The sequence below is a fragment of the Micromonospora avicenniae genome, from assembly GCF_900156065.1.
GTDB classification, from domain to species: Bacteria; Actinomycetota; Actinomycetes; order Mycobacteriales; family Micromonosporaceae; genus Micromonospora; species Micromonospora avicenniae.
The window spans coordinates 171,578-216,430 of the sequence record NZ_FTNF01000013.1; the positions used below are offsets into that span (position 1 = coordinate 171,578).

General features: G+C 70.7%; 31 protein-coding genes, 2 tRNA genes and 1 pseudogene (1 of these 34 running past the window's edge). 12 read left to right on the forward strand and 22 right to left on the reverse strand.

Annotated elements, in window-relative coordinates; all coding sequences use genetic code 11:
- From BXA10_RS20515 to BXA10_RS20545, 7 genes are all read right to left on the reverse strand, one after another.
- Positions 1-74, reverse strand: partial view of a hypothetical protein gene (locus tag BXA10_RS20515; protein WP_076472174.1) — the 5' portion only. 589 nt of this gene lie to the left of the window's left edge; the window shows 74 of its 663 coding nt (coding positions 1-74); its start codon is at positions 72-74; its stop codon lies off the left edge, out of view.
- A 104-nt stretch (positions 75-178) separates the two neighbouring features.
- The gene (locus BXA10_RS20520) at positions 179-1,288 is read right to left on the reverse strand and encodes a hypothetical protein (RefSeq protein ID WP_076472177.1); all 1,110 of its coding nucleotides are present in this window, start codon (positions 1,286-1,288) and stop codon (positions 179-181) included.
- Positions 1,285-12,837 carry a WXG100-like domain-containing protein gene (locus BXA10_RS20525; RefSeq protein WP_076472180.1) on the reverse strand — a complete coding sequence of 3,851 codons (11,553 nt, stop codon included), beginning with the start codon at positions 12,835-12,837 and terminating at the stop codon, positions 1,285-1,287. The genes BXA10_RS20520 and BXA10_RS20525 overlap by 4 nt, the downstream gene beginning before the upstream one ends.
- Positions 12,838-12,882: 45 nt before the next feature.
- Positions 12,883-13,257, reverse strand: a complete 375-nt coding sequence (locus BXA10_RS20530; protein WP_076472183.1) for a hypothetical protein — start codon at positions 13,255-13,257, stop codon at positions 12,883-12,885.
- Positions 13,250-13,651 carry a YbaB/EbfC family nucleoid-associated protein gene (locus BXA10_RS20535; protein WP_076472186.1) on the reverse strand — a complete coding sequence of 134 codons (402 nt, stop codon included), beginning with the start codon at positions 13,649-13,651 and terminating at the stop codon, positions 13,250-13,252. The genes BXA10_RS20530 and BXA10_RS20535 overlap by 8 nt, the downstream gene beginning before the upstream one ends.
- Positions 13,652-13,784: 133 nt before the next feature.
- A complete protein-coding gene (locus tag BXA10_RS20540; protein ID WP_076472188.1) occupies positions 13,785-14,075 on the reverse strand; it encodes a WXG100 family type VII secretion target in 291 nt (96 codons plus the stop codon).
- A gap of 33 nt (positions 14,076-14,108) precedes the next feature.
- Positions 14,109-14,468, reverse strand: coding sequence for a WXG100 family type VII secretion target (locus tag BXA10_RS20545; RefSeq protein ID WP_245828329.1), 360 nt, complete (start codon positions 14,466-14,468; stop codon positions 14,109-14,111).
- A 247-nt stretch (positions 14,469-14,715) separates the two neighbouring features.
- On the opposite strand from BXA10_RS20545, the gene BXA10_RS20550 reads away from it, so the two are divergent.
- On the forward strand, positions 14,716-15,762 hold the full coding sequence (locus tag BXA10_RS20550) for a hypothetical protein (protein ID WP_076472193.1): 1,047 nt from the start codon (positions 14,716-14,718) through the stop codon (positions 15,760-15,762).
- A 19-nt stretch (positions 15,763-15,781) separates the two neighbouring features.
- On the forward strand, positions 15,782-17,773 hold the full coding sequence (locus BXA10_RS20555) for a hypothetical protein (protein ID WP_076472196.1): 1,992 nt from the start codon (positions 15,782-15,784) through the stop codon (positions 17,771-17,773).
- A gap of 36 nt (positions 17,774-17,809) precedes the next feature.
- Here the strand turns inward: BXA10_RS20555 and BXA10_RS20560 are convergent, their stop codons facing one another.
- Positions 17,810-18,643, reverse strand: a complete 834-nt coding sequence (locus BXA10_RS20560) for a phosphoribosylaminoimidazolesuccinocarboxamide synthase (RefSeq protein WP_076472199.1) — start codon at positions 18,641-18,643, stop codon at positions 17,810-17,812.
- A 167-nt stretch (positions 18,644-18,810) separates the two neighbouring features.
- On the opposite strand from BXA10_RS20560, the gene BXA10_RS20565 reads away from it, so the two are divergent.
- Entirely contained in the window at positions 18,811-20,139 is a 1,329-nt protein-coding gene (locus tag BXA10_RS20565) for an ABC transporter substrate-binding protein (protein WP_076472202.1), read from the forward strand.
- Between the two features lie 41 nt (positions 20,140-20,180).
- Here BXA10_RS20565 and BXA10_RS20570 read toward each other — a convergent pair whose 3' ends face one another.
- From BXA10_RS20570 to BXA10_RS20625, 12 genes are all read right to left on the reverse strand, one after another.
- Entirely contained in the window at positions 20,181-20,429 is a 249-nt protein-coding gene (locus BXA10_RS20570; protein ID WP_076472205.1) for a hypothetical protein, read from the reverse strand.
- 95 nt (positions 20,430-20,524) lie between these two features.
- Entirely contained in the window at positions 20,525-21,088 is a 564-nt protein-coding gene (locus BXA10_RS20575) for a hypothetical protein (protein WP_139338058.1), read from the reverse strand.
- 121 nt (positions 21,089-21,209) lie between these two features.
- Positions 21,210-21,283: transfer RNA gene (locus tag BXA10_RS20580), tRNA-Met, on the reverse strand.
- 201 nt (positions 21,284-21,484) lie between these two features.
- Positions 21,485-22,828 (reverse strand): SGNH/GDSL hydrolase family protein, encoded by a 1,344-nt coding sequence (locus tag BXA10_RS20585; RefSeq protein WP_084753054.1) that lies wholly within the window; start codon positions 22,826-22,828, stop codon positions 21,485-21,487.
- Positions 22,825-25,236, reverse strand: coding sequence for a glycosyl hydrolase family 95 catalytic domain-containing protein (locus BXA10_RS20590; RefSeq protein ID WP_076472209.1), 2,412 nt, complete (start codon positions 25,234-25,236; stop codon positions 22,825-22,827). Before BXA10_RS20590 ends, BXA10_RS20585 begins: the two co-directional genes overlap by 4 nt.
- Positions 25,237-25,355: 119 nt before the next feature.
- A complete protein-coding gene (locus tag BXA10_RS20595) occupies positions 25,356-27,191 on the reverse strand; it encodes an alpha-galactosidase D (RefSeq protein ID WP_076472308.1) in 1,836 nt (611 codons plus the stop codon).
- Positions 27,192-27,261: 70 nt separating this feature from the next.
- Entirely contained in the window at positions 27,262-28,428 is a 1,167-nt protein-coding gene (locus BXA10_RS20600) for an ROK family protein (RefSeq protein ID WP_076472212.1), read from the reverse strand.
- Positions 28,429-28,569: 141 nt separating this feature from the next.
- Positions 28,570-28,643, reverse strand: a tRNA-Met gene (locus BXA10_RS20605).
- 95 nt (positions 28,644-28,738) lie between these two features.
- On the reverse strand, positions 28,739-29,683 hold the full coding sequence (locus BXA10_RS20610) for a hypothetical protein (RefSeq protein ID WP_076472215.1): 945 nt from the start codon (positions 29,681-29,683) through the stop codon (positions 28,739-28,741).
- Positions 29,673-30,182 carry a SigE family RNA polymerase sigma factor gene (locus BXA10_RS20615; protein ID WP_076472218.1) on the reverse strand — a complete coding sequence of 170 codons (510 nt, stop codon included), beginning with the start codon at positions 30,180-30,182 and terminating at the stop codon, positions 29,673-29,675. Before BXA10_RS20615 ends, BXA10_RS20610 begins: the two co-directional genes overlap by 11 nt.
- A gap of 165 nt (positions 30,183-30,347) precedes the next feature.
- Positions 30,348-33,365 carry a UPF0182 family membrane protein gene (locus tag BXA10_RS20620; RefSeq protein WP_076472311.1) on the reverse strand — a complete coding sequence of 1,006 codons (3,018 nt, stop codon included), beginning with the start codon at positions 33,363-33,365 and terminating at the stop codon, positions 30,348-30,350.
- 274 nt (positions 33,366-33,639) lie between these two features.
- Positions 33,640-34,653 carry a YlbL family protein gene (locus BXA10_RS20625; RefSeq protein ID WP_084753056.1) on the reverse strand — a complete coding sequence of 338 codons (1,014 nt, stop codon included), beginning with the start codon at positions 34,651-34,653 and terminating at the stop codon, positions 33,640-33,642.
- Positions 34,654-34,766: 113 nt separating this feature from the next.
- On the opposite strand from BXA10_RS20625, the gene BXA10_RS20630 reads away from it, so the two are divergent.
- Positions 34,767-36,065: a zinc-dependent metalloprotease gene (locus BXA10_RS20630; RefSeq protein ID WP_175649256.1), complete on the forward strand. Its 1,299-nt coding sequence runs from the start codon at positions 34,767-34,769 to the stop codon at positions 36,063-36,065.
- A gap of 120 nt (positions 36,066-36,185) precedes the next feature.
- Here the strand turns inward: BXA10_RS20630 and BXA10_RS20635 are convergent, their stop codons facing one another.
- Together BXA10_RS20635 and BXA10_RS20640 are read right to left on the reverse strand one after the other, a co-directional pair.
- Positions 36,186-36,791, reverse strand: coding sequence for a hypothetical protein (locus tag BXA10_RS20635; protein WP_076472224.1), 606 nt, complete (start codon positions 36,789-36,791; stop codon positions 36,186-36,188).
- 228 nt (positions 36,792-37,019) lie between these two features.
- On the reverse strand, positions 37,020-37,547 hold the full coding sequence (locus BXA10_RS20640) for a M48 metallopeptidase family protein (protein ID WP_076472226.1): 528 nt from the start codon (positions 37,545-37,547) through the stop codon (positions 37,020-37,022).
- Positions 37,548-38,072: 525 nt separating this feature from the next.
- Here BXA10_RS20640 and BXA10_RS31575 point away from each other — a divergent pair.
- The 8 genes and pseudogenes from BXA10_RS31575 to BXA10_RS20675 all read left to right on the forward strand — a co-directional run bounded on the left by BXA10_RS31575 (position 38,073) and on the right by BXA10_RS20675 (position 44,024).
- Positions 38,073-38,240, forward strand: a complete 168-nt coding sequence (locus tag BXA10_RS31575; protein WP_007072829.1) for a DUF5679 domain-containing protein — start codon at positions 38,073-38,075, stop codon at positions 38,238-38,240.
- A 278-nt stretch (positions 38,241-38,518) separates the two neighbouring features.
- Positions 38,519-39,316, forward strand: a pseudogene (locus BXA10_RS20645) (hypothetical protein); the annotation flags it as partial.
- Positions 39,317-39,347: 31 nt separating this feature from the next.
- Positions 39,348-40,739, forward strand: coding sequence for a recombinase family protein (locus tag BXA10_RS20650; RefSeq protein ID WP_076472228.1), 1,392 nt, complete (start codon positions 39,348-39,350; stop codon positions 40,737-40,739).
- Positions 40,740-41,392: 653 nt separating this feature from the next.
- The gene (locus BXA10_RS20655; RefSeq protein WP_076472231.1) at positions 41,393-41,578 is read left to right on the forward strand and encodes a hypothetical protein; all 186 of its coding nucleotides are present in this window, start codon (positions 41,393-41,395) and stop codon (positions 41,576-41,578) included.
- Positions 41,575-41,763: a hypothetical protein gene (locus tag BXA10_RS20660; protein WP_076472234.1), complete on the forward strand. Its 189-nt coding sequence runs from the start codon at positions 41,575-41,577 to the stop codon at positions 41,761-41,763. The genes BXA10_RS20655 and BXA10_RS20660 overlap by 4 nt, the downstream gene beginning before the upstream one ends.
- Entirely contained in the window at positions 41,742-41,954 is a 213-nt protein-coding gene (locus BXA10_RS20665; protein ID WP_139338060.1) for a hypothetical protein, read from the forward strand. The genes BXA10_RS20660 and BXA10_RS20665 overlap by 22 nt, the downstream gene beginning before the upstream one ends.
- 37 nt (positions 41,955-41,991) lie before the next feature.
- Positions 41,992-42,522 carry a bifunctional DNA primase/polymerase gene (locus tag BXA10_RS20670; RefSeq protein WP_076472239.1) on the forward strand — a complete coding sequence of 177 codons (531 nt, stop codon included), beginning with the start codon at positions 41,992-41,994 and terminating at the stop codon, positions 42,520-42,522.
- A gap of 8 nt (positions 42,523-42,530) precedes the next feature.
- A complete protein-coding gene (locus tag BXA10_RS20675; RefSeq protein WP_139338061.1) occupies positions 42,531-44,024 on the forward strand; it encodes an AAA family ATPase in 1,494 nt (497 codons plus the stop codon).
- Positions 44,025-44,853 lie beyond the last annotated feature (829 nt).

A 44,853-nucleotide genomic window follows, 5' to 3' on the forward strand; every position in this document is an offset into this window, starting at 1 on the left:
CATATCTGGTCGACGGTGCTCGTACGCTCCAGCACGTAGCGTTGGATCGCCTCGGCGGTCCGCTCCGTATTCACTCGGACACCTCTCCGTCATGGCCCAGCGGCGGCATATCATCCTGCCACAGTGGTCCGACCCGTCGGATACGTCGAGCAGCCGACCGGAACTGGACCGGGCGCGGTCAGCGGCCAGAGAGCGCGAGTCCGGCGCGGAAGACCGCCACCTGGCCCGCCGGCGTCGGCGGGCCACCTGCGGCCGGCGCTTCCGTCAGCTCCCGAGGAGGTGCCACGCCGTATTCGGCCAGGTAGTAGCCGAGCGCCTCCGGCCACACCCACCGGCCGTCGGTTCGGTACCCGCCCGGCACCACGACACCGCGCCCCGGCTCGACCAGGTCGGGCAGCCGCTCGGCCCGGCCGGGCACGGCCACGCCCGCCGCCAACCGCTCGGCCAACGTCCCACGCTCCCCTACCGGCAGACGGGGAGACCCGGACCGGACGAGATCGGCCAGCTGCTCCTCGCGCAACGCCACCCGGACCCGGTCGGCGTTCGGCGCCCACAGCAGCGCCGCCCCGGCCAGCGCCGCCCGGTGGTAGGCGGTGAGTGGCTCACCGGCCCAGAACGCCTCCACCTGGGGCGCCTGTTCACCCTTCATGGTCAGCGCGTCCTGGGCCTCCTGCGTGACGTCCCAGGCCGGCACGCCGGGACCGAGTTCTACCAGGTAGACCCGGCGTGCCGGGTCGGACCCGCTCGCCCCGAGGCGCCACGTCCGCCAGATTCCCCGTACCCCTTCGGCGAGACTGAGATTGTCCATCGCACGGTCGTCGGCCTGGTCCGTCAGCTCAGGAGCGAGATCGGCGAGGTGTGCGAGGTCAGCCGGAAGTTCGGTGAGGTTGAACGGATCGCTGCCACCGGTCAGGTCGAGCCGGCCGGATACCCGCTCCGCTGCCTGTGCGGCCACCGCCGGCGGCACCGGAAGGAAACGGAACGGCCCTGCGGGTGGCGGTTGCGCGGCCACCGGCACCTCGTCGTAAAGCTGCGGCTCGCCTCCTGGGACGTCCAGGACGATCAGGATGCGCGCGAGCAGCTCCTTGTCCGCGGGAGTGATCGGCACGGCGTGCTGCACGGTGGCGACCGACACCGCGTCCGGCAGGTAACGAAGATCGCCGTGTCCGAGCAGCTCACGGAGCGCGGTCAGCACCTCGTTGGGGACTCGGCCCGCCAGACGCAGCAGCATCCGGTGCACCTCGGCGAGGAGCCGCTCCCCTTCGTCCCAGCCGGGATCGTCAGTCACGATCGGTGCGCCTCTTCCATGATGATGATTTCGCAGTCGTCGCGGAACTCCGCGGGCAACTGGTTCCGCACCGCCTCCACCAGTTGGTCGTCGACAATCCGCACGGTCCGTGATCGAGGCGGGAAGACCGCTTCCTCGTCCGTGGCGAAGGACGAGAACACCGAGATGTCCCGGGCCTGCTGCCCGGTCAACCGGTAGACCACCAGCACCTTACCGCCGGAGGCGGGGTTCTCCGACATGAACCGGACCGCCACGTCCAGCCGGCGGCTCACACTGAGGAACTCCCTCGCCGTGCCGTGCGGAAGCCACGAGTTCCCGTAGATCGGCGAGTACACCGGCGTCGTCCAGTCGCCCCGGTAGGCGATGACCGGCCGATCCGGGCTGCCCACGGCAGGAAGTTGCATCATCGCATCGTGGACCATGTCCGCGTGCCACTGCATCTCGTCGAGGAGCCCCGGCGAGACCGACCGCAGTTGGCTCTTGAGCTGCTTCCAGGCCGCGTCCATCGCCCTGTTCGCACGCCGCACCTCGCTGTCGGCGCGGCGTGCTTCGAGTTCGTTCCCCGCCGTACGGTGCGTCTCGGCGCGCTGCTCGGCGTCGAGGGCCCGCCGCCGCGCCTCCACCCAGTGCTCGGCCGATCCACGCAGGGGTGACCTGGACGTCAGGTGTCCCTCGCCGTCGTGCACCACCGGACGCAGCTTCAACGGCAGCGGCAGCGCCTTCGTCCCGGCGGCAATGTTGTCGAGGTAGTTCTTCACCAGCTGACGGACCTTGTGCTCGAAGAGCCCCTTGGCCGGCGCCTCTCCGAGTGCCCCGGTGAACAGGTGCGACCGAATAACGTTGTTGATCAGGTAATGGCTGTGTCGGGTGTAGACGGTCAACGCCATCACGTGCGGCTTCGACAGTCGCTGGCCCAGCTCCCGCACGGCGGCCGAGTCGGTCGGGTCGATGCCGTTGCGCCGCAGCCAGTCGGCCAGGTCCGCGTCCCGGACCTGCCCGCGCTCCAGCTGGGGCCACAGCCGGTCGGCGATCTGCGGCACCTTGTGCTGCGTCTCGGAGAAGCCGCGTGGGTCGACGGCGTGTTCCAGGTAGCGGGCCTCGTGCGGAAGGAGCCCGTCGACGCCGACCTCCCGTCGCAGCGTCGGCAGATCGATGTCGGGAAGGGCGCGGTAGAGATCCACCGCGGTGAACCGGGTGCCGGGCGGACGCACGTCGACCCGCGCGACGCCGGCGATCTCCGATCCGCGCAGGATCTCGAAGAGGCTGTGGTCGCGGGCGGGGAGCATCCAGCCCATCAGCCCGCTGAGGAACCGCTCGAGCTGCGGGCCGTCGAGACCGATGAACCGGGCGGCGGTCAGCATCCGGGCCGTGGTGCCGGAGACACCGTCGATGACGGGGAATCCGTCCCGGCCGACCCACCGGGCCCACGGGCCGTGGTCGGTGTCGTGCGCGACGACGCCCTCCCGCCACGGCAGCTTGTCGTGTTCGCCCAGCGACTCCCCGGTCTTCTGCCGCTGCACCTGGTCAACGTAGGCCCGCTCCAGTTGTCCGAGTGGGGTGCCCAGCCGGGCGTAGTGATCGGGCGTCGTGGCGAGTTCCTGCTGCACGTCGGGGTGGCGATCGTCACGGGCATGCTGGCTCACGGTCATTTCGACCAGGTCGCGGATGCCGTGTTCGGAGTTGCGCGCCACGTTGCCGGTCGCGAAGAAGTCGCGACCGAATCTGAGCTTCTCCTGCAGGACCTCCGGCATCACCCGGTTCAGGTTGCCGTCGAGCAGCTCGCCCATCCGGCGCACGGCCGGCACGTCGACGCCCGCCGCCCGAGCCTGCTCCCAGCGGTCCCCGTCCAGCACCGCCCGCAAGGCGTGCGAGAGCGTGTGCGGGTTCTTCCAGTTGGTGTACGCGGCGTTGTAGAAGGCGGTCATCGTCTCGCGCAGGTTGCCCTCGGCGATCAGCCGGTCGAAGCCGACCCCGCTGCCGACCTGGCCGGCACTGTCCTTGGCGTCGTCCCGGAAGAAGGCGCTCTCGACCCGGGCCTTCACCTGGGCCGGGGTTTCACCCGGTCGCGGCTCGGTGAGGTCCACCACAATGTCCCGCATCCGGGTCAGCGCCGTACGGACGGTGTCCAGCACCTCCGGGTCGCGGAAGTAGTACGCCCCGAGGCGCTGCTCGAACCGCGTCGCCTCGTCGGCCCAGCGCGGATCGTTCAGGAACCGCTCGAAGTCGAACGGCACCCGGGTGGTTCGTGCCGGGTAGGTCGCGGCGGCCGCCTCGGCCCGCTCCGGCACCGCCAGCTCGGCGGAGTCGGACCGATCCGGCATCCCCAGCTCGGCGGAGTCGGACCGGTCCGGCATTGGATCGGCCTCGACGCGATCCGATACCGAACCCTCGCCGTCGCGATCCGAAACCGGACCCTCGCCGTCGCGACCCGGTACCGGACCCTCGCCGTCACGAGCCGGTACCGGGACCGCCTCGCCGTCGGTCGCGCGCGCCGGGCCAACATCCATGGGCGGACGGGTGGACTCGGCGGGGGGCCTGTCCCGGCCGAGCAGAGCGTCCCGGCCGGTGTCGCTGATCCGCCCGTCGAGCATCCGCAGCCGGGCTGGGGCACCGGGATCGTCCGGGTGCAGGCCGAGGTGGTCGCGGAGGGCACGCAGCTCGGACCGGGCGTGTGCGGCCTGCGCCGGATCGCGCAGCAGGTCCGCGAGCACCTCCGCCTCGGCCAGCCGCCCGTGGTCGTGGGGGCTGAGCATGGCGCCGTCGGCCATCGCGCCGGGCACGAGGGCGTCCGGTGTGAAGGGATCCAGCCCACCATCCGCCCGCTCACGGATCGCGGTCAGCTCGGCTGCCTCGTGGGCGATGGCGCGGGCGACGTTGACGTCGCTGGCGCGGTCCGACAACTCGACGCGCCATCCACCGTCCTGGGGCGGCACGGTGCCGTGCGGCAGGTCGCGCCCCTGCGCGTCGATGGGCACCGACCGGGCCACCGCGCCGTCCGGCAGCGCATCCGCCGGGACGGTGGTCAACTCCAGCCGTACGCCCTTGAGCGGGCTGTGATCCGGCAACGTCTCCACGACCTGGCGCAGGGCGTCGTCGCCGAGCTGCCGCACCACGTCCGGCTCGGGGACGTCCCGGCCGTACCCGTGGAACTCGCCCTCGGGCACCCGGGCAGCGGTGACCGGCGGATGTCCGTCGCCGCTTAGCAGGCTGTGGATCGACGACGGGTCGGGCACCCGGGGCATGCCCTGGCTGTGCGCCGAGCGGGGATACAGCGGGCCCGTGTCGCTGATCTCCTTGACGCCCTTCCAGTCCGCGCCGAGCAGCGCGCGCTTGCCGACCCACGACGCTTCCCGGCCATGGTGGTGATCGCCCCAGCCGGCCTGACTGATCTCGAACGGCGTCGGGTAGCGGGCGCTGCCGAACGAGCTGGTACGGGCCCGTTCGAGGATCTGCTCGGCCGCCTCCCGCTGCCGTTGCACCTCCCGGGCCACCTGCTCCGGATCGGTGGTGCCGTAACGCTTGCGCAGCCCGTCGGCGTCCACGTCGGGGTCGTCCGCGGCCAGCCGCCGGGCCATGTCGACGTCGGCGTCCAACCCACGCAGCTCGACCCGGAGCCGGTTCAGCACCGCATCGGCCCGGTGCTCCGTGTTGGCCGCCCAGTCGTAGCCGTCGCGTGCCCACGCGTACCCGCCGACGGTCGACGCGGCATGCACCTCGATCCGCTCGACACCGGAGTAGCGGTACCAGTCGATGAGGCTGTCGTTGAACTCCCGGGCGAAGCCGTTGCCCTGGACGCGATCTTCGAGCTTCAGCGAGACGTGCTCCACGAAGAGGCTGCCGTTGTGGTCGCGCTGGAAGGAGCGCACCACCCGGCCGGCGTTCACACCGTTCGCGTCCTGCACGTCCGCCCGGACCACCACCTCGTTGCGGTACACGCTGACGCTGTACTGGTCCTCCAGGTCCACCCGGATCCGCAGCCCCGCGAATTCGCGCCCGTCGAGCTGGTCGGCGAATTCCCGCCGTACCGAGTCGCCCCAGGCGGTCGCCTCCTCCTCTGAGCTGGGGATCAGCTCGTCGAGCGAAGGCCGCCGGTCTTCCTGCCGCCACGGCGGGTCGGACCAGATCTCGTCGTGCCGGGAGTGGTCCCGACCGTCCGAGGCGGGCGCATCGGCGGCCGTGGGACCGTCCGCCTCCGGCACCCGCTCCAACTGATGCACCGGGTAGCCACGCTGGGCCAGATCGGCGTCGATCCGCTGGATGTCCGCGCGCACCTGGGCCTGGTGCACCGGGTCCGTCGACGCGCGCAGTTCCTCCAAGGCGAAGCGGCGTTCGGAGAGCGCCAGGTTCGTCCGGCCGTCGGTGGAGATCGGCTCGGTGGCCGTACGTTCCGGCCCGTCCGTCCACCCCGGACGGTCGGCGGCGGTCTCCGGCGCCGACCAGGCCGGGGTCGCCGGTTCCGGCGCCCGCTCGGGGGCACCCCAGGCGGGACCGTCGGTGGGGCGCGCCTGCCCGGTGTACGGGTCGACGCCCGGCCGCCCCGCGGTTCCGGTATGCCCCGGGTCGGTCTCCGGCGGCCAACCTCGGCCCGGGTACGGATCGTGGGCCGGCGGGAAGGTCTCACCGGGCCGCCAACTCGGGGTCGCCTCACCCGGACGCTGACCCCACTGCTGCGGCTCCGCCGGACGCTGGCCCCACTGCTGGGGTTCGTTCGGACGCTGGCCCCACTGCTGCGGCTCCGCCTGATGCTGTCCCCACTGCTGAGGCGCCGCCGGACGCTGGCCCCATGGGCCCGTGTCGCCGTGAATCGGCTCGCCGGGCCGCTGGCCCCACGACCCGAAGGTCGGCTCCGCCGGGCGCTGGCCACCCCACTGTCCGAGGCCACCCTGACTCGGTTCACCCGGTCGCGGAGCCCACGGCTGAGTCGTCGGCCCCGGTTCGGGCGCGCGTGATACCGGGTCGGCACCACCGAAGAGACCGGTGATCCGGCGCAACGCCCGGGACAGCACGTTGGGCCGCCGCTCCGGCTCCGGGCGGGCCAACTGCCCCTCGTGGTGCGCGCCCGATCCTTGCGCTGGTGGAGAGGTGTGCCACGGAGGTGTGGCGCCGATAGGCGGGCCATCCGCCCGCCACGGTGGGGCCGTATAGGGCGACTGTTGCTCGGGCGACCAGTGCGGCTCACCGTCCCGGCCGGGTCCCCACTCGGCCAGCGGTAGCGAGTCGGTGCCGTTACGGGGTACGGAGGTGTCCGGCGTGGCGGCGCTCTGGTCCGCAAGCGGAGACACTGCCCGGGCTGCCTGGTCCCGTCCGACCGCGTCGAGGTTGATGCCGTGCTGTTCGGCGACCTCCCGGGTCATCGGACCGTAGAAGGTGCCCTGCCGGCGACCGTCGGCGATGGGGAAGTTTGCCTCGTCAATGGAGAGGCGGGCACGCTCAAGAATGCTCTCCGGGGTGAGCGCCATGAGCCGGTCGAGCAGGTGGTCCGGAATGTGCGCTCGGTCGGGGGTGCGGACGTACTGCTTGACTATGTGGTCCCGCATTTGTTGCGGAGTCCAGTCCGCCATCTCCTGATAGCTGTCGCTGCGCGGTAGGCGCGGGTCACCCGCGTGGTCGAGAGCCCGGAATCCGGCCAGTCCACGCAGGAACTGCTGCTGGACGGCAAACGCCTGAAACTCGCCTTCGAAGCGGAGCGGCGTGAGGACCTCGCCGACGACGTCCATCCTCGGCGGGCCTTCGGGCGCCGGCTGCATGACATGTCGCGCTACCACGTCCGGGTTTGGCTGGAGACGATGCATGCTCTCGTGCACCACTGTCGCGGCGACCGCGCTGATCGGTCGGTCCAACCCGCCTGCGTCCCGCGGGTCGACGTAGAGGATTTCGGTCACCGTATCGAAGCCACCACGCGCCGGTCCCTGGATCCACTCCTCCAGGTTCGGGTCGCGTAGTTGCTCTGGGATCAGCGCCTCGACGCTCTCCATGTCCTTCGGGATCACCCGCTCGAACGTACGGGCCGCGTGGCCCTCGAACGCCGGGCCGAGCACGTCACCGATCTTGGCGATCGCGATCGCCTGGTCCAGCACGTGGAACCGGTGGGTCTGCGGGTCGACGCTCACCACCCGGGTGGCCATCTCCACCGAGTTCAACGGGTCGACGCCGTCGAGGTCCCGCCAACCCGGGTCGGCGTAGTCGCCGCCGCGCTCGAAGTCACGCCAGTCGCGGTACTGGTCGGCGTAATCGTTGACGGCTCGGCTCAGGTCGCGGACACCCTGCACCACGTCACCGAGGCGGCCGCTCTCACGGGCCGCGTCGGCGGCCGTCTGCAACCGGTCGGCGATACCGCCGATGGCGTCCAGGTCGGCGATCCGGGCCGCCACCGCCGTCTCCGGGTACCGGGCGAGCAGGTTCTCCTTGGCCCGCTGCACCAGCTCGTGGACCTGTTCGGGCAGCTCGGCACCAGTCCTCGTACGGTGCGGCGGGAAGTTCTTGCTGGGCGCCAGCTCCTGGACGATCGGCGAGTCACCCGGACGCACCGCCTGCTCCGGATGTACGGCGCCCTCCGGCGTCGCGCTGGGGTCGGCCGGTACGTGGGACTCGACGACCGCAGCGGTCTCCTCGTGCAGCCGGGTCACCGCAGCGTCGATCTCGGCCTGCGAACGCGGCACGTACGAGCCGTCCTCCTGCCGTACGGCGAGGTGGTCGCGGGCCCACCCGCGTACCTGCTCCGGGGTGCCGGCGTCGGCCAGCAGGCCACGGACGGTGTCCGGGGTGAGTGGCCGGGGTGGCGCGGGATCCGACGGGGTGGCGTCGCGGAGAGTGACCCGGTCGAGCACCGGCGGGTCCGGGTGCAGCGACCGTTCCAGCTCGACAAGCGAGGGCTCGTCCACCCGGCGCGGGGGCTCCTCCGGGCGCGGCGTCGCCGCGGTATCCCGCGGGCTTTCCGGCATCCCGTCGGCCCGCGCGTCGTGCTCGGGCCGGACCGGCGCCGGATCGTTCGCGTCCGGCCCAGGCCTCGGCTCCGTCGGGTTGCCGTCGCGGTCCGCGCGCGGCCCGGCGGCATCATCCCGCTCCGCGCGCGGCCCGGTAGCGTCTTCCCGCTCCGAACGCGGCCCGGCGGCGTCATCCCGGTCCGTACGCGGCCCGGCGGCATCGTCCCGAGGCCGCTCGGTCCGGGTCGTACCGTCGTTCCGCGACGTGTCGGTCCGGGTGGAGTCGGTCCGGGACGGGTCGCTGGGCGTCCGGTCGGTACGCGGTCCACCGTCGGTGGGCATCCGATCGCTACGCGGCCCGATCTCGGTGCGTGAGGTGTCGGTCCGGGTCGTGCCGTCGCCGCGTGGCGACGGGGGCTCGACCGGCCGGTCGAGCACCTGGTGCAGCTCCCTGTGCAGGGTGCTCCAGGCGTCGCCGAGTTGCCGGTCGACGAAGGCCGCCCGGGTGTTCGGGTCGGTCGGCAGATGGTCGGGCAGCACCACACCGGCCGGTTCGCGCTGCACCCACTGCCCGTGCTCGACCTCCAGCCCCGGTCGCAGCACCACCGGCTGCCCCGGCGGCAGGGACGAGTTGACCTGCAACGCGACCCGTACGGTGACGCCGTCCGGGTATTCCACGGTCAGCAGCCGCGTCGACTCGTCCCAGCTCGCCCGGTGCGGCTGGTCCACCGGGCCGGGATCGCGGCCCGCGAGCAGGTCGCCGATGTGCCCGTCGAAGGTCGACCGGACGGCTTCCGGCATCGGCACCGATGGCCCGACCGGACGGGGCTCGACCGGCACCAGCTCGAACGGAACCCGCCCGTCCGCCGACGCTACGCCGCGTAGCTGCCCTTCTGAGGCCAGCGGGCCTCGCTGCGGTGGAACCGCGTGATCTTCACGTAGACCGCCGCGTAGTCCGAGTCCTTCAGCTCGTCCGTCGGATTCCCCTCGCCCGTGGCCTTCTGGATGACCAGTCGACGATCCATCGTCGGGTACCCGAAGGTGTATTCCACCGTCTGGCTGTCTTCCCGGATCAGTTCGAAGTCCAGCAGTGCCGCCATCTGCACTCCTTGAACTCGACGGTGTCTCCGGGGTTACGCCGCGTAGCTCCCCCCGGCCGGCCAGGTCGCCGCCTCGGCCTGCATCCGCAGGATCTTGCCGTACGCCTTCCGGTACTGCATGTCCTCCGCCCCGTCCAGCGGCATCCCCTGCCGGGAGTCCTTCTGGATGACCAGTCGCCGATCCTTCTCCGGGAAGCCGAAGCTGTATTCGACCTCCCGACTGTCCTGTCGAATCAGTTCGAAGTCCACCAGAATCGCCATCGCCGGTTCTCCTCGGATACGCGCTGTCCAGGTCCTCGCCGGTACGGCCGGGCGCGACCCGCTCCCAATTGAACAGGCTCTGGGCGTGTGCGTGCGCCTCCGGGTACGTGGCGTCGGGGTGGACCCGCATGTAGCCCGACTCGGCCAGCTCGTGTTCCAGCAGCACCAGGTCGGGCTCGAGGTGCCGACCCTCCCGCAGGCGGATCCAGGCCTCGGCGATGTCCTCGTCGGCGTCGAACCGCCGCCGCTCCCAACCGTCGGGGTAGTCGCGCAGCGTGTGCTCGTCGAACATGAGGTGCTGCTTGACCCGGGCGATCTCGGCGTGGCTGAAGCCGATGGTGCCGTTGGGTCGCTCCACGTCGGCGAGGTGCGTCGCGATCTCCGGCACGTCCCCCGGGTCGGCCCGGAACCGGTCGTACGCCTTGGCGGCCCACTCCTGGGCCCGCAGTTCGTCTCTTGGTCGGATGGACGCGCCGGTCTGCGCCTCTGCGGCCGTCGGGTCAGTGTGCTGCTCGTCGGCGCGTACCGGCGCGGGTGGATCCTGGTGGCGGTTCGGCGGCGAGCCGTGCTCGTCCCGCACCGCTGGGCCCCCGTTGCGGTCGCCCGCACCGGTGGGCCGGTCCTGGACCGGATCGGTCGGGCCGCGCTGACCGTCCCGGATCGTGGTCGTGTCCGGCCGGCCCGTCGGCGTGGAGGAGTCGCGGGCCGGCGGCGGACCGTCCGGGCGTACCGACGAGGGCCCGTCGGCACGCGACGGCGTAGGACCATCCGCACGCGGCGGGACATGGCCGTCGGTACGCGGCGAGACAGGGCCGTCCGTACGCGGCGGTGCCCAGCCGTCCGTGCGGGGCGACGTCGGGCCGTCCACGCGGGGCGACATCGGGCCATCCACGCGGGGCGGGACAGGACCGTCGGTACGCGTCGGCGGGGTGTCGCCCCGGAGGGCGGGCGCGGTGTCCGCCCGGGCCGGCGGGGCGGTGTCGGCGCGTGCTCCGGAGGGCGGATCCGTCGGCCGCTCCGAATCCGTGCGCGGCGGCGGCACGTCGCCCGACCGGTGGTCGGAATGCGGCCGGGTCGGAGCGGTTTCGGTGGGATGCTGCCCGGCGGTGTCGCGGGGCGACGCGGGCGGGTCCGAGCGGGTGCGCTCCGGTGGAGGTCCATCACCGGGCTCGCGCTGCTCCGGCCCGCTCGGGTCGTCACCGATCCGATCCGGCACCGTCTCCCGGGTGGCGGGGTGCTCGGGGCTGCGGTCCCCGGGCGGCCGCTCGCCCGGCGGCACCGAGTCGGTCGTCGAGCGCTGTGGCGGCGAGTCGGTGGGCGTACGGTCGAGCACCGGCGAGCTGTGCTCCGGTCGGGTGGGCTCTCCGATCGGCCGCGACGGGTCGGTGTTCCGGATCCCGACATCCCCGGTACGGCCGCCGGACGTCGGGTGGGCGGGCTGGCGCGGGCCGCCACCGCCACCACCACCGTCCCCGCCGCTCGTCCCGCCGACCAGGTTCGTACGCTGCGGGACGTCGGTGGTGGGCAGTTGTGCCAGTGGCGCGTGCGGGGCGGGCGGCTCGGACCGGATGACGTCCCCGTCGACCACGTGCGGGGTCGGCGACTGACCACCGTCCCGGGAGAGGACGGTCCCGTCGGCGCCGATGCTTCCACCGTCGATCCGGGTGCCGCTGGGATCGACCCGCTGCCAGGAGGCGCCGTGCTCGCTGTAGGTGACCTGCAGCCCGTCGGCTCGGTCGATCGCGCCGATGCCCTCGGGGAGCACCACCACGTCGTGGCCGATCCGCAGGGTGCTGCCGACGTTGACGGCCTCCATCTTGTTCTGTGCGCCGAAGATCGCGCCGGCCTTGGCTCCCTCGGCACCGCCGTGCAGGATCTCGGTGACGTTCTCCCGGGTGATGTTCGTGAAGTCGAGCTTGCCCTGCGCGGCGAGCGTCGCCGCCGACATGCCCGCGCCGACCACGCCGCCGCCGACGACGTGCCCGGTGATGCCGCCGAACATCGAGGCGCCGAAGACGCCGCCCTGGAGCGTGGACATGCCCAGCTGCCCCAGGTCGAGGCTGGTCCGCTCGCCACCGGCGATCTGGTACATCTGGCCGAGCAGGTCACCGGCGCCCATGAAGCCGGCACCGAACGCCACCCGGGTGCCGACGTACTTTGCCAATTCCCGGCTGAACGTGGTGGCGGCGATCTCGCGGGCCGCGTACTGGCTCAGCGCCTCGCGGCTGACCTGCTCGAACACCTCATTGCCGGCCATCCGGGTCAAGGAGGTGCCCGCCGCGCGGCCGGCAAGGTCGGTGCCGACCCGGGAGCCGAACTTACGGAGCAGCTGCTCCTCGATCTCCTTGGCCAGCTGGTTGCGGGCGGCGAGCAGACCACGTCCGGCGAGTCGCCGGGACTCCAACCCGGCCTCGCGGCCGAGCTGGCGGAGCAGCTCGCGGTTGGTGACGCTGCGCAGCCACTGCCCGGCCATCCGGTCCGCCACGGAGCGGGCGATCACGTTGCGGGGCAGGACGCCGCGGGCGACGGTCGAGCCCCCCTGCCGGATCAGGGTGGGCAGGGTGTGCCGCAAAAGGGTGGGCAGCTCGTGCCGGATCAGGTTCGGTAGCTGGGTGGTCACCAGCCTGGGCAGTTGGGTACGGACCAGGTTGGGCAGCTGGGTACGGATCAGGGTGGGCAGCGCCCGGGTCACCAGCGCGGTCACCTCGGCGAGCGCCGCGCGTATCGAGATGCTGCCGATCGCGCGCATCGCGTTGCTGGCGGCGACGCTGATCGCCGTGCGGCAGGCGGCGAAGGCGCCGGGAATCCCGGCGGTGGAGAGGCCGAGCGACGGAATGGCCGCGGCGACCAGCATGAAGAGCGAGACCGCGAGCATGATCAGGCCGATCAGGGCCATGAACTTCATGAGCTCGATCTGCAGCCCGAAGCTCTGTACGGCCTGCTCCATGGAGGCGAGCGTGTCGACCGATCCAGCGAGCGACTCGACGTACTTGTACCACTCCTCGGCGAACACCGTGGACGCGCCGTCGCCGCTCCAGTTGTCCAGGATGCCGTCGGCCGCGTGCACGGCCTCCTCGTAGAACCTGCCGAGTGCCTGGGCGGCGTCGGCCCAGGTGTCGGCGAGATCGTAGACGGCGCCGATGTCCGACTCGGGGATCTTGCCGATCAGGATCTCGCCGACGGTGGAACGGACCCCGGGGATCGCGGCTTCGAGGTCGGAGAACCATTCCAGGATCTCGGCGAGCGCGTGGTCACTGTCGCTCACGCGCAGCCCCTTCCCTCACCGCCGTGCTCCACGGCCGGCCCACGGTCAGCTGCGGCCACCAGCCCGGTTGATCTGGTTGCGGTTGTCGTCGTCGACGCCGGTGTAGCTCCACATGGCGTCGGCGGCGTACTTGCCGAGCTGCGTCATCGCCTCGCCCAGCTTCGGCATGCTGGCCTTGACGGCCTCGTTCATCGGCTGCGCGCCACCGTCGGGCGCCTCGATCGACTTGTGGTACGTCTTGAGGAACTCCTCGACGAACTCGTCCCCGCGCGGCAGCGTGCCGTGCGCGTTCTCCATCGCCGTGACCGCCGCGAGCTTGACCTGCATCGTCGAGGAGATGGAGATCCCGCTGGAGCTGAGGTGGTTGGCGATGCCGATGATGTCGGCGACGCTGGACTTGATCTCGACGAAGTTACTCATCGTCGTTCCCCTTCACGAGCACGTCCGCGTCGTGGCTGTGCAGCATCTTCTGTAGCTGGTCCCCGCCTGGTGCGAGCCGCCGCAGGTCGGGGGCGAGACTGCTGTCGAGGATCTCCTTGGACTGCTCGGCGGCATCTTCGACGGCCATCCGGACGGTGGCCACGATCGTCGCCGCGAGCGCCTTCGAGTTGGGGTGCCGGAAGACCCGCGGGTCGATCTCGAGCTCGAGCAGGTGACCACGGGGGCCGACCACCGCCTTGATGGTCTGGTCGTCGGACCAGGCCGTACCGGTCACCTTGAGCATCCGGCTCTGCACCTCGTCCATCCCGGACCAGGCCTTCTTGAGGTCACCGATCATGGCGCTCAACGCGCCGAAGTTCGGTCGTTCCTCCATCGCCCCTCCCCCAAAGGTCGCCGACGGCAGCCTAGCGAAAACCTCGCCGCGCGGCCGCCCCGCCGGCCCGGTCGTGAATCGGCGGGCCGGTCGGGCCGCCTCCCTCATGGACGGAGGCGGCCCGACCCGTCCGTCACATGCCGGCGGCGATCGCCCGGTCGACCTGCTGCATCCGGTCGGCGGAGGCGCCGAGCTTCACTCCGACGCGCATCAGCGCGTCCTTGATCTCGTTGGCGCCCTGGTTCCACTTCTGCCGGGCCTCGTCGCACGCCTGACCCGCCGCACCCTGCCAGTCCGCAGCGAAGAGCTGGGTGAACTGGGTGTAGAGGTCCTGGAGGGCACCGTCCATGTGGCCCTGGTAGGTGCCGATGGCGGTCGCCACGTCTGAGATCTGGCCGAAGTTGTAGGTGATGGGACTGGTCACTGGAATGTCACCTCTCGCTCGTCGCTTGCGGCCTCAGCCACGCAGGATGCTCATCACGCTGGTGTCGCCGGTCTCGGCAGCGGCGTTACGGATCTCGGTCGCCGCGTCCTCGTCGTTCACCCCGTACTGCGTCGCGGCGTTGGTCATCTTGCCGGACAGCTCGTCGAGCGCCGTGATGATCGTCCGCAGACCGTCGTTGAGCTGAACCGAGACGTCTTGCAGGGCGTTGTTCGCCGAGCCCCGCATGCCGCCGCCGCCCAGGGTCTGGATCCGCTCGATGAGCTGGGCCATGCCCTGCGCGAGACTCTCGCCGGTGTCGTTGCAACGCTGCGCCATTGCGTTGAGCTGTTCCTGGGTGGCGTGAACCTGACCCAGTCCTGGAGTATCGGTCAAGGTGGACTCACCCGCTCCTCTGCTCGCGCCCCCCGTTCAGGGAAGCGTCCCCTTGATGTATGGCCGTGTCCGGCCGATGCTGACGGTAGCGTCCCGTGCCGAATCGGGCTACCTCGATCGGTCTGATGTGGTGCATGATGACAGGCTGTGACCGATCGCCGGTACCCGCGTGTCGCCGGTAGAAGTTAGGCTGTGCATCGATCTGTGCACACTCGGGCGGGGGCCCGCCGCACCAGGGGAGGGTCGAGTGGCGGAGGAGAATCCGTACCAGCGGGAGACCGATCTCAACACCCGCAAGGACTGGCTCGCCGACCAGAAGCCGGTCGACGTCGACATCGACGGCATGGTCGACTACGGCAAGAACATGGTCACCATCCGCGACAACCTGCAGAGCCACGGCGGGCAGCTGAATCTGCTCAACGAGATGCCGGCCGCCGCCTGGGAGGGTGCGGTGCTCCCCGAGGCGAAGTACATGAGGTCGCAGATGCTCCAGAACTCCGGCGAGCTGCAGCAGTACATCACCTACCTGGGCACCGCCCTGACGAACACCGGCATGGCCGCGCAGACCATCGCCGACGCCTATTCCTCGACCGACGGCTGGTCAGCGGCTTCGCTGGACGCGGTGCGGTTCGCCTTCGGCGACACGGACGCGCCACGACCGCCGGGCCTGCCCCCCTTCATCACCGGTAAGACCTACTGGGACCAGTACTTCGAGAATCTGTCCGGAGCGGGCCAGGACGGAGCCGAGAACGAGGGCACGGGCGAGAAGAAGTTCACGGACACCGGCCAGCCGGTCGTCAACCCCGACGGCAGCATCACCCACACCTCCGTCGCCCCGGACGGCAGCGTCCAGCTGATGACCACGCAGATGCTGCCGGGCGGTGGAACGCTGGTCACGTACGTCACCAAGGACCCGTCCGGCAAGGTGATCAGCACCACCAGCAGCAAGACCACCACGGTCGTGCGGGACAACTCGACGATCACCACGACCACCGACTACGACGCCCACGGCAAGCCGACCGGGGGCCACCGGCAGACCGACAGCTACGGCGCGGACGGAAGCCGCAGTCAGACCGACGAGAAGTTGGGTGCCGACGGCAAGCCGACCTCGAAGACCGTCGACCAGCACAACGCCGACGGCACCCGGCACGTCACCGAGACGGACGGCAAGGGCAAGGTCACCCAGGAGCTGCACACCGGGCAGGACACGGAGGGCGTGAGCACTTCCGATGCCCTCGACTCCCCGAGCAAGAGCGCGCTTGAGGAGATCAAGCAGCACGACTACGGCATCTGAGCCAGGGAGGAAAGACGCCATGGCGGACTACTGGGGTGCCCGTGCGACCTACCCACACGGTGGGCCCAGCGGCGAGGGCACCCGTTACGTCACTCCGCCGCAGCAGACGGACCTGAAGTTCACCCCGCCCCCCGCCGACGAGGGCGGGGAGACGATCGAGGCCATCCGCGTACAGCTGATGGGGCAGCACCCGGAGGACATCTCCGCGCTGGCCGACCAGTGGCAGAACGCGTACAACCTGCTGCACAGCATCCACCAGCAACTGTTCAAGGCGAGCCAGGTCCTGCACGACGAGACCTGGAAGTCGCCGCAGGCGCGCGACGCCTTCCTGCAGGCCGGTCCGGGCAAGACCCTGGCCTACCTCGACGAGTGGATGGACGCCACGCTCAACAACGTCGCCGCGCTGCGGGCGATGGTAGGCATCGCCCGCGACTCCCGCGCGGAGATGGACCGGCTCTGGACGGAATACCAGAACGCCATCAACGACGCCAAGAACGCCGACGGGTGGACCCAGTTCTCCGAGGGCTTCAAGCAGGGCTTCACGCTGGGTCTCTACGACGGCGAGAAGGGGATCCAGGCGGCCGAGGCCGAGGCGGTCCAGGAGAAGCAGAAGGAATACAACCGCAAGGCGCAGCAGTTGGCGCACCGGACGGCCAACGAGTACTTCGACACGATGAGCAAGGTCAGCGGCGGGCACGGCCCACCGTTCTTCCCGATGGACGCGGTGCTCAACCCGGTGGGTCACCCGCCCTGGCGCGGCCCGACCGGGGTTCCGCCCGCGGTGCGCCCGCCGGTCACGAAGCCACCCGTCACGAAGCCACCGGTCACGAAGCCGCCGCAGGTCCGGGCGGTGCCCAGGCCGACCGATCCGACGGAGATCCAGAAGCAGATCCTGGAGAGGATTCAGCCACCACCGCCGGTGGCGACGCCGACGCCGACGCCGACGCCGAGCGTGGCCCCACCGCCGGTGGCGACGCCCCCCATGGTCGCGCCTCCGCCGGGCGTGGCCAGGACCGGGCCGCCGGTGACCAGTGGGCCCCGGCCCAGCGTGGCGCGTCCACCCGGGCTCGACGGGCTGAACGCGGGTGAGCGTGGCGCGATGCGCAACGGGGTGATCCGCGGCGGCACGAACGCGCCCGTGGCGGAGCCGCCGCAGGCCTCGTTGCGGTCCCCCGGCGCGACCTCGGCCCCGCCGCCCGGTGGCGGCCGCGCGGCGCCGCCGAACGCGCTGCGCGGGCCGGGTGCCTCGGCGAAGGCAACCCCGCCGCCGACCGGGGCCCGAGGCGGTCCCGCGCAGACTGGGGCTCCGCCGGCGTCGACCACTCGTCGGCCGGGTGCGCCCGGCACTACGTCCGAGTCCACCACCGGCCGCACGCCGGGCCGACCGGGGGCGCCCGGCACCGAGCAGTTCGCCCCGCGCAACAACGCCACCACCCCACCCGTACTGCAGAACCGGCAGCCCACCAAGAGCCGGCCCGGAACGGCACGTCCGTCGGACGGGCTCGGCAGCTCGACGCCGGCCCGCCCCGGCACGTCCCCATCGGTGCTGGGCAGCTCGGCCAAGGGCGGCAGCACCCCTCCGGCCACGCCGGCCCGGTCCCGGCGGGACCAGGACCGTACGGCCCGGCCGGTGCAGGCCGGCGGCGAGTGGCTGGGTGACGGGCAGCCGGAAGGTGTCGCGCCGATCCTCGACGCGCCGCTCGCGCCGCCCACCGGCGCGCGGGTGTCGCGGCTGGAGGAGGTGCCGAGCAGCCTGCGGGGCCGCCCGGCGGCGAGCGCCCAGCCGCGACCGGCCCGCGGTGGCCGGGCCGTACCCCCGGAGCTGGCGCCACGGCGAACCAGCAACGCCAACCCCGCGCCGGCGCAGCAGCACGACCAGGACGAGCAGACGATCGTCACGGACGAGCAGGCGTTCAGCGTGGAGACCCCGGGCGGCGGTGTCGTCGGCCGGCAGGCCGAGGACCGCTCGTACCGGGCGGAGCCGAAGACCGCGCTCGGCGGCGGCAACTGAGTCAGTGTTCCCGGCCGGCACGCCGGCCGGGAACACTCAGTCCCAGCTGTTACCGGTGAGCTTCTCGTAGACCTCGACGTAGCGGGCCCGGGTCGCCTCGACCACCTCGGTCGGCACTTCCGGCGCGGGCGCCTGCTTGTTCCAGCCGCCGCTGGTGGCCCAGTCCCGCACGTACTGCTTGTCGTAGGAGAACTGCACCCGGCCCGGCTGGTACGACTCGGCCGGCCAGAACCGGGAGGAGTCCGAGGTGAGCAGCTCGTCGCCGAGGACCAGGCTGCCGTCCGGCGCCCAGCCCAGCTCGAGCTTGGTGTCGGCGATCAGGATCCCCCGGTCGGCGGCGATCTCGGCGCCGCGCCGGTAGACGTCGATGGTGATCTGGCGCAGCCGCTCGGCGGTCGCCTCGCCGACCTTGGCCACCACATCGGCGTACGTGATCGGTTCGTCGTGTTCGCCGAGCGGCGCCTTGCTCGACGGCGTGAAGATCGGCTCGGGCAGGATCGACGCCTCGCCCAGACCCCGGGGCAGCGGGACACCGGAGACCGCGCCGGTGCGCTCGTACTCCTTCAGCCCGCCGCCGGTGAGGTATCCGCGGGCGACGCACTCGACCGGCACCATCTCCAGCCGTCGGCAGCGGATCGCCCGGCCGGCGAACTCCGCCGGCACGTCGGTCGCCGAGATGACGTGGTTCGGTACCAGGTCCGACAGCTGCTCGAACCACCAGAGCGAGAGCGCGGTGAGCAGCTTGCCCTTGTCCGGAATGGGTGTCGGCAGCGCGACGTCGTAGATCGAGATCCGGTCGGAGGCGACCAGAATCAGGTCGTCGCCGTCGGCGTAGACGTCCCGAACCTTGCCGGAGTGCAGAAGTTCCACGCGGCCTAGTACATCACGCGGCCCGCGTACGGCGGTAAGGGTGGCCGCGCGCACCGATCCGTACGGCCGTGGTGTGGGCGTGCTGTGCCCGGACGGACGTTGACAGCTTCGGGCGGTCCCTGCGTGAATGGGCCGACTGCCCCAACGCCTCGTCCCGGGAGTCCCGTGTGCCCGTTTCCGGATCGCCGCTACCCGTAGCCGACCCCGGCCGGCGTCGCGTGCTCGCCGCGCTACTGGGTGCGCCGCTGCTCGCGGCCGGCGGCCTCACGGGCTGCAGCTCTGGGCCGACCACCGCGCCGACCCGGGAGGGGCCGGTCGAGTTGTCGGTCTTCTGGTGGGGCGGGCCGGAGCGCGCCAAGCTGACCGAGCAGGCGCTGCGCCTCTACAGCGAGCGCAACCCCCGGGTGAGTTTCCGGGTCACCTGGCAGGGCCTGGACGGCTACTACGGGCGGCTGGCCACCCAGGCCGGCGGCGGCAACGTACCCGACCTGATCCAGCTCGACGACAGCGTCCTGACCGAGTACGCGGAACGGGAGATCATCCTCGATCTCACCGACCACGTCGCGGACAACCGGCTCGACCTGCGCAACCTTCCCGAAGGGCTGGCCCGGTACGGCCAGGTGGAAGGCCGGACGATGGCGGTGGCCGCCGGGCAGACGGCCGCGGCTGTGATCTTCAATCGGGACCTGCTGCGTGACCTGCGGATTTCCGAGCCGCGCGCGGAAATGACCTGGGAAGAGTACGTCGACTGGGCCGAGCAGGTCACGGATGCGAGCCGCGGCCGAGTGGCCGGCACGATGGACCCGTCCGGCGACTACCGGGCGCTGTGGCTGTGGCTACGGGGGCAGGGCGGGGAGTTCTACCGCGGCCGGCAGCTCGCCTTCGGCGTGGACGAGCTGATCGGCTGGTTGGAGCTGTGGCGGCGGGCGCGCGCCGGGCGAGCCACACCGAGCGCCGCACTGGTCGAGCAGGCCGACAGCGGTGAGCCGGCCCGACAGCTCGTCGTGTCGGGGCTGACCGCCGCGTCCTTCGCCTGGTCGCATCAACTGCCCGAGCTGCAACGCCTCACCCGGGCCGAGCTGGGATTGACCGCCTTCCCCGGTTCCCTCACCAGCCAGTGGCCGCGGGCTTCGATGTACTGGGCGGTCTTTCGCGGCAGCCGGGACCCTGAGACGGCCACCGACGTGATCAACTTTCTGACCACCGATGTCGCGGCCGGTGCCGCCCTCGGGCACGAGCGCGGCCTGACACCGAGCCAGGCCGTCCGGCGGGCCATCGAGGGCAGCATCACCGATCCGGGGCAGCGGCGAGCCAAGGCCCTCGGTGAGCTCCTGGGCTCCAGCCCCGGCTCCGCCCCGCCCCCACCCCCGACGGGACACGCCCGGGTCCGTTCCCTTCTGGTCGCGGCCGCCGAGAGCGTCCGCTCCGGTGACAGCGACATCCGGGCGGCCGCGAGCCGCTTTCTGGCGCAGGCCAACGCCGCGCTGACCAGCTGACCCGGCACAGCCGCGCCGTCAGCATCATCGCGACGTCACCGTCAGCGCGGCGGGCCGCCGCGACGGTTGCGGGTCAGGCGCAGCAGCAGAAGCACGATCACCACGACGACCACGAGACAGCAGAGCAGGCCCAAGAAGCCGAAGCCGCCCCGTGAACGCCGCCGCGCGGCCTCCACCACCAGCTCACCCGTCCCGGTCGACGCCCACGCCGCCACCGGTACGAACACCGAGAGCACCACCGCACCGAGGACCGCGCCGAGGCGGCCCCACCACTTGCCGAAAGAAGACATGCTGACATCCTCGCCGAGGACCGCAACCACTGCCGATTCGGCATCCGACGAGCCCCCGGTCGTGATGAGGCTTCGACCGGGCCCGTCCCGCCCCGTCAGCGGCAGGAGAGGCGATCGAAGTCCTTCTCGTCGGCGCGAGTCATCTCGAACGTCACCGGCGGCGAGTCGGACCCGGTGGCCGCGCCATCGTCCTTCAGCACGATCAGCGAGGTGCTGATCCGCACCAGGTCGCCGTCCCACTCCCCGTGGAGTTCGTTCAGGCGCGGGCCCGGGCGGTCGGCTCCGGAACGGGTGTGCAGGGCGAATCGGGTCCCGCGATAGTTGCTGGCGTCTCCCCACAGCTCGTAGGTCTCGATCTGCCCCGCGTCGCAGACCTTGGCGGCACCCTCCATGCCCGGACAGTCGCCGCAGCGGTCGGTGGCGCTCGGGGGGTCGTCGGTCAGGTGCAGCACGATCCTCCGGTCGTCGCTCGGACCGTACGGCACCGTCCCCTGCCAGTAGCCGGTCAGGGCCGGTCGGCCCGGCAGGGAGAGAGCCCACGGATTCGCGGCCCAGTGCAGGCCGTACACGACGCCGACACCGACGACGATCAGCGCGATGAACAGGGCGAGGAAGCGCGGCGTGTTGGCCTTGCGACGCCCCTGCGGTCGGACTGCCATCCGGATCTCCCTGGGGTTGCCCACACCGTACGCGCGCCGCCCTCGTCCCGCCGCCCCGCACGCGGCCCCGGATACGAAACAACCCGGTGCCCCTGCCGGGACACCGGGTCATCCACTCTCGTAGCGGGGACAGGATTTGAACCTGCGACCTCTGGGTTATGAGCCCAGCGAGCTACCGAGCTGCTCCACCCCGCGTCGGTGAGAACAACCCTACCCCATCCTCCTCGGGCCTGTTCGTCGGGCCCGCGATTCGCTCCAAGGTCCACGGAGATGGCCCGCCACCTGGGGAAACAGCCCTGCGGCGCGCCGAGGGTGGTTGACACACCCTGTCGCGCCCACCCGTCAGGTCGGCCTGGCCGTCACGTCGGCCCGACCACCGCCCTCGCCGGCGGAGCTTCAACTGTCACATCTCAGCGCGGCCAGGTCGACCGCGTCCGCCATCGCCTGCATGCCCTTGTCGTTGGGGTGGAGGTGGTCCCCGCCGTCGAAGAACGGCAGCATCCGCTGCGGGTCGTACGGGCTGCGGGTGACCCTGTCGAAGTCGACGACCGCGTCGAACTCGCCGCCCTGCCGGACCCAGTCGTTGACGGCCTGGCGCACCGCCTCGCCGGCTTCGTCGTACTCGGACCAGCCCTTGAACGGCATGACCGTCGCACCGACGACGCACCCGCCCGACGCGTGCACCCGCCCGATGATCTCCCGGTAGCCGGCGATCAGGTCGTCCGCTGTCACGCCGGAGTGCGCCTTGATGTCGTTGATCCCCTCGAACAGGAACACCGTGCCGACCCCGGGATGCGAGAGCACGTCCCGGTCCAACCGGCGCAGCGCGGACTCACCGGCGCCGTCCGCGAGCACCTTGTTGCCCGAGACACCCTCGTTGGCCACGCCCTTCACCGTGCTGTCCGGCGCCGCCTGGAGTCGTCGGGCGAGATAGTCGGGCCAGCGACGGTTCTCGTCCTGGGTGGAGGCCCAGCCGTCGGTGATGGAATCCCCGAGGACCGCCACCGCGCTGATCTCGGCAGTGGTCTGCACGGTTACGGCGTCCAGCCAGTACCAGGAGCTGATCCGGTCGGTCCAGTTGGTCGCCGCCTCCTCCGCGGCGTGGTCTCCCGCGGCCGCGTACGACGTCTGCATCGCCATGCCGTGCCCGGTCGTCGGGCCCTGGGCACCCGTCACGTACAGGCTCACGACCAGGTCGGCCTGGGCGGCCAGCTTTCCGGGCAACGGATCGCTGTACACGGTCGCGCCCGCCGGCACGACGACGGAGGCCTGCCCACCGAACGTCAATCGGCGGTTACTGCCCCGCACCAGCTCCGCGCCCTGCCGTCGCAGCCCCGCGTAGGCGCTCGTGAAGGTCACCGGGTACGCACCGAAGGCGTTGGTCAGGCGGATGCGCGCGTTCGACCCCCCGACGCTGGTGCGTACGACCAGCCGGTAGCTGCGGTCGGCAGGCCCGGCGCCCTGCCGGTCGGCGCTGGCACCCCACGTGATCACGGAATGCCGATCCGCCCCCGCCGAGGCGCTCGGCGCCACGGCCGAGGTGGCGACCGCCGCCACCGGCGACGAGCCGGCCGGGACCGCCGCCACCGGAACCGACGCCGCCTCTGCCGGGGCCGAGGGCCGGGCCTGCGCCACGGTCGCGCTGGTGAGGGGTACGCAGACCAGGGCGAACACCGACGCGACAGCCAGCGAACGCCGGCGTCGGGCCTGCCGGGCGTGGTGGCTCACCCGGGCCGTCATTGGAAGCTCCGCAGCGTGACCGACTCGCCCGGCCGGAGAGTGACCTGCCGCGAGCGGCCACCCGCGTGCACCGTCGTGGCGCGACCACCGACGCTGGTCACGGTCGCCTGGGTGACGGTGCCGTTCTTCCAGCTGACGTCGACGACGAAACCACCGCGTAGGCCCACCCCGGAGACCGAACCGGAGGCCGCCCAGGCGGCGGGCAGCGCGGGCAGCAGCTCGACGTGGCCCGGCCGCGAGTAGACCAGCATCTCGACGATGGCGGCGGGGGTGCCGAGGTTCGCGTCGATCTGGAAGATCCCGCGTCCCGGGTTCGTCTCGTAGATGTCGAAGAGGTTCATCGCCGTGCCGTTGCTGCCGTTCCTCGACGGCCTCAGGTTGTTGACCAGCAGCTGGTACGCCTTCTCCGCGTCCTTCAATCGCGCCCAGCACAGGCTCCGCCACGCGTTGGCCCAGCCGTAGCTGTTCATGCCGCGTGCGGTGAGCAATGCGGTCGCTCCGGCGATGACCTCCGCGGGTGTGGAGTCGTCGGGGCGGATCCGGTCACCGGGAAAGAGGCCGACGAGCGGGGAGAGGTGCCGGTGGGTGGTCTCCCCGAGGTTGTCCGGTGACATCCACTCCTGGAGCCACCCCGTGGTCGGGCTGACCTCGGGCAGGTACAGGCGTCGGCGCAGACCGTCGACGGTCTCGCCGTGGCCGGTGTCCCGGCCGAGCAACCGTGTCGCCGTGCGGTAGTTCTCGAACAGGTTCCACACCAGTTCCTGGGCGTAGGTGTTGCCCCTGGTGTCCTGCGGGCCGTGCTCGGGTGACCAGTCGCCGTCGGCGACCAGCACCTCCCGGGCGACACCCGCCGCGTCGGTGACGGTCATGGTGACGAGACGGGTCTCCCAGAACTCGACCGCGCCCTTGAGTAGGGGATAGATCCTCGCGAGGTAGGCCCGGTCCTGGACGTACTCGTAGTGCTCGAAGAGGTTCTGGCAGAGCCAGGCGTTCCCGGCCGGATGCCACCACCATCCGCTGCCGCCGTACGGGTTGGTCGAGAAGGCCACCGCCCAACCGGCGACCCTGCCGCTGGAGTTGCGGAACCGGTTGGTCGGGGTGTTGAAGAGCCGCTGGGTGATGTCCGTCCAGGCGGGCAGCTGCGCGACGCAGTAGTCGGCGAGGGCGTCGAAGCAGTCGGAGAGGCCGGCCCGGTCGGCCAGCCAGTAGCTCATCTGGATGTTGATGTCGGTGTGGTAGTCGCCCATCCAGTCCGGGTCGTTGCCGTCCAGCCACGGTCCCTGCAGGCCCATCGGGAGGCTGCCCCGCGACCCGGAGATCGTCAGGTAGCGCCCGAACTGCAGGTACGCGGCCTCCAGCTCGGGGTCGGGGACGTTGTCCCGCCAGCGCGCCTCCAGCCGGCCCCACGTGTCCAGCTCGCGCTGCGCCGCGGTGGACCCGCCGAGGTCCAGGTCGAACCGCTCGAAGATCGGACGGAAGTCGGCGACGTGGGTGTACAGCAGGTCGCGGACGGACTCCCGGGCCGCGGCCAGGACCTTCGTCTGGGCGAGGTGCTCGGGGTCGACCGACGGGTCGCGGAACCCGGCCGCCGCGTCCGGGGCGTAGTTGGTGCCGCCGCTGAAGACGACCGTCAGGTCCCGGCAGTTCGTGAAGGAGATCGAGGTGCCGTCGAGGGTGACCTTCCCGCTGCTGCTGTACGCGGTGACGGCGCCGCCGTACTTCAGCCCGTTCGCGAAGGAGGCGCCGAACGACGCGTACCGGCCGGTGGCGGTGGTGGTCTCGCCGTGGGTGCCGGCCAGCGAGACGGTGCCGGTGTAGCTGCCGCGTCCCTCCTGCGTGAAGTGCAGCACGATGACGTCGTCCGGGCGGCTGGCGAAGATCTGCCGACGGTAGGTGACGCCGTCGATCTCGTACGTGCTTCCGATCAGGCCCTGGGCCAGGTCGAGCGTACGGCGGTAGTTGTCGACGACGCCCAGGTCGTGCTCGGGGATGTCGACGGTGAGCATCCCCAGCAGCGTCAGCGAACCGAAGTCGTCCCGGCCGTAGGGGAACTGCCCGTCGTCCTGCAGCGTGTCGTTGAGGCCGCCGGTCCAGAGGGTGGCGTCGCTGATCGTCAGGAGTTCACGGGCGGGGTCGTTGCTCGCGAGTGCCCCGAGCCGCCCGTTCCCGACCGGCAGCCCCTGCTCGATCACGGAGTTGGCGGAGCCGGGTGCCAGCCACCAGAGCTGGTTGCGCGCCGCGTCGCTCGGGGAGAGCAGGGGGGATTCGGTGGGACGCCGGGGCGCCGCCGACGCGGCGAACGTCGGCAGGCCGCCCAGGGCGGTGGCCACGCCGGAGGCGGCGGCGAGGGCCAGGAAGCCGCGACGGCTCGGACGGATGTCGCGCGACTGGTTGTTCCGGATATCCATGTCGGTACTCCAACTGGGCGATTCACGGATGCGCGGGGGGCGGGACGGGACAGCGGCAGGTGTCGCGGCCGAACGGGTAGGCGGGGCCCAGTCGTCGACGATCGGGCCCCGGTGCCACCTCAAGGGGTCTGCGGCACGTGGATCCGGTCGATGTCCGGGGCGTACCAGTCGGCACTGTCAAAGGTGACCGTGTTGGTGCCCGCCTTCAGGGCGAGCTGGACGCTGACGGTCTCCACCGTGCCCCAGTCACCGGTGGAGGGGAACTTGAGGCTGGTGCCGTTGCCGTCGTTGGAGTAGACGGTCACCGAACGGGCGTCGCCGCTGACGTACGCCACGTTGATCGTGTAGATCCCCGCCTTCTTCGCCGTGACGCCGTTGATCTGCACCTTGCCGCCGAGGTACAGGTTGCCGACCTTCTGGCCGCCGGAGCAGGCGTCGCAACCGGCGACCGAGGCGTTGCCGCTCAGGGTGTTCGTCGACGCCTCGGCCTCGTAGCTCGTGGTGACCAGCTCGGCGCCGCCGGGGCTGACGGTGAACAACCGCGAGCCGTGTGCCGGCAGCGTCGCGGTGAGCTTGTTCTGGTACGTGCCGAGGTTCTTGCTGTTCCACAGGTCGCGTACGGAGGCCTTGCCGGTAAACCCGAGGGAAGCCCAGTTGGCGGTGACGGCCGCCGGTGCGTCGGCGAGGTTGAACAGGGCGACCGTCCAACTGCCGTCGGGGTTCCGCGTACCCCAGACCTGCTGGTCACCGGCCGGCGTGAGCGGACGGGCCGGCCGGCCGCCGTTCTGGTCGACCGCGATGACCTCGCGGTTGGTCAGCAGCGAGAGCCCGTACTCGTCGAGGCGCGTGAGGTCGTCGCCGGTGTAGAGGGGAGACTTCGAAATGGCCCACAAGGTCATGTACGTCTGCCGCTCGGCCTTGGTGAGGCCGTCCATGGCGCCGTTGCCGACGTTCAGGGAGTCGAGGTCGTTCCAGCCGCCGGGGCCGGCCTTCCGGCTCCAGGCCGGCGCGTCGTCGAACCGGTCGTCGACCGAGTTCTCCCAGGTGACAAGGGTGTTGCAGTAGCACTCGACGTCGGTGTCGATACGCCAGCCGTTGGAGTAGCGCTGCCAGTCGGCGGCGTGGCCGATGTCCAGCGACCAGGAGAGTTCGAGGTGAATGGGGCGGCCGGTGGCGGCGATGGCTCGCTGCCAGGCGGCCACGTCGGCGACGTTGTCGTAGTTGTCACCGGACTTGAACGAGCCCGGCCCGACGCCGTCGAGCTTGAGGAAGTCGTACCCCCAGTCAGCGAACATCTGTGCCTGCGAGTCGATGTACCGCTCGGCGCAGGGGTCGGCGAAGTTCAGTTTGTAGGCGCTGTCCCAGCCGTTGGTGGTACGCAGGTCCGGGTAGACGATGTCGGCCGTGGTGCAGCCCGGCGCGTTCCAGATGGGCGCTGCGCCGTCGGCGTACGCCTCCTTCTCCAGGCCGACGGGCAGGTAGATGCCGGCCTTCAACCCCTTGGCGTGGATGTCGTCGGCGACCGCCTTCATGCCGCGCGGGAAGCGGGACGGTTCGGGGGTCTGGCGGGCGTACTCGTCGAACCTCGGCTTCCACGCGAAGTCACGCCACCAGCCGGCGTCGATGTTGACGTACTCGTAGCCGTACGGCTTCAGCTTGCGGGCCATCGCGTCGGCCTGCTTCAGCACGTTCGACTCGGTCAGGTAGCTGTAGTCGCCGTCCGGGTTCAGGCCCGGGTACTTGGAGGACTGCATGCTCCAGCTGGTCCACCCCAGGTAGGGGCGGGCCGCGACACCGGTGTGGACCGCGGTGGCCACCACGCCGCTGGGTGTCGCGGCCGGCTGCGTGTCAGGGGCGGCCTGTGCCGGGGCGGCGCCCGCGCCGAGCGTCCCGGCCAGCGCCGCGGCCACGACGGCCACGCTGCTGCGGCGCCGGGCACCTCTGCTGGTTCTCATCATCAACCTCCTGGTGGCGGGTGGTGCCGGCGTCGGCGTGACCGGCCGGGGCCGGGCCGGCGCCGAGGGGTCAGGGAAGAACGAGGGACTGGATGCTCACCGCGGCCGCGCCGCGGGCCCATTCCTCGAAGGGCAGCGGACGGATGGTGAGGGGACAACGTGCGGCCGCGCCGAAGGCCTGGCGTTCGAAGCTCGTCCGGATGGGCGCGTCGAACAGGTCGTACGCGGCCAGCCCTTCACCGGACACGACGATCCGGGTCGGGCCCACGAGGTTCGCCACGGCAGCGATGCCGCAGCCGATGGCGTTGCCGGCCCGGGTGAAGACCCCGCGAAGCAGCTCGTGGCCGCCGCGGGCCAGGGTCACCGCCTCGTCGAGGGTGAGGTCCGGATGGCCGGTCCGCTCCCGGGCCTGCGCCACGATGGCGTCCGTGCCGGCGATCGACTCCACGCAGCCGCGTCCTCCACAGTGGCAGTCTGGGCCGCTCGCGTCGACGACGACGTGGCCGATCTCGCCCGCGACGCCGTACGCGCCGGAGACCAGCCGCCCGTTGACCACCAGGCCGCAGCCGATGCCGGTACCGACGGTGACGAGGGCGAACGACTCGGCGCCAACCCCCTCGCCGAACCAGTGCTCGGCGGCGGTGAGCGCCTTCACGTCGTTCTCGACGGTGACCGCGAGACCGGTGAGCCGGGCTGCGCGTTCGCCCAGTGGTACGTGCCGCCAGTGCAGGAACGGCGAGTAGCGGACCAGGCCGGTGGTGTGGTCCACGTCGCCGGAGAGGGACAGCCCGAGCCGACGGGTGCGGTGGCGGTGCTCGGGCGGCGTGTCGAGCAGTCCGTCGACCAGCCGGCCGACCTCGGCGAGCACCGAGTCGACGTCGGTATCGGTGAGCGGCCGACGGGCGGTGGCGCGCACCTGGGCGCAGAGGTCACAGATCACGCCGATCAGCTCGTCAGCGGTGATCTTGACGCCGACGAAGAACTCGCGGTCGGCGCGGACGGCCAGTGGGCTGGCCGGGCGTCCGGCACCGGGGCCGGTGCGCTCCGTCGCGGCCAACTCGTGCAGGTAACCCAGTTCGATGAGGGGACGGGCCGCCTTCGTCACGGCGGCGGAGGAGAGCCCGAGCCGGCGGGCGAGGCCGACCCTGCTGACCGGGCCCTCGGTGAGCACCGTCGTGAAGACCGCCGTCGCCGCCGGCGCCCCCGCGAGCGATCCCGTGTCGCTGCCAGGAAACATGCCCGAAAGCTTAGGCAAATATTTAACTTCTTCAAGTATTGAATCTGGCGAGCGGCCGCCCTACAGTCCGCAGCACCTCCGGCCGACGCAATCGAGCCCGCCCCCGGGAACAGGGACGGGCTCGATCTGATGTTTCTCTCGTAGCGGGGACAGGATTTGAACCTGCGACCTCTGGGTTATGAGCCCAGCGAGCTACCGAGCTGCTCCACCCCGCGTCGGCTCGACAACCGTAGCGCACGCCCCCCGTCTGCCGCAAAACGACGCGGTCGAGCCGACGGGCCGGTGCCGAAGCACCGGCCCGCTTGGCTGGTCAGTCCAGCCAGTTCGAGATGGCCCGTTCCGCACGCCGGCTGTAGTCGTCCACCTGCCGCCGGTCGCTGGACGTACCCTCCCAGCCCATCTCCCAGAGCACCGTCACCACGTCGCCGATCCGAATCACCCGGATCAGCCGCAGTACCTCGCCCTCCGCCGGTTCGCCCGCCTCCCAGGCCGGTTCGCGCACCTCGATGAGCACCGCCTCGTCGCCGAAGTCGCCGCCCGGGAGCAGCCGGTGCCGGTCGGACCGTCCCGGTACGGTCTCCTGCTCCGGGCACTCCCGCACCGCCCGGCGCAGGTCGGCCATCCAGTCGTCGGCCCGCCCGGGTCGGTGGATGGAGATGGAGTTCCGGTAGGTGCCGTACGGCACCGTCCCCTCCGGCTGGTCCGGGGTCAGGTGATAGGTGAGCACGCGACTGCGGGTCTGCACCACCCGACCATCGAGGTCCGCACCGCAGAAGTCCGGCAGAACCTCGCCGCCTTGCTGGAAAGTGGGTTCTGCCGCCATGGTCGACGCGGGCTGGGTGAAGAACGCCCGGTCCGGGATCGACCTCGGTGTACGCGGGTCGTGAGTACCGCTGCTCGTCGCGGACGGCCGGCCGGTCGGCGTCGCCTTCGGTGACGAGGTGGCCGACGACGGAGTGGCCCGTGACGGGGTGACCGTCGACGGGGTGACCGTCGACGGCGACGGGCTGGGCGCGATCACCGTCGGGACCGGCGGGCCGGCCGGTGGCCCGACGGTGCCCTGATCGGCTGCCAGAACCAGCCGGGTGCCGGTGGCCGCGCCGGCGACCAGCAGGGCCACCAGGAACACTCCCCCCGCTGCCCGCACCCGGGCCCGCCGGTCGGTCCGGCGGCGCAGCTCGCCCGGCCCGTCCAGCGGGCGGCCGTCGACGTCCGCGGCGAGCGATCGGTAGAAGTCGGACACGTCACGCGACATCATTGGCCTCCAGTTCCTCCGCGGAAACGCCGGGCAACAGCGCGGCCAGGCGCACCCGCCCCCGGGACAGCCAGGACTTCACGGTGCCGACCGGCACCTGCATCTCCCGAGCGATCTCCTCCACCGACAGGTCGACGAGGTAGTGCAGCGCGAGCGCCTGGCGCTGCGCGGCCGGCAGCTGACGCAGCGCGTCGAGCAGCAGCACACCGTCCTCGCCGGGTGGCTGCACCACCTCCGGTGGGCCGCTGCGGACGAGCGCCGCCCGCCAGCCGTGGAGCCGGCGCCAGCGGTCCGTGGCCAGCCGGGCGACGACCAGCCGCAGCCACGCCTCCGGCGCCGGGTGCACCGACATCTGCCCCCACTGCCGCCAGGCCCGGGCGTACGCCTCCTGCACCAGATCCTGCGCCTCGGTGTAGTCACCAGCGACCGCGTAGCCGTACCGGAGCATCCGCCGCGACGTGCTTCGATAGAAGTCGTCGAAACTGTCCGCGTCCCTCATCTCGCCACCACGCTCCCCCCACATTCATCGCCCCGTATGCAGACAGGACGATCGGGGAGTGGGGACGGTTGCAATCAGTGATGGGTCGGAGAGACGACAGAGCCCCCGGGCACCGGGACCGGAGCAGGTCCACGGGCCGGGGGCCGGGCTGTCGTGCCGCGCGGGTCAGCCGCCGGAGGGCGCGCTGCCGTTCGGTGACGGTGGCGGGCTGCTGCCGCCAGGCGTCGGGGTTCCGCTCGGCGTCGGAGTGGCGGCCGGCGTACCGGCCGTCGGCGTGGTCTGTGCCTGAGCCGCCTCGAAGGCCTTCATCGCGTCGTCAAGCGCCTTGAGCGCCCGCCCGTACCGCTCGAAGTCACCGGACGTCTGGGCGGCGCGTACCTCGGCGATGGCGGTCTGCACCCGGTCCGCCGCGGCGGCGAGCTCGCCGGTGACCGGCGGCGTGTCGGGCCCGGTGGGCGGCGTCACGGGCGGGTCGTCCCCGGTGGGCGGCGGGGGTGCGTTCTCCGCGGCCCGCTTGCCCTGCTCGACGAGCTGCTTGATGCCGTCGGACAGGCTGTTCGCCAGCGCCACGAACGAGCTGCCGTCGCCGTAGGAGACGAGCACCCGCTGCAACTGCGGGAAGGCGTCCTGGTTGTTGCTCTTCACGTAGACCGGCTCGACATACAGCATCCCGTTGCCGAACGGGAGGGAGAGCAGGTTGCCGTACAACACCTGGGCCTGACCCGAGGCGGCGAGCAGGTTGAGCTGCTGCCGGATGTCACCGTTGTTGGTCATCTGCTGGTGCACCTGCACCGGCCCGGAGATCCGGGTCTGGTCCGGCAGCTCCAGCACCTCCAGCCGGGGCTCGCCGTCGACGTACGACCCGGAGATCAGCGCGGCGAGGTTCTCCCGCTTGTTAGGGGTGACCGCCGAGGTGAGCTGGAACCGCGGCCCCTCCTGCCCGGGGAACTGGGTGAAGAGGTAGTACGGCGGCTGCTTCTGCCCGCTGTCCGGAGCGTCCGGCACGTTCGGCACCTGCCAGAAGTCCTGCGCGGAGTAGAAGTCGCCCGGGTTGGTGACGTGGAACTTGGTGAGCAGGTTGCGCTGCACCTTGAACAGGTCCGCCGGGTAGCGGAAGTGCTCGGCCAGCTCGACCGGGATGTCCTTCTTCGGCAACACGAGGTCACCGCCGAACGCCTTGTTCCAGGCCTTGAGCACCGGGTCGTTCTCGTCGAACTCGTAGAGCCGGACGGTGCCGTCGTACGCGTCCACCGTCGCCTTGACCGAGTTGCGGATGTAGTTGACGTTCTCCCGGGCCAGCTGAAAGGTGCCCCGACCGGTCAACTCGTCGGTGGTCTCCTCGCGCAGGTTGACCCGCTGGGCGTACGGGTAGCTCGCCGACGTGGTGTAGCCGTCGATGATCCACTGGACCCGGCCGTCCACCACCGCCGGGTACGGGTCACCGTCGATCGTCAGGAACGGCGCGACCTTCTCCACCCGGTCCCGCGGATTGCGGACGTAGAGCAGCTTCGAGCCGTCGTTGACCGCGCCGGAGAGCAGGAAGTTCGACTCCTGCTCCTTGATCGCGTAGAGCAGCCGCCGGGTGAACGAACCGATCTCCACGCCGCCGGCGCCGGTGTACGTGTAGAACTCGCCGCCACCCTCCCCGACCGGCCGGTCGAACTCGGCCTTCTTGTTCGGGTCGGTCTGGCCGACGATCGCGTAGTCGTCCTCGCCCATCCGCTCGCCGTAGTAGATCCGCGGCTGGTCGGCCGGAATCTGCTCGGTCTGCGAGGCGCACCCCTGCCCGGCCTTGTCGCCGAGGAAGCCGGAGACGAAGAACGGCTGGCCGCTGCACACCTGGTTGGCCGGCGCGGCCACCAGTCCGTAGCCGTGCGTGTACACGGTGTGCCGGTTGATCCAGGTGTTCTGCTGGTCGGTCAGCTCGCCGTAGTTGATCTCCCGGACGCCGACCACGTAGTCCGAGGTCTTGCCGTTGACCCCGTACCGGTCGATGTCCAGCTTCGGACCGAAGTCGTAGAAGCCGCGCACCTGCTGGAGCTGGGTGTACGTCTCGCTGACCAGCTGCGGGTCGAGCAGCCGGATGTTGGGCACCACCGAGGTGTCGGTGGCCAGGTTCGCCGGCGGGGTGAGGTTGTTCGCCGCGTACGCCGTGGTCTTGGTGTCCCCGAGGTCGAACGCGGTCCGGGTCGCCTGGATGCCACGCTCGATGTACGGCGCCTCCTTCTCCTTGGCGCTCGGCTTCACCTCGAACGTCTGCACCGCCCACGGGTAGATGCCGCCGATGGCGACCGCGGACACGCCGAGCAGGGCGAGCGAGATGCCAGGCCAGACCAGGTTCCGCATCCACGCGTTGGAGAAGATGATGATCGCGACGGCTACCACGATCGAGATGTAGGCCAGGATCTCCTTCGCCGGCAGCAGTGCGTTGACGTCGGCGTAGCCGGCGCCGTAGAGCTTGGCGCCCTCGTTGTACTCGAGCAGCATCGCCCGCCGGTCCAGCACGTACGCGATCGCCTTGAGCGCCACGAAGATCGCGACCAGCGTGCTCAGGTGGGCGCGCGCGGCGTTGGTCATCCGGTCACCCACGCCCTGCAGGCGGACGCCGCCGAAGATGTAGTGCATGGCGAGCGCGCCGATCACGGACAGCACCACCGCGGTGAAGCCGACACCGAGCAGGTAGCGGTAGAACGGCAGCTGGAAGACGTAGAACCCGACGTCGACGCCGAACTCCGGGTCCTTGACGCCGAAGTCGCCGCCGTTGCGGAAGAGCAGCCACTGGCTCCACCGGCCCTGCGCGGAGAGCCCGGCGAAGAGGCCGACGATCACGGCGATGATCGCGATCCAGGTGCCGAGCCGCGGGGTGAGCGCCATCCGGTAGCGCTCCAGCGTCGCCTGCTCGACCGAGTGCGGGCGCAGCCGGGGACGCAGCCGGTAGGCCAGCCAGAGGTTCCCGCCGATGACCAACGCCATGACGAGGCCGATCACCAGGAAGAGCAGCAGCCGCGTGAGGAGCACACCGGTGAAGACCTCGGTGTAGTTGACCTCGTCGAACCACAACCAGTCCGTCCAGGCCCGCACGCCCCAGCCGAGCAGGGTGAAGAGCGCGAACACCCCGACCAGGACGGCGATCGTGACGCGACCGCGCCGACTCATCCTCGGCAGAGGGCTGCTGCTTCGCATGACCACTGTTGGCTCCGCACGCTCGATTGATCGGCTCCGACCAGGCACCCAGAGTACGGGGTGTTCCTGAATACGGCGCCCCATGGTCGCGCCGTGCCGGTCGCCGGGCCCTGGCATGGCCCGCGCGACCCGCCGCGGACGTCGAGCGAGGTCCGGACCGGTACCGCCGCCCGCGGGCACGGCACGGCCGGTGTCGCGCCGGCGTGGCGCGCGCGACCCGCCGGCGGCCGTCGAACGAGGCCGGGGCCGGCGGCAGCCCTGCCGACCCTGGCGGTCAGCAGCGGGTCGGCTCACCGCCGGCGCGCAACGTCTCGAGCGCGCTGAGCGCCTCGTCCAGCGACCCCACCCTGATCAGCGGCAGGTCGGGCTGCGGGTTCCGGACGGCCTCGGCGCAGTTGTCGGCCGGCACCAGGAAGACCTTGGCCCCCGCGTGCTTCGCGCCGACCAGCTTCTGCGCGATCCCGCCGATGGGGCCGACCTTCCCCTCGTCGTCGATGGTGCCGGTGCCCGCGATCACGATGCCGCCGGTCAGGTCGGCCGGAGTCAGCTTGTCCACGATGCCGAGGGCGAACATCAGGCCGGCGCTCGGCCCGCCGATGTCCTCCAGGTCGATGCTGAGGTTGAACGGATGCGGCTGCTTCTGCTCGATCTCGACCCCGATCCGCGGGCTGCCGTCCTGCTCACGGCTCGTGATCCGCGCGGTGGCCGGCACGCCGTCACGGGTGTAGCCGATGGTCAGCGTGCTGCCCGCCGGCTTGGCACGGATCAGCTCGGTGAGCCGGACGGCGACCGGCACCGGCTGGCCGTCGACCGAGGTCAGCACGTCACCGGGCTTGAGCATGCCGGCGGACGGGCCGCCGCCGGTCACCGCCTTCACCACCACCTGCACCGGGAAGCCCAGTTCTCGCAGCGCGGCGGTCTCGGCGCTGGTCTGGGAGGCCTCGAAGTCCTCGGCGTTACGCTGCTCGACCTGCTGCTGCGACTCCCCCGGCGGGTAGATCAGCTCCCGCGGCACCACCGCCTCGTCATTGGAGAACCAGCCGGCGATGGCCGAACGGAGCTTCACCGACGGCTGGACGCCGACCGTGGTGAGCCGCAGTTGCCCGGCCGACGTGGAGGTCGCCCGACCGGAGACCTGGATGACCTCCTTGCCGTTCTCCGCGCCGAGCGTGTTGACCGTCGGTCCGGGGCCGAGCACCACGTACGGGATCGGCGCACCGAGCACCCCGATGCTGAGCAGGGCGGTGAGCAGGGCACCGAGCAGGACGGTCAGGCCGCGACGTCTCATGCGGCAGAGCGTACCGACCGCTCCGGGTCGACCCGGCGCTGCGCGGGCGACTTCGCCCTCAGCGCAACGCCAGCGGCGCTACCTGGGGGCGCGGCGCGCGTACCGTAGACGTCGTGCCTGATATTCCGTTCGGTTTCGCGCTACCGGGTGGGCAACCACCAGACCCCAACGACCCCGCGCAGATGCAGCAGTTCATGTCGCAGTTGCAGCACCTGCTCTCCACGTCGGGCAGCGGGCCGGTGAACTGGGACCTCGCCCGGCAGGTGGCCGCCAGCCAGCTCGCCGCCGCCGGCGACCCGGCGGTCTCGCCGTACGAGCGCAACGCCGTGGAGGAGGCTCTGCGCCTGGCCGACCTCTGGCTCGAGCCCGCCTCGGCCCTGCCCTCCGGCATCCAGACCTCGGTGGCCTGGAACCGCAACGAGTGGATCTACAAGACCCTGGACGTGTGGCGGAAGCTCTGCGATCCGGTGGCCAGCCGGATGGTCGGCGCGATGGGTGACCTGGTGCCGCCGGAGGCCCGCGCCCAGCTCGGCCCGATGCAGTCGATGGTCGCCACCCTCGGTGGCGCCCTCTTCGGGGGCCAGTTGGGTCAGGCGCTCGGCTCGCTCGCGGCCGAGGTGCTCTCCGCCGGCGACATCGGGCTGCCGCTCGGCCCCGCCGGCACGGCCGCGCTCATCCCCGCCAACATAAAGGCGTACGGCGAGGGCCTGGAACTGCCGGAGGACGAGGTCCGCCTCTACGTGGCCCTGCGCGAGGCCGCCCACCAGCGGCTCTTCCAGCACGTCCCATGGCTGCGCGGGCACGTGCTGAATGCCGTCGAGACGTACGCCGCGGGCATCCGGGTCAACCGGGAGGCGATCGAGGAGGCGATGGGTCGGGTCGACCCGACCGACCCGGAGTCGATGCAGGCGATCGCCCTGGAGGGCATCTTCACCCCGGAGGACAGCCCGGCGCAGAAGGCGTCGCTGGCTCGCCTGGAGACCGCGCTGGCCCTGGTCGAGGGCTGGGTGTGCCATGTGGTGGACAGCGCCGCCGGCGGCCGGCTGCCGGACGTCGTACGCCTCGCCGAGGCGTTCCGCCGTCGCCGCGCGGCCGGGGGGCCCGCCGAGCAGACCTTCGCCGCTCTGGTCGGCCTGGAACTGCGCCCGCGCCGGCTGCGTGAGGCGGCCGCGCTCTGGGCGGCGCTCACCGAGCATCGCGGCATCGCCGGGCGGGACGCCCTCTGGGGCCACCCCGACCTGCTCCCCTCCGAGGACGACTTCGCCGACCCGGTGGCGTTCGCGATGGCCGACTTCGACGTCATCGGCGAACTGGAGAAGTTCGACTTCACAGCCCCCGGCGGGCCGCACGAGGAGACCCCCGGCGAGTCCGAGCGGCGCCACGACGAGGGCGACGACGACACCCGTTCCTGATCCTCCCGTCAGCCAGCTACCGACGCGAGCGTGATCAAGAGCTTTGCGTCATCCGGATGCCGCTCGGTGACGCAAAGCTCTTGATCACGCGGACTGCCCTCGGCCGCGGGTGGGCGGGGGTCAGCCGGGGTGGGCGGCGCCGGAGAGCAGGGCGCGGGTGGCTTCCCAGCCCTCGACGGCCGGGTCGAGGGCGGCCAGGTCGGCGGGCCCGCGCAGCCGGCGCCAGGCCGGCGTCACCGCGAGGTCGCCCGGCCGGGGAGCGGCGGCGCGCACGGCTGCCGGCAGCGTCTCCTCCAGGTCCACGGGGGGCAGCCACGGGGGTACGGGCAGCCGCGCGGCTACCCCGAGCAGACCTGGGCCACCCTCGGCGGGCGCGACCGCGACCGGGCGGCTGGTCAGCGGGCGAAGCAGCTTTCCGATGGTCAGCCCGGGCAGGTCCGGCGCGTCGGCGGCGATCACGGCCGCCTGGTCGTACCCGGAAAGTGCCGCGAACACCGCGCTCGGAGTCGGCTCAGGCACCTCGTACACGGCCGTGTCCGGCCATGTCACGGCGTCGGCGACCGCCCGGTCGGCGGGGGTGACCGCCACGGCGGTGTCCACCTCGGTCAGCATGGCGAGCAGGTCGACGGTGTCCTCGGCGAGCGCCGTGCGCCACCGCACCGGGTCGACGCCCGGCGGCGCCCACGTCACGGGCCCGAGCAAGGCCACCACCACCCGCCGTACCATTCCCCGACCCTAACGCCGCACCCGGCCGACGCCCACCCGTGCCGCGCCCACGGGGACCGCACCCGTTCGGCCGGACGGTGCTTTGCGGGATCAAGATCGCGTAGCTGGAAGGAAGTAGGGGATTCAACGGCCGGCTGAGGCCACCACTCCCGGGGGTGCTGCGCGATCCTGGCGTGTGCAGGTCAGGCAGGTCAGGCAGGGACGGTTGGGCGGTCCCGGCGAAGCCGGTCAGTCGGTCAGGGCGGGGACGGCCGCGGCGATGCCCTCCAGGTAGCCGCGGGCCCGCTCCGACTTCGGGTAGCGGGCGACCAACGCCCAGAAGGCGGCGTTGTGGCTCGGCACGATGAGGTGCGCCAGTTCGTGCAGCAGCACGTAGTCGATCACCCAGTCCGGCATCTCCTGCACCCGGTGCGAGATGCGGATCGTCCGGTCAGCGGGAGTGCAGGAGCCCCAGCGGCCGTTCTGGTTGGTCACCCACCGGACGCTGGCCGGGACGGCCCGCGTGCCGTAGTCCGAGAGGTAGGCGTCCATCAGCCGGGTGGCCCGGGCGAGCAGCTCGGCGTCGGACCGGGCCAGTCGCCCCTCGCGGGCGGCGAGCCGGGCGAGCATGCGGTCGACCCACTCGCTCTCCTCGGCCCGGGAGAACTGGTCGGGAATCAGGACGACGACCCGCTCACCGTCGCGGTACGCGGACACCGTACGCCGTCGGCGCTGGCTGCGCCGTACCTCGACGACCGGCTTGCGCGCCCCTGCCATCACAGACCCGCGCAGCCTCGATTTGCTGCCACGAAGGAAAGCTACTGCCTAGTGACCAGGGGTACGCAAGGGTCAACCCTCCGACACGCGTCCAGAAGATGGTGATTGGTCGCCAGGAGTCCCGAAAAAAATCTGGCCGGCGTGTCGAGACGCACTCCGTAACCCTTCGTGGCGACCGCCGGCGCCGCCACCTGGGATGAACCCCGGCCACCCCCACGGTAAGTGATCAACCGGCTCGCCCGCCTCACGGGGGCGCCCCGAAGGGGCGTCTGTGGCGGTTCGGTCGGCGTGTCCCCGCCAAACTGACTTATCCGACGTTATTCGCCGTGCACACTCTCGTGGTCGGCTTCCTCACAGTGTCGACGCGCAGCTGACATGGAACTGCCCAGACCTGGGTAGGGTCCGCGGACCAGCGACCACGTGGGTGGCCGCAGGAGTTTGACCCAGCGCGGCGCCTCTCACGGCCCGCCGCCGGGAACCCCGCCGGAACCGGTACCGGCCGGCGGACGAGACGAGGAGGGCACCGTGGCCGACCAGGCCCAGACCTACAACGGTTACTGCGTCAAGTGCAAGGAGAAGCGGGACTTCGAGGGACACATCGAGGTCTCGAAGACCGGGATGAACATGGCCAAGGGCAAGTGTCCGGTATGCGGCACAACAGTGAACCGCATCCTGGGCAAGGCCAAGGTCTGACACGTTCGCCAACGGGCGGGGCGCGGCTCTGACGGTCGCGCCCCGCCCGTCTATGGCGAGCACGCCGGCCACGCGCCCGGCCGCGTGCTGCAGGTCGGGCAGGACGCGGCCGACGGGTAGTGCCGAGCCGCCTGGTGCGGATCCGTGTCGCGTGGCCGACAGCACGCCACCAGACCTGTGGATAACTCAGGACCTTCTGTGGACAGCCCTGGATAGGGCGCTCCGCATCTGTGGACAACGAGCGACGTAGCGCATGGATGCGACCACGATTCGTTGCCATGAGTCGTGCCCCACTCCCCCGTCCCACGCTGCTTCCCGGCCTCACCCGGCTCTGGCGCGACCGGCACACGCTTCAGCTCGGGGTCGGGCCGGAGCGCGCCGTCCTGCTCGAGATCGCCGACCCGCGGGCCGCCCGACTGCTCGATCTGCTCGACGGCACGCGCAGCGAGCGCGGCGTACTGAGCCATCCGCTCACCACCGACGTCGGTGCCGAACCGGCCCGTACCCTCATCGAAGCCCTGCGCGCCGCCGGCCTGCTCGTACCGGGCCACACCCTGCTGCCGCGCGACCTGGCCGGACCGACGCGGGCCCGGCTCGGCGCGGAGGCCGGTGCGCTCGCGCTCGCCGCCACCCGGCTGCCGGCCACGCCGGCCCAGGTGCTCCGCCGCCGACTGGCGGCCCGGGTGCTGGTGACCGGGACCGGCCGGCTCGGCGCCGCGGTGGCCGTGGCACTCGCCCAGGCCGGCGTCGGACAGGTCGCCGTGGAGCTCAGCGGCCCGGTGCGCCCGGCCGACCTGGCCGGCACCGGCATCCCCGCCGCGGATCTCGGGCGGCCGCTCGCCGCCGCCGTACGGGACGCGATCGCCCGGGCCGCCCCCGGTACCGCGGGCTCCACCGGCCGGCGCGGCCGAGTCGATTTGGTGGTGCAGCTCGGCACCGACCGCCCGGCCGCCCTGCTCGCCGCCGGGTACGCCCGCCGCCGCCAGCCGCACCTGCTGATCACCCTTCAGGAGGGCGTGCCGGTGATCGGGCCGCTGGTACGCCCTCCGGCCGGCCCGTGCCTGAACTGTGTAGAGATACGGACCTAGGGGGCGGTACCGTATCAACATGAGTGAAAGTCTGCAAGAGCGAGCCGGGGTCTACGGTCGGCAGTCGGTCGGCAAGCGGAAGTCCATCCTTGAGCAGCTGGCAGCGGGTGAGGAGACGGTCCGGGAGGAGGGGTGGACGCTCGCCGGCACCTACGAAGACGGCACGTCCGCCTCCCGCTACGGGACCAAGCCACGCGGAGGCTGGGCCAAGGTCCTAGAGGACATCGAGGCCGGGCGGCTGGACGTCTTGGTCTTGTGGGAGTCGAGCCGGGGCGACCGGACGCCGGAGACCTGGTTTGCCTTCCTCAGCTCCTGCCGCTCCAAGGGCGTGAAGATCCACGTCATCACCCACGAGCGGACCTACAACCTGGACAACGCGCGGGACTGGAAGAGCCTCGCCGAGGAGGGCGTCAGCAACGCCTATGAATCCGAGGTGCTGTCCATCCGCACGCGGCGGGGTGTAGCTGCCTCCGCCAAGTCCGGCCGTCCGCCGATGGGTCGTCCGGTCTACGGCTACCGGCGGGTGTACGACTCGCGGACCGGAGAACTCCTCGGACAGGAGCCCGACCCGGCAACCGCTCCCATAGCTCGCTCGATCATCGAGCAGGTAGCTCGGTCCGTCCCCATCTCGGTCATCGCCCGAGACCTCAACGATCGGGGCGTGCCCGCTCCGTACGGGGCGAATTGGTACCGACAGCGAATCCGGGACATGGCGACAAACCCGGCGTACGTTGGGCTCCGGAAGCACAAGGAGGAGACCTACCGGGCGGACTGGGAGCCGATCGTTAGCGAGCAGGTGTTCTACGCAGCTCAGCGCATCCTCAACGAGCCGACCCGCCTCTCACAGGCCCGCCCCGGCCGCCAGAAGCACCTCCTTACCTACCTGGCGACCTGCCCGGAGGGTGACCCGATGACGGGGAAAGACCAGACCGACTACGCCTGCCGCCGGGGACACATCTCGATCCGGCGGGAGCCGGTAGACCGGCTCGTGACGGAGCTGGTCTTGGGTCGGCTGGCGATGCCGGACATCTACGACCGGATGCGCCGGGCGGGAGAGTCGGCGGACCGCGAGGTGACCGAGGCTCGCAACAAGGCAGCCGAGCTACGGGCGCGGCTCGATGAGTTCCGCCGGTCGGCGATCCGAGGAGAGACCACCCCGGCCACCCTCGCTTTTGCCGAGGCGGAGTTGGCAGCGCAGATCGAGGCGGAGGAGGCGCGAGCCGCATCGGCATCCCTCCCCGTAGCGCTCCGGGAGTTCGCCGGGCCACCCGAGGACGTCCGGGCGCGGTGGGAAGCCGCTCCGCTCGCGGCTCGACGTACCGTGATCCGGACGCTGATGAAGATAGTGATCATTCCTACGCAGCGCGCCTACCTTCCCGCTCACCAGAGGGTAAAGGTCACGTGGCTATAGCTCGGCAGTCGAAATCCGCCTAGACTCACGGCCGTCAGAACATCCCGAGAGCGAACACTGCCAGGCCCTAGGGGCAACGTGCGGCACGCTGGTTGAGATGCCACAAACGTAACCGGCTCTCCTGCCTTAGCAGGAGTGCGCCCGGTGACACCCGAGGACTGGATCAAGAAGCAGCTAGCAGCGGCCAAGCCGCTCACCGCCGAGCAGGCGGATCGGATCGCATCAGCACTACCGCCGGTCGAGAAGGCTCCCGGCGAGGCTGCGAATATCCGATCGGAAATGCGATCGAGATAACTATTAGGTAACGCCCGACCTCCCCCGCCTGCGCATATAGTCCGAACGCTATCTCTTATTCGATCGAATATCGTTTGATCTAGACGGCGCGAATGATTAGCCCGTAGCGTTTACCTCGGCTCAAGGAGCGCAGGGACGCCAGAGCCGCCTTATCCCATTCTTTGGAAGGCGGTATTTGGCGTGTCCAAGAAAGTGAGTTGGGGGCGAATTCCCGTGGCCGAGGATCCGGGTGTTCCCGGACCTCGGCAGTTCTACCTGCGCCGTGGCCGGACGTGCGCGAGCTGCCAGGAATTTATGGCCAAGGGCGAGTTGGCCGGTTTTGACGACGACAACGAGATCGTGTGTGAGGGGTGTTTGTGATGAAGGCCAAGACCAAGCGCGGACCGGGGCGACCCAAGCTGTACCACGGCGGACGCTTCGAGACCCGGCTCACCGAGGCGCAGCTGGAGTTCCTGGAGCAGGAGGCGGACCGGCGGGGTGTGTCCTGCGGCCAGGTTGCCCGCGACGCCATCGAGGCGCTGATGAAGAAGGCGGCTCGGCGATGAGCAACTGGCGTATCAACTTCGGGATGGGGCCGGTCCGCTACTCGCGCCAGATCAACGCCCCCAAGCCCAAGCCGGAACAGAAGCCGATGACCGTCAAGGGCTGCTTGATCACCCTGGTCGTGACGGTCGTGCTCGTGTACCTCTGCTGCTGGGGCGGCGTCGCGTGGATGACGGCGAACTCATGAGCTGCGAGGCGGAAGGCGAGAAGATCCGGGCGGCCTGGCGGGAGTTCTTCCGCGAGGCGCAAGAGGAATTGGCGGAGGTCCGCGCCGAACTCATCGACAGTCGGATCTCGCTGAATTTGTCCCTGACAAATGAAAGAGCGCCGGGCCGCTCTCCCGACGCTCTCTCCGACCCCTACGGAGGCAAGTCCTAATGTACTCCGATACGAAAAGTGCCGCTAGGAGCGACCGATGAGCACTCCGTACGCGGATGCCGCGCTTGACTACTTCAATGATGGGTGGTTCCCGCTCCCGGTCGGCGGAGCCAAGCGAAAGGCTTTGTTGGTGTCCGGGTGGACCGGCGGCCAGGACAACTGGCCCGACCGGAAGCAGATCGAGCGATGGGTGGAGGAGTACCCAACGGCCAACATCGCTCTACGGCTCCCCAAGGACATCATCGGGATCGACGTAGACATGTACGACGGGAAGCCCGGAGCGGCCACTATCGCGGATGCCGAGGAGAAGTTGGGGAAGCTCCCGCCTACCTGGATCAGCACCTCTCGGTCGGACGGCTCGGGCATCCGGTTCTACCGCGTACCGCCCGGACTCGCGTGGCCGGAGAGCCTGACCAAGAGCTTCGGCGGCGGGGTGGAGATCATCCGATGGGATCACCGATACGCCATCGTGGCTCCCTCGATCCACTACACCGGCCTGGAGTACCGCTGGTTGAAGCCGAGCGGCGAGACGGCTTCCGGCGAGATCCCTGGGGTTGGTGATATCTGATGGTGCAGATGCCTACGGCATGGGTCGAGGGGCTGACCCAGGGTCGGGAATGGAAGCCGATCCCCAAGGCCAAGGCGACCAGCAAAGCGACCGAGGAGTGGTTGGCGGAGCGGGCGGGCGGCGAGCCTTGCGAGCACTTGCGATCGGCGATCACGCGGGCAGCGCTGTGGTTCGCGGAGAACGGCCGGGATGGCGCCCACGACTACATGCGGGATCTCGTGTGGGGGCTCATCCGGGACGCCCGCGATGGCCATCGAGGTATCAGTACCGCGCTTGCCGCGACGCAGCGAGCCTTCTTGGCGGAGGTGCGCGACCGGCGCTCCCTCGCGGACGCGGAAGGCGAGTGGCAGCGGGCGCTCGACGGGGCGGTTGCCGGCGTCCGGGCGGATGGGGTCGAGCCGGGCGAGGAGGATGACTGCGACCTCGGGTTGGACGCGTGGCGGACGACCACCGAGGAGCCGGACACCGCAGAGCTGTACAAGAAGCTCGGCACCATCCTCACCCGCTCGGACCTCGACGCGCTGCCGGACCCTGAGCCGCTGATCGAGGGCATGCTCACCTACCGCTCGGCGGTGCTGATGGTCGGTGCGACCGGTACCAACAAGACCTTCTCGGCGCTGGGGATGGCGTGCTCGGTGGCGACCGGGAGGCCGTGGCTCGGGCACCGGGTAGCGCTCACCGGTCCAGTCGTCTACGTCGTGGGTGAGGGTGCCTTCGGGCTCAAGAACCGCATCGCGGCCTGGGAGGAGCACAACGGGACGACGGTGCCTCCGGATCGGCTGTTGTTCTTGCTCCGGCCCGCCTCGCTCACGGATCGGGACTTCTGGCGAGCGCTGACCGCGCTGGTCCGGGAGCGGTCCGCTCGGCTGGTCATCTTGGACACCTTCTCCTCGCTCGCTCCGGACGCCGACGAGACCACCGAGGCAGCTACGGCCACCCGCCGGTTGGCGGATCTGTCGGCCGACAACGACTGCACGGCGATCCTCGTCCACCACACCGGCTGGGGACCGCAGGACCGCGCTCGTGGCGGATCACAACTGGAGTCGAACGTGGATGAGGTCCTGGTGTTGGAGAAGGCAGACCCCAAGGACCCCAACGGCCCGGTCTCGCTCACCCGCAAGAAGGTTAAGGAGGGTCCGGCGGGAGCGCGGATCTGGGTCGAGCGGACGGAGGTCGGCTCCTCGGCGGTGTTGGAGAAGTCGCTGCCTCCGGTTGAGGACGAGGCCAAGCGCGGACCTAACCGCAACGACATCCAGATCGGGTTGCTGGCCTGGGTCGAGGAGCACCCGCAGGAGACGCAGGCTCAGATCCTGCGCGCGATCCAGGCGGAAATGCGCATCGGCGAGAAGAAGGCCAAGACGGAATTCGACGCGCTCGTGAGGGACGGAATGCTGGTCCAGAAGACCATCGAGCGGCTCGAAAACGGCCGACCTCGGAAGCGGGATGTGTGGGAGGCGAGGTCGATCAGGATCCAGGCACCTCGCGGATCGACCTCGGAATAATCAAGATCGAGGTCGATGGGCGTCTACCAGGGCAAATGTCATCGACCTCGAAGGTCGATCACCCGAAGTCGATAACCCGGGACGGGGCGGAGGAGGTCATCGACCTCCGACCCCCGGACCTTTAGGAGGTCGATCAAACCGAGGTCGATTAAGAACGTCGATGTCTTAGATGCAGGAAATAGGGTCGCTAGGATTAGGCATGAGTAAGGCGTGGGGAGGTCCGACGACGAGAGAAGGCGGGATAGTCCTGCTGTCGTCGCGAGCGTGGGGGAAGCTACGGCTGTCCGTGTTAGCTCGGGACGGGTGGCAGTGTCGGATAGCCCTGAGGGGTACGTGGAAGAACCGGTATGGGGTCGAGCTTCGATGTAGGGGTAAGGCGGATTGCGTACACCATACGCTCGGGCGAATGGTTACTGGGGATGACCCTGCGTACCTAGTAGCGGCCTGTACTCCTTGTAACTTGAGGGTGGGAGACCCTAGGCGTACCCCTGATCCTGAGCCTGTACCTGGGACACGTTGGTGAGTTTTCCCCGTAGGGGTGCAAGAGGAAGACCCCCGTTGTTCAGCTCTCTTTTTCTTGGGCATGAAAGGAGCCGATCGTGACCGATACCAACAGAAACGAACCGGACAGCGCCGACGCGGGCGGGTACGGGCGGCTCCGGGCGGCATTTGAGCGGTCTCTCGTGGCCGCTAGCACCCTGCCGATGGACGGGGCGGGAGTCGAGCTAGCTAGGTGTACTGCCCAGGGACGTTGGTCAACCTGGTGATGGGCGGCTTGCCGCCGGTAGCAGTGTGGGGCCGGTGGTGATTGTAGTGATGGAGCCAGGCG

What these genes read in the sequence shown, in the direction of transcription:
- BXA10_RS20530 (WP_076472183.1), bottom strand. Translation starts at nt 13,257, where the DNA reads ATGAGTAACTTCGTCGAGATCAAGTCCAGCGTCGCCGACATCATCGGC.
- BXA10_RS20535 (WP_076472186.1), bottom strand. Translation starts at nt 13,651, where the DNA reads ATGGAGGAACGACCGAACTTCGGCGCGTTGAGCGCCATGATCGGTGAC.
- BXA10_RS20555 (WP_076472196.1), top strand. Translation starts at nt 15,782, where the DNA reads ATGGCGGACTACTGGGGTGCCCGTGCGACCTACCCACACGGTGGGCCC.
- BXA10_RS20570 (WP_076472205.1), bottom strand. Translation starts at nt 20,429, where the DNA reads ATGTCTTCTTTCGGCAAGTGGTGGGGCCGCCTCGGCGCGGTCCTCGGT.
- BXA10_RS20575 (WP_139338058.1), bottom strand. Translation starts at nt 21,088, where the DNA reads ATGGCAGTCCGACCGCAGGGGCGTCGCAAGGCCAACACGCCGCGCTTC.
- BXA10_RS20585 (WP_084753054.1), bottom strand. Translation starts at nt 22,828, where the DNA reads ATGACGGCCCGGGTGAGCCACCACGCCCGGCAGGCCCGACGCCGGCGT.
- BXA10_RS20590 (WP_076472209.1), bottom strand. Translation starts at nt 25,236, where the DNA reads ATGGATATCCGGAACAACCAGTCGCGCGACATCCGTCCGAGCCGTCGC.
- BXA10_RS20595 (WP_076472308.1), bottom strand. Translation starts at nt 27,191, where the DNA reads ATGAGAACCAGCAGAGGTGCCCGGCGCCGCAGCAGCGTGGCCGTCGTG.
- BXA10_RS20600 (WP_076472212.1), bottom strand. Translation starts at nt 28,428, where the DNA reads ATGTTTCCTGGCAGCGACACGGGATCGCTCGCGGGGGCGCCGGCGGCG.
- BXA10_RS20610 (WP_076472215.1), bottom strand. Translation starts at nt 29,683, where the DNA reads ATGTCGCGTGACGTGTCCGACTTCTACCGATCGCTCGCCGCGGACGTC.
- BXA10_RS20615 (WP_076472218.1), bottom strand. Translation starts at nt 30,182, where the DNA reads ATGAGGGACGCGGACAGTTTCGACGACTTCTATCGAAGCACGTCGCGG.
- BXA10_RS20620 (WP_076472311.1), bottom strand. Translation starts at nt 33,365, where the DNA reads ATGCGAAGCAGCAGCCCTCTGCCGAGGATGAGTCGGCGCGGTCGCGTC.
- BXA10_RS20625 (WP_084753056.1), bottom strand. Translation starts at nt 34,653, where the DNA reads ATGAGACGTCGCGGCCTGACCGTCCTGCTCGGTGCCCTGCTCACCGCC.
- BXA10_RS20635 (WP_076472224.1), bottom strand. Translation starts at nt 36,791, where the DNA reads ATGGTACGGCGGGTGGTGGTGGCCTTGCTCGGGCCCGTGACGTGGGCG.
- BXA10_RS20640 (WP_076472226.1), bottom strand. Translation starts at nt 37,547, where the DNA reads ATGGCAGGGGCGCGCAAGCCGGTCGTCGAGGTACGGCGCAGCCAGCGC.
- BXA10_RS20650 (WP_076472228.1), top strand. Translation starts at nt 39,348, where the DNA reads ATGAGTGAAAGTCTGCAAGAGCGAGCCGGGGTCTACGGTCGGCAGTCG.
- BXA10_RS20655 (WP_076472231.1), top strand. Translation starts at nt 41,393, where the DNA reads ATGAAGGCCAAGACCAAGCGCGGACCGGGGCGACCCAAGCTGTACCAC.
- BXA10_RS20660 (WP_076472234.1), top strand. Translation starts at nt 41,575, where the DNA reads ATGAGCAACTGGCGTATCAACTTCGGGATGGGGCCGGTCCGCTACTCG.
- BXA10_RS20670 (WP_076472239.1), top strand. Translation starts at nt 41,992, where the DNA reads ATGAGCACTCCGTACGCGGATGCCGCGCTTGACTACTTCAATGATGGG.
- BXA10_RS20675 (WP_139338061.1), top strand. Translation starts at nt 42,531, where the DNA reads ATGCCTACGGCATGGGTCGAGGGGCTGACCCAGGGTCGGGAATGGAAG.